The sequence below is a fragment of the Kitasatospora sp. NPDC059648 genome (assembly GCF_042734825.1).
Lineage (GTDB): Bacteria > Actinomycetota > Actinomycetes > Streptomycetales > Streptomycetaceae > Kitasatospora.
Map to the genome: position 1 here is coordinate 1 of NZ_JBHWDU010000006.1, position 56,061 is coordinate 56,061.

51 protein-coding genes and 3 pseudogenes (1 of these 54 only partly in view) are annotated in these 56,061 nt (G+C 73.3%); 31 read left to right on the plus strand and 23 right to left on the minus strand.

The window, feature by feature from the left end; genetic code table 11:
• Positions 1-146: 146 nt before the first annotated feature.
• Positions 147-2,231 carry a serine hydrolase domain-containing protein gene (locus ACFV1W_RS05775; protein WP_380413459.1) on the minus strand — a complete coding sequence of 695 codons (2,085 nt, stop codon included), beginning with the start codon at positions 2,229-2,231 and terminating at the stop codon, positions 147-149.
• A gap of 263 nt (positions 2,232-2,494) precedes the next feature.
• Here ACFV1W_RS05775 and ACFV1W_RS05780 point away from each other — a divergent pair, with 263 nt between their 5' ends.
• Both ACFV1W_RS05780 and ACFV1W_RS05785 read left to right on the plus strand, forming a co-directional pair.
• On the plus strand, positions 2,495-3,859 hold the full coding sequence (locus ACFV1W_RS05780) for a sensor histidine kinase (protein WP_380413461.1): 1,365 nt from the start codon (positions 2,495-2,497) through the stop codon (positions 3,857-3,859).
• Positions 3,823-4,473: a response regulator transcription factor gene (locus ACFV1W_RS05785; protein WP_030290358.1), complete on the plus strand. Its 651-nt coding sequence runs from the start codon at positions 3,823-3,825 to the stop codon at positions 4,471-4,473. The genes ACFV1W_RS05780 and ACFV1W_RS05785 overlap by 37 nt, the downstream gene beginning before the upstream one ends.
• Positions 4,474-4,477: 4 nt before the next feature.
• Here the strand turns inward: ACFV1W_RS05785 and cutA are convergent, their stop codons facing one another.
• The 4 genes from cutA to ACFV1W_RS05805 form a co-directional block, all read right to left on the minus strand.
• Positions 4,478-4,807 (minus strand): divalent-cation tolerance protein CutA, encoded by a 330-nt coding sequence (gene cutA, locus ACFV1W_RS05790; protein WP_380413463.1) that lies wholly within the window; start codon positions 4,805-4,807, stop codon positions 4,478-4,480.
• Positions 4,808-4,914: 107 nt separating this feature from the next.
• Positions 4,915-5,820, minus strand: coding sequence for a class I SAM-dependent methyltransferase (locus ACFV1W_RS05795; protein WP_380413465.1), 906 nt, complete (start codon positions 5,818-5,820; stop codon positions 4,915-4,917).
• Between the two features lie 118 nt (positions 5,821-5,938).
• The gene (locus ACFV1W_RS05800; RefSeq protein ID WP_380413467.1) at positions 5,939-6,907 is read right to left on the minus strand and encodes an NAD(P)/FAD-dependent oxidoreductase; all 969 of its coding nucleotides are present in this window, start codon (positions 6,905-6,907) and stop codon (positions 5,939-5,941) included.
• Between the two features lie 76 nt (positions 6,908-6,983).
• Positions 6,984-7,955, minus strand: a complete 972-nt coding sequence (locus ACFV1W_RS05805) for a hypothetical protein (RefSeq protein ID WP_380413468.1) — start codon at positions 7,953-7,955, stop codon at positions 6,984-6,986.
• A gap of 164 nt (positions 7,956-8,119) precedes the next feature.
• Between ACFV1W_RS05805 and ACFV1W_RS05810 the strand changes: the two genes are divergently transcribed.
• Positions 8,120-9,175 carry an aldo/keto reductase gene (locus tag ACFV1W_RS05810; protein WP_380413470.1) on the plus strand — a complete coding sequence of 352 codons (1,056 nt, stop codon included), beginning with the start codon at positions 8,120-8,122 and terminating at the stop codon, positions 9,173-9,175.
• Between the two features lie 34 nt (positions 9,176-9,209).
• Here the strand turns inward: ACFV1W_RS05810 and ACFV1W_RS05815 are convergent, their stop codons facing one another.
• Both ACFV1W_RS05815 and ACFV1W_RS05820 read right to left on the minus strand, forming a co-directional pair.
• Positions 9,210-9,779: a GNAT family N-acetyltransferase gene (locus ACFV1W_RS05815; protein ID WP_380413472.1), complete on the minus strand. Its 570-nt coding sequence runs from the start codon at positions 9,777-9,779 to the stop codon at positions 9,210-9,212.
• Positions 9,780-9,802: 23 nt separating this feature from the next.
• The gene (locus ACFV1W_RS05820; RefSeq protein WP_380413474.1) at positions 9,803-10,693 is read right to left on the minus strand and encodes an NAD(P)-binding domain-containing protein; all 891 of its coding nucleotides are present in this window, start codon (positions 10,691-10,693) and stop codon (positions 9,803-9,805) included.
• 96 nt (positions 10,694-10,789) lie between these two features.
• Between ACFV1W_RS05820 and ACFV1W_RS05825 the strand changes: the two genes are divergently transcribed.
• From ACFV1W_RS05825 to ACFV1W_RS05840, 4 genes are all read left to right on the plus strand, one after another.
• Positions 10,790-11,122 (plus strand): winged helix-turn-helix transcriptional regulator, encoded by a 333-nt coding sequence (locus ACFV1W_RS05825; protein ID WP_380413700.1) that lies wholly within the window; start codon positions 10,790-10,792, stop codon positions 11,120-11,122.
• 109 nt (positions 11,123-11,231) lie between these two features.
• Positions 11,232-11,738, plus strand: coding sequence for a GNAT family N-acetyltransferase (locus ACFV1W_RS05830; protein WP_380413476.1), 507 nt, complete (start codon positions 11,232-11,234; stop codon positions 11,736-11,738).
• Between the two features lie 33 nt (positions 11,739-11,771).
• Positions 11,772-12,506 (plus strand): hypothetical protein, encoded by a 735-nt coding sequence (locus tag ACFV1W_RS05835; protein ID WP_380413477.1) that lies wholly within the window; start codon positions 11,772-11,774, stop codon positions 12,504-12,506.
• 116 nt (positions 12,507-12,622) lie between these two features.
• Positions 12,623-14,437, plus strand: a complete 1,815-nt coding sequence (locus ACFV1W_RS05840; RefSeq protein WP_380413479.1) for an NHL domain-containing thioredoxin family protein — start codon at positions 12,623-12,625, stop codon at positions 14,435-14,437.
• 78 nt (positions 14,438-14,515) lie between these two features.
• Here the strand turns inward: ACFV1W_RS05840 and ACFV1W_RS05845 are convergent, their stop codons facing one another.
• The gene (locus ACFV1W_RS05845; RefSeq protein ID WP_380413481.1) at positions 14,516-15,829 is read right to left on the minus strand and encodes a M18 family aminopeptidase; all 1,314 of its coding nucleotides are present in this window, start codon (positions 15,827-15,829) and stop codon (positions 14,516-14,518) included.
• Positions 15,830-16,106: 277 nt separating this feature from the next.
• Between ACFV1W_RS05845 and ACFV1W_RS05850 the strand changes: the two genes are divergently transcribed.
• Genes ACFV1W_RS05850 through ACFV1W_RS05860 form a run of 3 tightly spaced genes read left to right on the plus strand, consistent with a single transcriptional unit; the run spans position 16,107 to position 19,624 of the window.
• Positions 16,107-17,678, plus strand: coding sequence for a peptidoglycan-binding protein (locus ACFV1W_RS05850; protein WP_380413483.1), 1,572 nt, complete (start codon positions 16,107-16,109; stop codon positions 17,676-17,678).
• Positions 17,675-18,370, plus strand: coding sequence for an ABC transporter ATP-binding protein (locus tag ACFV1W_RS05855; RefSeq protein WP_380413485.1), 696 nt, complete (start codon positions 17,675-17,677; stop codon positions 18,368-18,370). Before ACFV1W_RS05850 ends, ACFV1W_RS05855 begins: the two co-directional genes overlap by 4 nt.
• Positions 18,371-19,624, plus strand: a complete 1,254-nt coding sequence (locus ACFV1W_RS05860; RefSeq protein ID WP_380413487.1) for an ABC transporter permease — start codon at positions 18,371-18,373, stop codon at positions 19,622-19,624.
• A gap of 173 nt (positions 19,625-19,797) precedes the next feature.
• On the opposite strand, the gene ACFV1W_RS05865 is transcribed toward ACFV1W_RS05860, so the two are convergent.
• Entirely contained in the window at positions 19,798-21,627 is a 1,830-nt protein-coding gene (locus ACFV1W_RS05865) for an acyl-CoA dehydrogenase (RefSeq protein WP_380413489.1), read from the minus strand.
• Positions 21,628-21,843: 216 nt separating this feature from the next.
• Between ACFV1W_RS05865 and ACFV1W_RS05870 the strand changes: the two genes are divergently transcribed.
• Together ACFV1W_RS05870 and ACFV1W_RS05875 are read left to right on the plus strand one after the other, a co-directional pair.
• Complete coding sequence (locus ACFV1W_RS05870; RefSeq protein ID WP_380413491.1) at positions 21,844-22,347, plus strand: SseB family protein; 504 nt, start codon at positions 21,844-21,846, stop codon at positions 22,345-22,347.
• Between the two features lie 125 nt (positions 22,348-22,472).
• Complete coding sequence (locus ACFV1W_RS05875) at positions 22,473-23,432, plus strand: pirin family protein (protein WP_380413493.1); 960 nt, start codon at positions 22,473-22,475, stop codon at positions 23,430-23,432.
• Positions 23,433-23,629: 197 nt separating this feature from the next.
• Here the strand turns inward: ACFV1W_RS05875 and ACFV1W_RS05880 are convergent, their stop codons facing one another.
• The 3 genes from ACFV1W_RS05880 to ACFV1W_RS05890 all read right to left on the minus strand — a co-directional run bounded on the left by ACFV1W_RS05880 (position 23,630) and on the right by ACFV1W_RS05890 (position 26,245).
• Positions 23,630-24,451 (minus strand): integrase, encoded by an 822-nt coding sequence (locus ACFV1W_RS05880; protein WP_380413495.1) that lies wholly within the window; start codon positions 24,449-24,451, stop codon positions 23,630-23,632.
• Between the two features lie 316 nt (positions 24,452-24,767).
• Positions 24,768-25,382 (minus strand): TIGR03086 family metal-binding protein, encoded by a 615-nt coding sequence (locus ACFV1W_RS05885; protein WP_380413496.1) that lies wholly within the window; start codon positions 25,380-25,382, stop codon positions 24,768-24,770.
• The gene (locus ACFV1W_RS05890) at positions 25,379-26,245 is read right to left on the minus strand and encodes an alpha/beta hydrolase (RefSeq protein ID WP_380413497.1); all 867 of its coding nucleotides are present in this window, start codon (positions 26,243-26,245) and stop codon (positions 25,379-25,381) included. Before ACFV1W_RS05890 ends, ACFV1W_RS05885 begins: the two co-directional genes overlap by 4 nt.
• A 164-nt stretch (positions 26,246-26,409) precedes the next feature.
• On the opposite strand from ACFV1W_RS05890, the gene ACFV1W_RS05895 reads away from it, so the two are divergent.
• Entirely contained in the window at positions 26,410-27,081 is a 672-nt protein-coding gene (locus tag ACFV1W_RS05895) for a TetR/AcrR family transcriptional regulator (RefSeq protein ID WP_380413499.1), read from the plus strand.
• Here the strand turns inward: ACFV1W_RS05895 and ACFV1W_RS05900 are convergent.
• The gene (locus ACFV1W_RS05900; protein ID WP_380413500.1) at positions 27,078-28,379 is read right to left on the minus strand and encodes an amidase; all 1,302 of its coding nucleotides are present in this window, start codon (positions 28,377-28,379) and stop codon (positions 27,078-27,080) included. The genes ACFV1W_RS05895 and ACFV1W_RS05900 overlap by 4 nt on opposite strands.
• A 25-nt stretch (positions 28,380-28,404) precedes the next feature.
• Positions 28,405-28,635 (minus strand): hypothetical protein, encoded by a 231-nt coding sequence (locus ACFV1W_RS05905; RefSeq protein ID WP_380413502.1) that lies wholly within the window; start codon positions 28,633-28,635, stop codon positions 28,405-28,407.
• A 179-nt stretch (positions 28,636-28,814) separates the two neighbouring features.
• Here ACFV1W_RS05905 and ACFV1W_RS05910 point away from each other — a divergent pair, with 179 nt between their 5' ends.
• The gene (locus ACFV1W_RS05910) at positions 28,815-29,777 is read left to right on the plus strand and encodes an LAETG motif-containing sortase-dependent surface protein (protein WP_380413504.1); all 963 of its coding nucleotides are present in this window, start codon (positions 28,815-28,817) and stop codon (positions 29,775-29,777) included.
• 97 nt (positions 29,778-29,874) lie between these two features.
• Positions 29,875-30,573, plus strand: a complete 699-nt coding sequence (locus tag ACFV1W_RS05915) for an LPXTG cell wall anchor domain-containing protein (protein WP_380413506.1) — start codon at positions 29,875-29,877, stop codon at positions 30,571-30,573.
• Positions 30,574-30,643: 70 nt separating this feature from the next.
• On the opposite strand, the gene ACFV1W_RS05920 is transcribed toward ACFV1W_RS05915, so the two are convergent.
• Positions 30,644-31,270 carry an ATP-binding protein gene (locus ACFV1W_RS05920; RefSeq protein WP_380413507.1) on the minus strand — a complete coding sequence of 209 codons (627 nt, stop codon included), beginning with the start codon at positions 31,268-31,270 and terminating at the stop codon, positions 30,644-30,646.
• A gap of 229 nt (positions 31,271-31,499) precedes the next feature.
• Here ACFV1W_RS05920 and ACFV1W_RS05925 point away from each other — a divergent pair, with 229 nt between their 5' ends.
• The 11 genes from ACFV1W_RS05925 (at position 31,500) to ACFV1W_RS05975 (ending at position 43,804) form a co-directional block, all read left to right on the plus strand.
• Entirely contained in the window at positions 31,500-32,327 is an 828-nt protein-coding gene (locus ACFV1W_RS05925; RefSeq protein ID WP_380413509.1) for a hypothetical protein, read from the plus strand.
• A gap of 198 nt (positions 32,328-32,525) precedes the next feature.
• Positions 32,526-33,281: a YcnI family protein gene (locus tag ACFV1W_RS05930; protein WP_380413510.1), complete on the plus strand. Its 756-nt coding sequence runs from the start codon at positions 32,526-32,528 to the stop codon at positions 33,279-33,281.
• A gap of 93 nt (positions 33,282-33,374) precedes the next feature.
• Positions 33,375-34,052, plus strand: a complete 678-nt coding sequence (locus ACFV1W_RS05935) for an SCO family protein (RefSeq protein WP_380413512.1) — start codon at positions 33,375-33,377, stop codon at positions 34,050-34,052.
• Positions 34,049-34,552, plus strand: a complete 504-nt coding sequence (locus ACFV1W_RS05940) for a copper chaperone PCu(A)C (protein WP_380413514.1) — start codon at positions 34,049-34,051, stop codon at positions 34,550-34,552. The genes ACFV1W_RS05935 and ACFV1W_RS05940 overlap by 4 nt, the downstream gene beginning before the upstream one ends.
• Positions 34,553-34,670: 118 nt before the next feature.
• Positions 34,671-36,620, plus strand: coding sequence for a FixH family protein (locus tag ACFV1W_RS05945; RefSeq protein WP_380413702.1), 1,950 nt, complete (start codon positions 34,671-34,673; stop codon positions 36,618-36,620).
• Positions 36,617-37,915 (plus strand): iron uptake transporter deferrochelatase/peroxidase subunit, encoded by a 1,299-nt coding sequence (gene efeB / locus ACFV1W_RS05950; RefSeq protein WP_380413516.1) that lies wholly within the window; start codon positions 36,617-36,619, stop codon positions 37,913-37,915. Before ACFV1W_RS05945 ends, efeB begins: the two co-directional genes overlap by 4 nt.
• A gap of 117 nt (positions 37,916-38,032) precedes the next feature.
• Positions 38,033-38,968, plus strand: a complete 936-nt coding sequence (pheA, locus tag ACFV1W_RS05955; RefSeq protein ID WP_380413703.1) for a prephenate dehydratase — start codon at positions 38,033-38,035, stop codon at positions 38,966-38,968.
• A 529-nt stretch (positions 38,969-39,497) separates the two neighbouring features.
• Positions 39,498-40,772, plus strand: coding sequence for a serine--tRNA ligase (gene serS / locus ACFV1W_RS05960; protein WP_380413518.1), 1,275 nt, complete (start codon positions 39,498-39,500; stop codon positions 40,770-40,772).
• Positions 40,769-41,602, plus strand: coding sequence for an HAD family hydrolase (locus tag ACFV1W_RS05965; protein ID WP_380413520.1), 834 nt, complete (start codon positions 40,769-40,771; stop codon positions 41,600-41,602). The genes serS and ACFV1W_RS05965 overlap by 4 nt, the downstream gene beginning before the upstream one ends.
• Positions 41,603-41,744: 142 nt before the next feature.
• On the plus strand, positions 41,745-42,476 hold the full coding sequence (locus ACFV1W_RS05970) for a FadR/GntR family transcriptional regulator (RefSeq protein ID WP_380413521.1): 732 nt from the start codon (positions 41,745-41,747) through the stop codon (positions 42,474-42,476).
• Positions 42,477-42,565: 89 nt separating this feature from the next.
• Positions 42,566-43,804 (plus strand): CynX/NimT family MFS transporter, encoded by a 1,239-nt coding sequence (locus tag ACFV1W_RS05975; RefSeq protein WP_380413523.1) that lies wholly within the window; start codon positions 42,566-42,568, stop codon positions 43,802-43,804.
• A 9-nt stretch (positions 43,805-43,813) separates the two neighbouring features.
• On the opposite strand, the gene ACFV1W_RS05980 is transcribed toward ACFV1W_RS05975, so the two are convergent.
• The 5 genes from ACFV1W_RS05980 to ACFV1W_RS06000 form a co-directional block, all read right to left on the minus strand.
• Entirely contained in the window at positions 43,814-44,530 is a 717-nt protein-coding gene (locus ACFV1W_RS05980; RefSeq protein ID WP_380413524.1) for an ABC transporter permease, read from the minus strand.
• A gap of 52 nt (positions 44,531-44,582) precedes the next feature.
• The gene (locus tag ACFV1W_RS05985; protein WP_380413525.1) at positions 44,583-45,500 is read right to left on the minus strand and encodes an ABC transporter ATP-binding protein; all 918 of its coding nucleotides are present in this window, start codon (positions 45,498-45,500) and stop codon (positions 44,583-44,585) included.
• Between the two features lie 38 nt (positions 45,501-45,538).
• Complete coding sequence (locus tag ACFV1W_RS05990) at positions 45,539-46,438, minus strand: ABC transporter permease (protein ID WP_380413527.1); 900 nt, start codon at positions 46,436-46,438, stop codon at positions 45,539-45,541.
• Complete coding sequence (locus tag ACFV1W_RS05995) at positions 46,422-47,432, minus strand: ABC transporter ATP-binding protein (RefSeq protein ID WP_380413529.1); 1,011 nt, start codon at positions 47,430-47,432, stop codon at positions 46,422-46,424. The genes ACFV1W_RS05990 and ACFV1W_RS05995 overlap by 17 nt, the downstream gene beginning before the upstream one ends.
• Positions 47,433-47,536: 104 nt before the next feature.
• Complete coding sequence (locus tag ACFV1W_RS06000) at positions 47,537-48,124, minus strand: hypothetical protein (protein ID WP_380413531.1); 588 nt, start codon at positions 48,122-48,124, stop codon at positions 47,537-47,539.
• 144 nt (positions 48,125-48,268) lie between these two features.
• Between ACFV1W_RS06000 and ACFV1W_RS06005 the strand changes: the two are divergent.
• Positions 48,269-48,508, plus strand: a pseudogene (locus ACFV1W_RS06005) (LLM class flavin-dependent oxidoreductase); the annotation flags it as partial.
• 107 nt (positions 48,509-48,615) lie between these two features.
• Here the strand turns inward: ACFV1W_RS06005 and ACFV1W_RS06010 are convergent.
• Entirely contained in the window at positions 48,616-51,243 is a 2,628-nt protein-coding gene (locus tag ACFV1W_RS06010) for an RICIN domain-containing protein (protein WP_380413533.1), read from the minus strand.
• A 287-nt stretch (positions 51,244-51,530) separates the two neighbouring features.
• On the opposite strand from ACFV1W_RS06010, the pseudogene ACFV1W_RS06015 reads away from it, so the two are divergent.
• Positions 51,531-51,770 (plus strand): annotated as a pseudogene (locus ACFV1W_RS06015) (LLM class flavin-dependent oxidoreductase); the annotation flags it as partial.
• Here the strand turns inward: ACFV1W_RS06015 and ACFV1W_RS06020 are convergent.
• Both ACFV1W_RS06020 and ACFV1W_RS06025 read right to left on the minus strand, forming a co-directional pair.
• The gene (locus ACFV1W_RS06020; protein WP_270145478.1) at positions 51,759-52,211 is read right to left on the minus strand and encodes a helix-turn-helix domain-containing protein; all 453 of its coding nucleotides are present in this window, start codon (positions 52,209-52,211) and stop codon (positions 51,759-51,761) included. The pseudogene ACFV1W_RS06015 and the gene ACFV1W_RS06020 overlap by 12 nt on opposite strands.
• Positions 52,212-52,284: 73 nt before the next feature.
• A complete protein-coding gene (locus ACFV1W_RS06025) occupies positions 52,285-53,226 on the minus strand; it encodes an MBL fold metallo-hydrolase (protein ID WP_380413534.1) in 942 nt (313 codons plus the stop codon).
• 289 nt (positions 53,227-53,515) lie between these two features.
• Between ACFV1W_RS06025 and ACFV1W_RS06030 the strand changes: the two are divergent.
• The 3 genes and pseudogenes from ACFV1W_RS06030 to ACFV1W_RS06040 all read left to right on the plus strand — a co-directional run.
• Positions 53,516-53,752, plus strand: a pseudogene (locus tag ACFV1W_RS06030) (LLM class flavin-dependent oxidoreductase); the annotation flags it as partial.
• Positions 53,753-54,059: 307 nt separating this feature from the next.
• Positions 54,060-54,770, plus strand: coding sequence for a WXG100 family type VII secretion target (locus ACFV1W_RS06035; protein ID WP_380413536.1), 711 nt, complete (start codon positions 54,060-54,062; stop codon positions 54,768-54,770).
• On the plus strand, positions 54,767-56,061 hold the 5' portion of the coding sequence (locus ACFV1W_RS06040) for an RHS repeat-associated core domain-containing protein (RefSeq protein ID WP_380413538.1). It continues 2,566 nt past the right edge of the window; the window shows 1,295 of its 3,861 coding nt (coding positions 1-1,295); it begins with the start codon at positions 54,767-54,769; the stop codon falls past the right edge of the window. Before ACFV1W_RS06035 ends, ACFV1W_RS06040 begins: the two co-directional genes overlap by 4 nt.

Consider the following 56,061-nt stretch of genomic DNA (forward strand, 5'->3'; position numbering starts at 1 on the left):
AGCCCCCGGAGCGGCCACCCCCGGAACCGCCCCGGCACCCACCCTCCCGAGAGCCCACCCCACCCCCAGAACCCCCCACCTCCCCCCCCCGCCCAGAAAAGCCAGAAGGCCCGGAGCCACCCCGGCCCCGGGCCCCACCCATCCCCTCATCCGATCAGATCCAGGGACCCCGCCAAGTTCCCCGTTCCGATCAGGTCATAACCCCCCGCCAGCACCAGGAACAGCAGCGCCGCCACCGTCACACCCGTGTAGTGCAGCCGCCCGAACACCCCCCACCATCCCCGCCGCCAAGCAACCACCGCACAGACCACCATCAGCAGCGTCAGCACGGCCGCCCCCAGGTACATCGCCGGCACCACCTTCAGCAGCGCGGAGTCCCCCAGGAACAGCGTCTGGTTCAGCGCATTGGAGTCCGAGGTCAGCAGCGCGAACCCCGCCGTCGCCACCACCAGCACCGCTCCCGTCAGCCACCCCAGCAGCCGAGCCACCGGCTGCCCGGCCCGCCCCTTGCCCCGAGCCGCCCGCACCACCGCCGCGACGCCCCATCCGAGCACCGTCAGCACCAGCACCGCCAAGCTCCCCAGAGCGACCCGCTGGTGCAGCTCCGGAGCCTGGTACCACGCCAACGGCTCGTAGGCGATGGTCGGGTCACCGTCCGTCAGCATCGAGGCGACCTCCCCGTCCCCGTTCAGCTCGAAGGCGATCTGCGCACTGCCGCCCACCTGCTGGAACAGCCCCGGCTGCACCTGCTCCCACTGGGTGTCCCCCGCCGAGGGATCCCGGGTGACCGGCCCGCTCACGACCAGCCGCCCGTCACGCGCCGCGATGTGCACCGACCCCATCAGCGCCGCCGCCTTGGTCAGGTTCGACTGGCTCACCCGCGTCGACCGGAAGTCCCCGGTGAACTTCGAAAGGTCCCCGCCCACAGCACCCGCACCCGCACCCGCACCCGCACCCGCACCCGCAGCACCACTACCCGCAGCCCCCGCAGCCGGGTAGAAACGGTCCACGAAGTCGTTCAGCACCTGCTGGGTCATCCACCCCCCGGTGCCCCCCTCCCCGTCCCCGTTCACGGTCACGTACAGCCCGACCCCCCGCGCCGGCAGCAGCGCCAGGTTGCTGTGGAACCCGGGCACGTCCCCGTCCTTGACCAGGAGCTGCTGCCCGTTCCGGTTGCGCTGTTCGAGCAGGTACGCCATCCCGGGCATCCGCTGGTCCGGCCCGAAGTGCCGGGCGAGCAGCAGGGCGGCGCCCTCCCGGTCCAGGATCGACCGGCCGTCGAAGGTCCCGCCGTGGAGCTGGGCGAGCATCAGCCGCCCCATGTCACCCGCCGTGGTGACGGCGGCCGCGCCGGTCGGGGTCAGCGGCCCGTACAGCCCCTTGGTCTCGGTCTGGCCGCCCCCTTCAGGGCGGTACCCGTGCGCGAGGTCGGCGTCGACGGGGGCGGGGTGCGGCTGGGTGAAGGTGGTGTGCTCCATCCCGAGCGGCTGCAGGACGTGCTGGGCGACGTACTGGTCGAACGGCTGACCGGAGACCACCTCGACCAGGTAACCGGCGAGCGCGACACCGTAGTTGTCGTACGCGGCGGTCGCCCCGGGGGCCCGGACCCGGTCCGGCTGGTGGGCGGCCAGCGCGGCCCCGAGGCCGCCGTTGTTCCGGGGCTCGGCCTCCGCCAGCCCCATGAAGGTGTCGTCGAAGCCGCCGGTGTGGGTCAGCAGGTTCTCGACGGTGACCGGGTGCCCCGGGTAGCTGTCCCGGATCTTGAAGGTGGTCAGGTAGGTGTTGATGTCCGCGTGCAGGTCCAACTTGCCGGCCCGGACCTGCTGGAGGACGGCGACGGCGGTGAACACCTTGGCGTCGGAGCCCATGAAGAAGGCCGTCCGGGCCGGGTCGACGGGCTTGCGGTTCGGCACGTCGGAGACCCCGTACCCGCCGGCGAAGACCTGCTTCCCGCCGGCCACCACGCTCACCGCCGCGCCGGGGATCTTGTGCTCGGCGAGCAGTTTCGGCACGATCTCGTCGAACAACTGCTTCACCGACCCGGAGTCGGGTGGTGCCGTAGAGCCGCCCGCCGCTGCCGAACTACCGCTGGCCACCGTCGTGGTGGCCGCGTGGGCACGGTCCGGCGTGAGCCCGTACAGGAACAGACCGATGGCCGCCAGAACCATGACCAGTCGGACCCAACCCCGCTTGACCAGCGGCCGGTTCGCCTCCACGCGTCGCTCGCTCATGGTGAACTCCCGTTCTGCACAAGTTGATTGTGGAAGCTCCGGCGCGCTGTGGCGGGTCGCCTCCCGACACCGACAACACTAGGAGGGACGCCCTTCCCCGGGACATGGCCTCTGGTCGTCGATCGGGGGGTGTACCCAGGTACCACCAAGAGGGGTCCAGGGCCCAGTGATCGGAATCGCGGCGGACGGCAGTCTGGATGTCGTCAGCAAGCAACGGGTAGGGATACCGGCCGCGAGGCCGTCACGGAAGGGGCCGAGCGGTCATGACCAGCAGCATCACCACGGGAGTTGTGAACAACGTGCAGAACACCGACACCACGACCGGCCGATCCGGGCGCAACCCGCTCCGGGCGCTGGGCAACGCCATCCGGTCCTGCCTGCGCGGCCCGGTCCTGGCCGCCCTCGCGGTGCCGCAGGTGCTGCTGCTCACCGCGGCCACGGTCGCCGCCTCCCTGCTGGGCCTGGGCGTCGGCGCGCTGCTGGTGCCGCCCACGATCCTGGCGATCCGCGGCCTGGCCGACCTTCGGCGCCGGCTGGCCGCCAACTGGACCGGCGTCGAGATCCGCGACCCCTACCAGCCGCTTCCGGACGCCGAGGCGGGCTTCAAGGGGGCCTGGAAGCGCTGCCAGGCGATGCTGTCCGACCCGGCCTCCTGGCGTGACCTGCTCTGGCTGCTGGTCGACCCGGTGATCGGCTTCACGCTGGCGGTCCTCCCGCTCGCGGTGGTCGCGTACGGCGTCCTCGGCCTGCTGCTGCCGCAGCTCTGGCAGTCGATCGCCGACAACGGCGGCAACACCTGGTACCTGTGGATCCACGTGACCGACTCGGGTGCGGCCGGCACCGCCGCACTGTTCGGCGTCCCGGTGATGCTGGCCGGCCTGGCCATCGCCCCCGGCGTCATGCGGGCCCACACCGCGCTCGCCAAGTCGCTGCTCGGCCCGACCGCCCGTACCGAGGCGCTGGCCGCCGAGCGCAAGGTCGCCCACCTCACCGAGACCCGGCGCGACGCGCTGACCACCCAGGCCGCGGAACTGCGCCGCATCGAGCGGGACCTGCACGACGGGGCGCAGGCCCGACTGGTGGCCATGGGCATGAACCTGGGTGTGGCCGAGCGCCTGGTCGAGCGGGACCCGGAGGCCGCCAAGCAGCTGCTCGCCGAGACCCGCCAGGCCTCCGCCTCCGCCCTGAACGAGCTGCGCGACCTGGTCCGCGGCATCCACCCGCCGGTGCTGGCCGACCGCGGTCTCGCCGACGCGGTCCGGGCCCTGTGCATGGACAGCCCGCTGAACGTGACCGTCTCCGCCGACCTGCCCGGCCGCCCCGAAGCCCCGGTCGAGTCCGCCCTCTACTTCGCCGTCTCCGAGGCCCTCACCAACGCCGCCAAGCACGCCGGCGCCAGCCACGTCGACGTCCAACTGTGGTACGAGAACGGCACCCTGAAGGCCCAGGTCACGGACGACGGCACCGGCGGCGCCGACCCCTCCCGCGGCACCGGCCTGCGCGGCCTGGAGCGCCGACTTGCTACCTTCGACGGAGTCCTGGCCGTCCGCAGCCCGCTCGGCGGCCCCACGACCCTGACGATGGAGCTGCCGTGCGAGTTGTACTCGCGGAGGACCTCTTCCTCCTGAGGGACGGTCTGATCCGGATGCTGCAGGCTTACGACTTCGAGGTCGTGGCCGCGGTGGACACCGGACCGGACCTCCTCCAGGCCCTCCTCACCGAACGTCCGGACGTGGCAGTCGTCGACGTACGACTGCCACCGACGTTCACCGACGAGGGCCTGCAGGCGGCTCTGGAAGCGCGCCGGCAGATCCCCGGTCTGCCGGTGCTCGTGCTTTCCCAGTACGTGGAGCAGCTCTACGCCAAGGAGTTGCTGGCCGACGGCAGCGGAGCGATCGGCTACCTGCTGAAGGACCGGGTCTTCGACCCCGACGAGTTCGTGGCCACCGTCCACCGGGTGGCCGCGGGCGGCACCGCGCTCGACCCCCAGGTGATCGCGATGCTGGTCAGCAACACCGAACGCACCAAGCCGCTGGAACGCCTGACGCCGCGTGAGCGGGAGGTGCTGGAGCTGATGGCCGAGGGGCGTTCGAACGGGGCGATCGCCGAGCGGATGGTGATCACCGAGCGCGCGGTGAAGAAGCACACCGCCAACATCTTCCTCAAGCTCGACCTGCCCCCCTCCGAGGAGGACCACCGCCGGGTGCTGGCGGTGCTGGCCTTCCTCCAGGTGGCGCCCTGATCCGCTACGACGCGGTCTCCCCGGCCACCCAGCGCAGGTAGCCGGGGCTGCCGGACACCACCGGCACGGCGATCACCTCGGGCGTCTCGTACGGGTGCCGGCCGGCGACGAACCCGGCCAGCCGGTCGGCGAGTTCGGCCCGGGTCTTGAGGTCGATCCGCCACTCCTCGGCGTCCTGCACCTCACCCTCCCACCAGTACACCGAGCGGACGGGGTACACCTGCGCACAGGCCGCCAGCCGCTCCCGCACCACGGCGGCCGCCAGGTCCCGGGCCTGCTCCTCGCTCTCGTGGGTGGTGGTCACCACGACGAAGCCCTGTTCGTTCGCTGTCATGCGTCGACCCTAGGGCCCCGAAGCCCGGAAGCCCGGAAACCCAGAAGCCCGGAAACCCGGAAGCCCCCGCCCGTCGCAGCCTCGGAGGCGACGGACGGGGGCGGCTCTCAGTCCCGGCGGGCGGTGTGGACGGTCATCGCCGAGAGGTAGAAGGCGTCCGATCGGTGCAGGACGCCGGTCGGGGCGTCCGGCTCGATCAGCGCCTCCAGGGTCGCCCGGTCCTGCGGGTCGAGCACCTCGGCGAGCTGGTCGTGGCGCCGGACGAGCTGGGCCCGCAGGTACTCGCGGACCGGCCGGGCCAGCGGGGCCGGGTGGTCGACCAGGAAGGTGCGGGTGCCGCTGGGGACGAGTCCGGCCCGCCGCAGCATGGCCGGCCAGTCCTCGATCTCCTCGGTGGTGCCGGGCAGTTCGGCCCGCATCGCGGCGAAGCCGGCCTCGTGCACCGCGTCCAGCCGGGCCTGGAAGCCGGGGCGCCCCAGGCCGAAGTCGCGGGGCAGGTAGCGCGCCGGCAGGCCACTCTCGGCGACCGCGAGCAGTCCGCCGGGCCGCAGCCGTCCGGCCAGGGCGGTGAGCGCGCCCTGCTGGTCGCCGAGGTGGTGGATCGCGTTGCCGGACCAGATCAGGTCGGCCTCGCCGAGCTTGTCGAACTCGGCCGGCAGGTCCGCCTGCTGGGTGCCGAGGCGGCCGCCCGAGCGGGTCCGGGCGCGTTCCAGCAGGGCGGCCGACTGGTCGACGGCGACCACCTCGGCCGCCGGGAAGACCTCGGCGAGCAGCCCGGCGATCACCCCGGGCCCGGCGCCGACGTCGAGAACCCGGCGCACCGAGCCGTCCCCGGCGAGGCCGGACAGCCAGCGCCCGGCCTCGGTGACGGCCCCGGCGCGCAGGTCCGCCTCCAGTTCCAGGTGCGCCGCGAGGGCGTCCCAGTCGAGGTCGGCGGCGGGCACGTGACCGTGGCCGTGGGCGTGCGCGTGGTGCTGGTGCCCGTTCTGGTGCTGGTGCTGGTGTGCGGACATGGTGTCCCTCTCCGTGGTGGCGGACTCGGTGGCCGGTTCGGCGGTGGGTTCTGCCGGTTCGGCGGTGGGTTCGGTAGCCGGTTCGGCGGTGGGTCGGGTACGGCGGTAGCTTCGCCGCTCAGGCGGCCACGGCCGGGCCGGACGCGCGGCGCAGCGCGACCGCCCGTCCGATCTCCTCGTCCACCAGGTCGTGGTCGAGGGCGAAGGCGGCCGCCGCGCCCGACCCGGCGGCGACGACCACCTGGGCGCGCGGGTCGGCGACGTTGCCGACCGCCCAGACGCCGGGCACGCTGGTGCGGCCGGTCCGGTCGGTGGTGACCCAGCCGTCGTCGTCCCGTGCGCAGCCCAGGCCGAAGAGCAGCGCGTCCCGGGGCACCGGCCGCGGGAGGACGAACACCGCCTCGCGGGTGACCACCCGCCCGGTGTCGAGCTCGACGCCGTGCAGCCGCCCGTCGTCGCCCACCAGCCGGACGATCCGGCCCTCGGCGACCCGGACGCCGCGTGCCGCGAGCCGCTCGCGGTCGGCCGCGGTCAGCTCCAGGGTGTGGGCGAGCAGCACCACGTCCGCCGACCACTGCCGCAGCAGCAGCGCCTGGTCGACGGCCCCGGGGCCGGTGCCGAGCACTCCGAGCGGGCGGTCGCGGACCTCCCAGCCGTGGCAGTACGGGCAGTGCAGCACGTCCCGGCCCCAGCGTTCGGCGAGGCCGGGCAGTTCCGGCAGCCCGTCCCGCAGTCCGGTGGCGACGACCAACCGGCGCGCGTGCAGCACCTGTCCGCCGGCCAGGTGGACCACGAAGCCGGTCTCGGCGGGCCCGGCGTTCTCGACGTGCCCGACCCGCCCGTCGATCAGGTCCACCCCGTACCGGGCGACCTCCTCCCGGCCGACCGCCAGCAGTGCGGCCGGTGGCATGCCGTCCCGGCTCAGGAAGCCCTGCATGCGGGCGGCGGGGGCGTTGCGCGGTTCACCCGCGTCCACCACCGCGACCCGCCGCCGGGCCCGGCCCAGCACCAGGGCGGCGTTCAGTCCCGCCGCGCCCGCGCCGATCACCACCGCATCGTGGCGCTCCGCCGTGTTCGTTCCGCTCATCGTCGCTCACCTCCACCGCCAGGCTGCGACCGACCATCCTGTATCGGCAAGCTTTGTTGCTGACTCAGCAAAGAGTTCAGGAGTCACGGCCGCCCCCGGTCCGCCGCCAGTACGAGCGGGTGGCCACCGCCAGCGCCACTCCGTACCCGGCGAAGGCGCAGGCCCCGACCCAGGCCACCTGCAGGGTCTGCTCGGGCGTGGCCCATTCGCCCTGCCGGATGCCGATCACCCCGGCCGAGCACAGCGCCAGGTAGCCGATCCCGACCAGCCCGTACGGCACCAGCGTGGCCGCACCGATCAGCGCCGGGGTGAGCGGCAGCCAGCGCGGGACGGCCCGGCCGCGCAGCGGCAGGGTCCAGCGCGGGAACACCTGCCCCCACGGCCGCACCAGCCCCCACAGCAGGAACACCCCGATCGCCGCCAGCAGCACGGTGCCGTCCAGCCCCCAGCGCTCCAGCGCGAGCCACAACCCGGAGGAGCCGTTGTGCACGTAGCTCGCGTACATCTCGTCCCCGCTGACCCCGGCGAAGCTGCCGCCGAACGCCCAGATCATCTTCATCACCACGTACGGCAGGAAGGCCAGGCTTCCGGCCCAGGCGGCGAGTTGGACGGCCGCCGGCGCCGTCGAGGGCGCCGGGCGGCCGGTCGCCGTCGCCGTCCGCTCCGCGAGCGGCCGCCGGGCCCGGGCCGTCCCGGCCAGCAGCAGCGCCCCGGCCGCCGCCAGCGCCTTGTCCACCGCGTCCGGGACGCTGTCCACGGCCTGCCCGAACAGCAGTGTCACCACGTCCATCAGCAGGCTCCAGGACGCCACCACGGCCAGGGCGCACAGCAGCCGGAGCAACCACGTCAGCCACCGCCCCTGCCGCCCCCGCGCCGCCGCCCACCCGGCCCCGGCCGCCGCCAGCCCCACCCCGGCGACCACCCATCCCAGCCAGGCCGCGCTCCACAGCGCCGTCCCGCTCAGCGCGCACCCAAGCCCGAACCCGGCGTAGCCCACGCCCCAGCCCGCCGCCGCCCGGCCGTCCCGCACCCACACACGCTTCCCCATGGCCCCAGGCTCGCCCGCGCCGCCCCGTCCCGGCCTCCGCCCGCGTGCTGATCCGGCTCCCCCGCCAGGGGGATCCGCGCAGGCACTTGCCCTGGAGCGCACTCCAACTCCTAGCCTCTGGAGCACCACCGCAGCACCGGCCCACCAACCTGGGGAGAACGACCGTGCGCTACCGCGTCCTCGGCGGCACCGGCATCGAGGTGAGCGCCTACTGCCTCGGCACGATGATGTTCGGCGCCATCGGCAATCCCGACCACGACGACTGCGCCAGGATCATCAACACCGCACTCGACCGGGGCATCAACTTCGTCGACACCGCCGACATCTACTCGGCCGGCGAGTCCGAGGAGATCGTCGGCAGGACGCTGGCCGCCCGCGGCGACCGGGACGAGATCGTGCTCGCCACCAAGGCGCACTTCCCCATGGGCGAGGGCCGGGCCCGCGGCGGCAACTCGCGGCGCTGGATCGTCCGCGAGGTGGAGGAGAGCCTGCGCCGACTGCGCACCGACCGGATCGACCTCTACCAGATCCACCGGCCGGACCACACCACTGACATCGAGGAGACCCTCGCCGTCCTGGACGACCTGGTCCGGGCCGGCAAGATCCTCGCCTTCGGCTGCTCCACCTTCCCCGCCGAGCAGATCGTGGACGCCCACCACGTCGCCGAGCGCCGCGCCCTGCCGCGCTTCCGCACCGAGCAGCCGCCGTACTCGCTGCTCGCCCGCGGCATCGAGCGCGACGTGCTGCCGGTGGTGCAGCGGCTCGGCATGGGGGCGCTGACCTGGGGCCCGCTGGCCGGCGGCTTCCTCACCGGCCGCTACCGCAAGGGCCGCCCGGTCGACCTGACCACCGGCCGCGCCGCCATCAACCCGGGCCGCTTCGACCCGGCGCTGCCCACCACGGTCGCCAAGCTGGACGCGGTCGAGGCCTTCACCGAGCTCGCCGAGGACCTCGGCCGCACCCTGCCCGAGCTGGCGACCGCCTTCCCGCTGGCCCACCCCGCCGTCACCTCGGTGATCATCGGCCCGCGCACCATGGAGCAGCTCGAATCCGCCCTCAAGGGCGCCGACCTGGTCCTGGACGACGCCACGCTCGACCGGATCGACGCCATCGTCCCGCCCGGCACCGACCTCTACCGGGCCGACGGCGCCTGGCAGCCCCCGTCCCTCACCACTCCCGCCCTCCGCCGCCGCCCCGGCGCCGACCGCTCGGCGGCCTGATCGAGGCCGGCCGTCGAGGGCCGCCGCGTCCGGCTCACCCCCTCGGCGCGGCGAAGCAGTGGACCACGACCGTACGGCCGGAGGCCCACCGCTGTTCGCCGCCGCCGAGCGGGGTCCAGCCGAGACGGCGGTAGAGGGCCAGGGCTGCGGTGTCGGTGGCGAGGACGTCGAGCACGGGGTGCAGCCCGAGCACCCGCGCGTGCGCCACGGCACGCGCCAGCAGCAGTGCGCCGACAGCCCGTCCGCGCGCCGCCGGGGCGACGAACAACCGGCCGACCACGGCGGTGAGTTCCGGGCGTCCACCGGTCCGCAGGCTCCACAGTCCGGGGGCCATGTCCTCCGGGGTGCTGCGGACCAGGCCGATGTGACCGGCGGTCCGGCCGCCCGCCTCGGCGATCCAGGCCGCCAGCAGGCCGTCCGGGGAGAGCCAGGCGGCGGGCCGCTCGGGCCACTCGGCGGGGTAGCCGTCGGCGGCGTGCACATCGGCCAGGGCCCGGACGCACTCGGCGAGGTCGGCCGCGCGGCGCCGGCGCACGCCCGCCTCCGCCCCGGTCAGCCGTGAGCCGGACGCGACGACATCGGCGCGTTCTTCAAGGTCAGCCATGCCGGTACGTTACCGGCCGACCCTCACCGCCGCAGCAGGTCGACCACCCCGGTCAGGTCCTCGGCGCCGCTGCCGAGCGCCAGCCGGTGCTCCATCAGCCGGAAGTACGGGGAAAGCAGTTCGACGCTCACCCGCTGCTCCTCGGCGGTGCGCAGCAGCGTCTCCTTGCCCGCCACCTGCATCGCCAGGTTGGAGACCACGCCCGTGGTGTAGTCGCCGCTCTCCAGTTGCGCCGCCGTCTGTTCCACCGACCCGGCCATCGCGGTGAGCCAGCTCCCCAGCAGCGGGGCCAGATCGCCCGGCTTCACGCCCTCGCCCCGCACCAGCGCGAAGGCGTGCGCGATCCCGGCGAACATCCCGTACATCGCGCTGAGCAGCGCCACGTCGTGCAGCGCCGCGTGCCCGGCGTCCGCGCCGACGTACCGGACGGCGGCCGGGGCGGCCAGTGTCTCCCGGTGCTCCTCGAACAGCTCCGCCGAGCCGCTGTAGAACACGTACGCCCCGGCCGCCGGGACGCCGATCATCGGCGGGACGGCCATGATCCCGCCGTCCAGGTAGCGGGCGCCGCGGGCCTCGGCCCAGGCGGCCCGGGCGCGGGCCTGGCCGGGGGTGCTGGTGACCAGGTTGACCAGGTCCCGCCCGGCCAGGTCGGCCCCGGCCAGCGCCTCCCCGACCGAGGCGTCGTCCAGCAGGCAGACCACCACCAGCCGGCCCGCCGCGACGGCCTCGGCGGCGGTGGCCGCCACCGAGGCGCCCTCGGCGGCGAGCGCCCCGGCGCGGGCGGCGGAGCGGTTCCAGACGGTCAGCGGGTGCCCGGCGGCGAGCCAGGCGCGGGCCAGTGCGGTGCCCATCGCACCGAGGCCGAGCAGGGTGACAGGGGTCTTTCCGACGTTCTCAACTGCGTTCCGTTCCATGCCGATCAGCCTCGGCGCAGCTCCGTCCGTGATCAAGTACGCACTTCGGAGTGGGTGGTTACCCTGGAGTGAGTGACGAGGTCGGAAGGGGTGGGCATGGCGACCGTGCCGAGGCCGGGGGCGCACGTCTGCGGGATCGACGCCGCGATGGACGTGATCGGCGGCAAGTGGAAGGTGCTGATCCTGTGGGCCCTCGGCGAGCGCCCGCACTGCCGCTTCGGCGAACTGCGCCGCCTGGTGCCGGGGATCACCGAGAAGGTGCTGGCCGCCCACCTGCGCGAGCTGGAGGCGGACGGCATCGTGCACCGGGAGGCGCACCAGGAGGTGCCGCCCCGGGTCGAGTACGCGCTGACCGAGACGGGACGGCACCTGAACGCGGCGCTGGCCCCGCTGGGTGCCTGGGGCCAGGAGCACGTCCTCAACCGCTGACCTCAGTGCTCCTCCGCTCGGTGCTCCTCCGCCGCCAGGCGGTCGACGCAGGCGATTCGACCCGCACCCGCCGGTCGGCACCGCCGCGCCGCGGCGCTTCAATGTGGCCATGCTGATCACCTCCCTGCGCACCGAGCGCCTCGACCTCCTCCCCCTCGCCCCCGACCACGCCGACGAACTCGCCGCCGCCCTCGCCGACCCCTCCCTGCACGCCTTCACCGGCGGCCGCCCGGCCACACCCGAGGAGATGCGCGCCCGCTGCGCCCGGCTCGCCGCCGGCTCCCCGGACCCGGCCCAGGTCTGGGGCAACTGGGCCCTGCGGCTGCGCACCGGCGGCGCCCTGACCGGCTACGTCCAGGCCACCGTCCGCCCCGAGACCGCCGAAGCCGAACTCGCCTGGGTGGTCGGCACCCCCTGGCAGCGCCGCGGCCTGGCCACCGAGGCCGCCCGCGCCCTGCTCGACCACCTCGCCGCCACCGGCGTCACCACCGCACTCGCCCACATCCACCCCGACCACGAGGCCTCCGCCCGCATCGCCCACAACCTCGGCCTCCACCCGACCCCGCACACCCAGGACGGCGAAATCCGCTGGCAGGCCGATCTTCCGCACCCGTAGCATCCGAGCCCCGAAGATCCCGGAGGAGCCACCGTGTCCGTCGACGCCTCGCTGTCCCTGCGCTGGCCCGAGGGCCTCGCGCCCAGCACCGACGGACTGGCCCGGCTGCTCGGACCCGACCACGGGCCGGACGCCGGGCCGGACGCCGGGCCCTGGAGCCTGACCACCACCCCCGACGGCCGGAGCCGCATGTGGGTCCGCGTCTCCACCGACCCCGCGGACCGCACCGGCTCGTACGACCACTGGCTCCACCTCTCCCCGGCCGGGTCCCCGCCCCACGCCGAGGACACCTACGCCGTCCTGCGCGCCCACTGCCGGGAGACCGTCGCCCTGCTGCGCCGCCACGGCCTGGCGGAGGCCGCCCACGACATCGACGGCGACCCGACCGGCTACTGGACCCGCGCCGCCGACAGCCCCGAACTCCTCACCGACCCCGACCTGACCGTCTGGTGGGCCGCCGAAACCCCCACCAGCCCCACCCTCCCGGCCGCCCTCACCCCCGGCCTCCACCCGGCCCCCACCACCCATCTCACTCCCGCCGCCACCGACGACCTCGGCTCCCGCGCCGCTGGCCTGCCCGTCCAGCACACCGCCCGCTTCACCGGCCGCCGGATCACCCCCGAGGAGCTCGACACCTTCGCCGACCGCCTCGTCGCCACCCTGACCCGCCCCGGCGAACGCGTCGACGTCGCCCTCCGGCTCCGCACCCGCCTGATCCGCTACGAGTCCGCCCTCCAGCCCCTCACCGACCTCCGCGTCCTCCCCTGACCCCCGAGCCCCACCGAAGGTGGAGCGAGCTCGTGGGGACCAGCGCCGCCCGCACAGCAGTCGGCTGACCCGGCACGCCCGGAATGCGTACGGACGGCGTGAGGTTTGATTGGGGCATGGCTTCTCGTGCACGTGTCCGCGCCCCCGAGCTGGTCGGCGCCGGTGGATGGCTCAACACAGGCGGCAAGGATCTGTCCCTGGCAGACTTCCGAGGTCGCATTTTGGTACTAGACTTCTGGACCTTCTGCTGCATCAACTGTCTGCACGTCCTCGACGAACTCCGCGAGCTGGAGGAGGAGCACCGCGACACCGTGGTGATCGTCGGCGTGCACTCGCCCAAGTTCGTGCACGAGGCCGACCACCAGGCCGTAGTGGACGCCGTCGCCCGGTACGAGGTGCACCACCCGGTGCTGGACGACCCGGAGCTCGCGACCTGGAAGCAGTACGCCGTCCGGGCCTGGCCGACACTCGTGGTGATCGACCCCGAGGGCTACGTGGTGGCCCAGCACGCCGGTGAGGGCCACGCCCACGCGATCGCCAAGCTGGTGGCGGAGCTGGAGGCGGAGCACGAGGCCAAGGGCACCCTGCGGCGCGGGGACGGCCCGTACGTGGCGCCCGAGCCGGCCGTCGGGGACCTCAAGTTCCCCGGCAAGGCGGTCCGGCTGCCGAACGGGCACTTCCTGGTCGCCGACTCCGGGCACCACTCGCTGGTCGAGCTGGCCGAGGACGGCGAGACGGTGGTGCGCCGGATCGGGGACGGGCAGCGCGGCCTGGTGGACGGCACCCGTCCCCGGTTCAGCGAGCCGCAGGGCCTCGCGCTGCTGCCGGAGGGCCACGACTACGACGTGGTCGTGGCCGACACCGTGAACCACGCGCTGCGCGGCCTGCGCCTCGCCGACGGCAGCGTCACCACCCTGGCCGGCACCGGGCGCCAGTGGTGGCAGGGCTCGGCCACCGAGGGCCCGGCCCGCGAGGTGGACCTCTCCTCGCCCTGGGACGTCGCCTGGTTCGACGGCCGGGTGTGGATCGCGATGGCCGGCGTGCACCAGCTGTGGGCGTACGACCCGGCGGCCGGCACGGTCGGCGTCGCGGCCGGTACCACCAACGAGGGCCTGGTGGACGGCCCGGCCGCCCAGGCCTGGTTCGCCCAGCCGTCCGGCCTGGCCGTCTCCGCGGACGGCGGGACGCTCTGGGTGGCGGACTCCGAGACCTCCGCGCTGCGTTTCGTTTCACGTGAAACCATGACGGTCGAAACCGCCGTCGGCACCGGCCTGTTCGACTTCGGCCACCGCGACGGCGCCGCCGACCAGGCCCTGTTCCAGCACCCGCTGGGCGTGACCGTGCTGCCGGACGGCTCGGTGGCCGTCAGCGACACCTACAACCACGCGCTGCGCCGCTTCGACCCGGCGAGCGGCGAGGTCACCACCCTGGCCACCGACCTGCGCGAGCCCTCCGGGGCGGTGCTGGTGGACGGCGACATCGTGGTGATCGAGTCTGCCCGGCACCGGCTGACCCGGCTGCGGCTGCCGGAGGAGGCCGTGCGGGTGGAGTCGGTGGCGCACCGCACCCAGCGCGCGGCCACCGAGGTCGCGCCCGGCGCCCTCCGCCTCGACGTGGTCTTCGAGGCGCCGAGCGGCCAGAAGCTGGACGAGCGCTACGGCCCGTCCACCCGGCTGCTGGTCAGCGCGACCCCGCCCGAGCTGCTGGTCTCCGGCGCGGGCGCGGACACCGACCTCTCCCGTGAGCTGGTGCTGTCCGAGCAGGTCACCGAGGGCGTGCTGCACGTCTCGGCGATGGCCGCCTCCTGCGACGACGACCCGGAGATCGAGTTCCCGGCCTGCCACGTGCACCAGCAGGACTGGGGCGTGCCGGTGAAGCTGGTCGCCGACGGCGTCCGCCGCCTCCCGCTGGTCCTCGCGGGCATGGAGTAGCCGGGCGACGATGGAGTAGCCGGGCAACGCGCAGGGGGACCGCCGGAACACCGGCGGTCCCCCTGCGCGTCAGCGTGCTCAGCCCTCCAGGAAGGCCTTGATCGCGCTCGCCAGCAGGTACGGGTCCTCCGCTCCGCACAGCTCGCGCGCCGAGTGCATGGACAGCGCCGCGATGCCGCAGTCCACCGTCTTGATGCCCAGCCGCGCCGCCGTGATCGGGCCGATCGTCGTACCGCAGGGCATCGCGTTGTTGGACACGAAGGTCTGCCACGGCACGCCGGCCTTCTCGCAGGCCGCCGCGAACACCGCCCGGCCGACACCGTCGGTCGCGTAGCGGTTGTTGACGTTGACCTTGAGGATCGGCCCGTCGTTCGGCAGCGGGTGGTGGCCCGGCTCGTGCCGCTCGGAGTAGTTCGGGTGGACGGCGTGACCCATGTCGGAGGACAGGCAGACGGTGCCGGCCAGCGCCCGGACACGGTCCTCCGGGGAGCCGCCGCGGGCGTGGATCGTCCGGTCGAGAACGTTGCCGAGCAGCGGGCTCTGCGCGCCGGTGTCGGACTCGCTGCCGGTCTCCTCGTGGTCGAACGCGGCCAGCACCGGGATGTACGGCAGCACGACCTCGCCCTCGGCGACGGCCACCGCGACGGCGGCCAGCGCGGCGGTGGCCGCGTGCACCGAGAGCAGGTTGTCCAGGCGCGGGCCGGCCAGCAGCTCGCGGTCCCGGCCCAGGTAGGAGGCGGGCTGGACGTCGTGGGTCATGAGGTCCCAGCCGGCCACGTCCTCGGCGGCCAGCCCGGCCCGCTCGGCGACGTGGGCGATCAGCGAGCCCTCGTCGACCGGGCCGAGGCCCCAGATCGGGGTGAGGTGGCGCTGCCGGTCGAGCTTCATGCCGTCGTTGACCTGGCGGTCCAGGTGGATGGCGAGCTGGGGCACGCGCAGCAGCGGCTCGTCCAGCTGGACGAGCCGCGCACTGCCGTCCTTCAGCGCCAGTCTGCCGGACAGGCCGAGGTCACGGTCGAGCCAGGTGTTCAGCGGCACCCCGCCGTAGATCTCCACCGCCACCTGCCGCCACCCGGCCGAGCCGGTGTCCGGCACCGGCTTCACCCGCAGGTTGGGGGAGTCGGTGTGGGTGCCGACGATCCGGAACGGCGTCTCCGGCCCCGCCCCCTCCGGCAGGTACCAGGCGATCAGCGCGCCACCGCGGATCAGGTAGCGCCCGCCGACCGACCTGTCCCAGGCGTCCGTCTCCGCGACCTGACGGAACCCCGCCTTCTCCAGGCGCTGGGCGGCGCTCGCGACCGCGTGGTACGGGGACGGCGAGGTGCCGAGGAACGCGATCAGATCGTCGGTGTGCGTCCGGTCGAAGAATGCCCGGCGGGCGGCGGTCGACATACTGCTCCAGGGTCGAGGGAGGGCCGAAGCCGTAATGGGGGATCGGCTTCGCACCTTGAGCATATGCCCGTACACGGACATGGCATTCGATACCCGGCAGCCGTTGTTGAACACGGACACAACCGTGAACCCGCACCTCACGGGGGTTCCTTCACCACGTGATCCCCCCTGGCCGCCCACCGTCAGCGGACTCCTGCACGCGAACGGCCCACGGGCGGCGCCCGACAGTCGGATGATGAACCTGACCCACACTGAAGTCACCGGGGAGGGAAAACAGTTGGCCACCACGACGCCCGCCGACGAGACCGTCGAACCCGGCGCCGAGCCGCCGCCGTCGCCGCCGCCCGCGCGGTCGCGGTCCGTGCGGCGGCGGCGGGCGCTGCTGGGGGTGGCACTGGCCGCCGGGCTGGTGGCGGTGGGCGGGGTGGGGGCCGCGGCGCTGGTGCGGTCCCCGGCCGACCGGGCGGCGCGGACCGCACCGCCGCCGAACAGCCTGCTCACGGCGCCGGTCGTCAGCCAGGTGCTGACGCCCTCGATCGCCGCCCGCGCGGTGGTGTACCCGCCGTCGCAGTACAACGTGGTCCCGGCGGCGGCCTCGCCCGAGGTGACCGCGCTGTTCGTCTCCGAGCTGGGCGTGAAGCCCGGGGACACCGTGACGGCCGGCAAGCTGCTCGCCGAGGTGTCCGGGCAGCCGCTGTTCGCCCTCCCCGGACCGGTGCCCGCGTACCGCGATCTCAGGCCGGGCAGCACCGGCCCCGACGTGGCCGAACTCCAGTCCGCCCTGGCCGGGTTGGGGCACGGCCGCGGCGACGACGACGAGGGGTCGTACGGGCCGGGCACCGCCGCCGCGGTGTCCGCGTTCTACCGCGCGCTCGGCTACCCGGTGCCCGCCACCGGCGCCACCACCCAGCAGGCCGTGGACACCGCGCAGAAGGCGGTCGACTCCGACCGGCAGACGCTGGAGAACCTCACCGCGCAGAAGAAGGCGGCCACCACCGCTCCCCGGAACCCGCCACCGGCCCAACCGTCCCAGCCGTCCCAGCAGGCACAACCGGCCCAGCCGGCCCAGCAACAGCCCACCGGCGACCTCGACCACCAACTCGCCTCCGCACGGAAGCAGTTGGCCACCGACCAGGCCGCCCTGGCCAAGGCCGAAGCCGCCAACGGCCCGATGGTGCCCGCCGCCCACGTGCTCTTCCTGCCCGCCCTCCCCGCGACCGTCACCGCCGTCAACGGCGCGGTCGGCTCGCCCGTCTCCGGCCCCCTGCTGTCGCTCACCAGCGGTGGCCTGGCCGTCACCGGGCAGCTGACCCCGGCTCAGGCGGCGGGCGTCGTACCGGGCATGGCCGTCGAGCTGCTCGAAGAGGTCACCGGCACCACCGTCCACGGCACGGTTTCCGAGGTCGGCGCCCCGACCACCGCTCCCCCGGCCGGCAAGGTGATCACCCTCGGCGGCGCCGGAGACGCACCGGCCGGCGCCGCACCCGGCGGATCACCCGCCCAGCCCGCCGCAGGCCGGCCCGCCGGATCCACCGACAACCAACCCGGCGGCCAGAGTTACGCACCGGTGACGATCACTCCGGACACGCCCCTGCCCGCCGCCATGAACGGCAGGAACCTCCGGCTCACCGTCCTCAAGGCCAAGGCGGGCGCCCCCGTCACCGCCGTCCCGGTCGCCGCGATCTCCACCGATGCCGCCGGCCGGACCTCCGTCACCAGGGTGGACCCGGCCGGGAACCGCACCACCGTCCCGGTCGCCACCGGCGTCACCGCGGACGGCCTGGTGGCCGTCACCCCCGCCGAGGGCGCCCGACTGCGGCCCGGCGAACAGGTGGTGGTCGGCAAGTGACGGCCGGGACCCCGACCCCCGTGATCGCCCTGCACGGCGTCGGCCGCACCCACCCCGGCAGCCCGCCCGTGGCCGCCCTGCGCCCCACCGACCTGACCGTCCACCGCGGCGACTACCTGGCAGTCACCGGGCCGTCCGGCTCCGGAAAGTCGACCCTGCTGCACCTGCTCGGCCTGCTCGACACCCCCACCACCGGCCGCTACGAGCTGGACGGCATCGACACCGGCAGCCTGCGCGACAAGGACCGCTCCACCCTGCGCGGGAGCCGGATCGGCTTCGTCTTCCAGTCCTTCCACCTGCTCCCGCACCGCACCGCCGAGGAGAACGTCCTCCTCGCCCAGGTCTACAACCGCACCCCGCGCCGCACCCGCCGGGCCGCCGCCCTGGAGGCGCTGCGCCTGGTCGGCCTCGGCCACCGCACGGACGCCCTGCCCGCCACCATGTCCGGCGGCGAGCGCCAGCGGGTGGCGATCGCCCGGGCCCTGGTGAACCGGCCCAGCCTGCTGCTGTGCGACGAGCCGACCGGCAACCTGGACTCGGCCAACGCCGAGGCGGTGCTGGCGCGGTTCGACGCCCTGCACGCCCAGGGCTTCACCCTGCTGGTGATCACCCACGACCCGTCGGTGGCCGCCCGCGCCGAGCGCCGGGCCACCATCCGCGACGGCCGCCTCACCGCGCCCGGGGTGGTCTGAGTGGCTCCCCGTTCCGTGCTCCCCGGACCGCCGTCCCACCTGGGCGCGCGCGACCTGCTCTCCGAGGCCCTGTCCGGCATCCTCCAGCGCCCGGGACGCTCGGTGCTCACCATGCTCGGCACGGTGCTCGGCATCGGCGCCTTCGTCGCCGTCCTCGGCCTCACCGCAACCGCCACCGGCCAGATCGGCGAGCGGTTCAGCCTCACCAGGGCCACCACCGTCACCGTGACCGACCAGCCGCGCACCGACGGCGTCGCCCCCGGCACCAACCCGCCGAGCGACTTCCCCGCCGACGCCGACCGCCGGATCGCCGCGATCGACGGCGTACGGGCCGGCGGCGTCTGGTGGCCGGTGCCCGGCGGCGCCCCGACGCTCTCCCGACGCCCGGACGGCCCCGACGAGGGAACCGGGCTGTCCGTCCTGGCGGCCACCCCGGGCGCGGTCGCCGCGATGGAGCCGACCCTGACCGCCGGGGTCGGCCTGGACGAGTTCGTCCAGCGGACGGCGCAGCCGGTGGTGCTGCTCAGCGAGGCCGCCGCCAAACGCCTCGGGGTGAGCCGGCTGGACGCCCAGCCCGCCGTCTTCATCGACCGCGTGCCGTACACCGTGGTCGGCATCTACTCGGACGTCCAGCGCCAGCCGGGCGCACTGCTGAGCCTGCTGATCCCGGCGAGCACGGCGCTGGAGCACTTCGGCAACCCGGTCCCCCAGCCGGACCGCGGCGCCCAGGCGCTGGTCGCCACCCGGGTCGGCGCCGCGCCCGTGGTGGCGGCCCAACTCCCGCTCGCCCTGCGGCCGGACGCCCCCGCCGCGTTCACCGTCGTCCCGCCCCCGGACCCGCACGGCCTGCAGGACACGGTGGCCTCCGACCTGACCGGGCTGTTCCTGGCCCTGGCCGGGATCTGCCTGCTGGTCGGCGCGGTCGGCATCGCCAACACCACCCTGGTCGCCGTCCTGGAACGGACCCAGGAGATCGGCCTGCGCCGCTCCCTGGGCGCCCGCACCGGCCACATCGCGGCCCAGTTCCTCACCGAGTCCACCGCCCTCGGCACCCTCGGCGGCCTGATCGGCACCGGCCTCGGCGTGCTGACGGTCCTCGGCGTGGCCGCCGCCCGCGACTGGACCGCCGTCCTCCACCCCGCGACCACCCTGCCCGCCCCGCTCATCGGCACCGTCGTCGGCCTGCTGGCGGGCCTCTACCCGGCCCTGCGCGCCGCCCGGACGGACCCGCTCCAGGCCCTGCGCGGCTCCTGACGGCAACAGCCAGCGAGGGCAGCGGAGACGGCGGAGATGGCGGAGACGGCGGAAACACCGAAGGGCCCGGTGGCAGCCGGGCCCTTCGGTGTGAGGGTTTCGTCAGGCGGTCAGAGAGGTGCCGCGCGCGGTGCTCCCCGAGAGGGGGGTGGCGGGCGACGGGTGGGCAGGCCTTAGAAGGCCTCCTCCGCCAGCTCCATGATCTCGTTGTCGATGCCCTCGGCGATCGCCCGCTGCGGAGCGATGGTCGGCAGGATGTTCTTGGCGAAGAAGCGGGCCGCCGCGACCTTGCCCTGGTAGAAGGGCACGTCCTTCTCGGAGGCGCCGGCCTCCAGCTTGGCCAGGGCCACCGCGGCCTGGCGCAGCAGCAGCCAGCCGACGACGACGTCGCCGGAGACCATCAGCAGGCGGGTGGTGTTGAGGCCCACCTTGTACATGTTCTTGACGTCCTGCTCGACCGAGGTCAGGTCGGCGATCAGCTTGCCGACGATGGCCTCCAGGTCGCCGGCGGCCTTGGCGAGCAGCTCGCGCTCGGCGGCCAGGGCGTCGCCGCCCTCGGCGGAGGCGAGGAACTTCTGGATCTGCTCGGACAGCGCGGCCAGCGCCTGGCCGCCGTCCTTGACGATCTTGCGGAAGAAGAAGTCCTGGCCCTGGATCGCCGTGGTGCCCTCGTAGAGGGTGTCGATCTTGGCGTCGCGGATGTACTGCTCGATCGGGTACTCCTGCAGGTAGCCGGAGCCACCGAAGGTCTGCAGGGACTGGGCGAGCTGCTCGTAGGACTTCTCCGAGCCGTAGCCCTTGACGATCGGCAGGAGCAGGTCGTTGAGGCGCTCGGCGGCCTCGTCGCGCTCGCCGCGGAGCTTGGCGGCCAGCATGTCGTCCTGGACGGACGCGGTGAACAGCACCAGCGCGCGCATGCCCTCGGCGTAGGCCTTCTGGGTCAGCAGCGAGCGGCGCACGTCCGGGTGGTGGGTGATGGTGACGCGCGGGGCGGTCTTGTCCAGGAACTGCGAGATGTCGGCACCCTGCACGCGCTCCTTGGCGTACTCCAGGGCGTTCAGGTAGCCGGTGGAGAGGGTGGCGATGGCCTTCGTGCCGACCATCATGCGGGCGAATTCGATGATCTTGAACATCTGGCGGATGCCGTCGACGGTCTCGCCGAGCAGCCAGCCCTTGGCCGGGTGCTTGGCGCCGAAGGTCATCTCGCAGGTGTTCGAGGCCTTGAGGCCCATCTTGTGCTCGACGTTGGTGGCGTAGACGCCGTTGCGCTCGCCGAGCTCGCCGGTCTCCCAGTCGAAGTCGAACTTCGGGACGATGAAGAGGCCGAGGCCCTTGGTGCCCGGCTTACCGCCCTCGGGGCGGGCCAGCACCATGTGGATGATGTTCTCGGACATGTCGTGCTCGCCCGAGGTGATGAAGCGCTTCACACCCTCGATGTGCCAGGAGCCGTCCTCCTGCTTGATCGCCTTGGTGCGGCCGGCGCCCACGTCGGAGCCCGCGTCGGGCTCGGTGAGGACCATGGTGGAGCCCCACAGGCGGTCGGTCATCCGCTGGGCGACCTTCAGCTGCTCCTCGGTGCCCTCCTCGGCGATGACGCCGGCGAAGGCCGGGCCGGAGGAGTACATCCAGACGGCCGGGTTGGAGCCCAGGATCTGCTCGGCGAAGGCCCAGATCAGCGAGTTCGGGGTGACCTGGCCGCCGATCGACTCCGGGATGCCCAGGCGCCACCACTCGGCGTCCATGAAGGTCTGGTAGCTCTTCTTGAAGGCGGCCGGGATCGGCGCGGTGTTGGTCTCCGGGTCGAACACCGGCGGGTTGCGGTCGGTGTCGGCGAAGGACGCGGCGAGGTCGTTCTCGGCGAGGCGGGCGATCTCGCTCAGGATGTTCTTCGCGGTCTCGACGTCCATGTCCGCGAACGGCCCGGTGCCGTACACCTGGTCGCGACCGAACACCTCGAAGAGGTTGAACTCCACGTCCCGCAGGTTGGACTTGTAGTGACCCATGGCCTGTTTTCTCCGGTTCGTCGCTTCCGGGTGACCGCCGCGTTTCGGGCGTCCCGTACCCACCAGTAGGCATCATGATGCTACCCAGCGGTAACTTGGGCAAGCCCCCGACGGTGAATCCGCTATGAACGTGGTCACGTCCCACAAGCCGGGACGACCACTCCTTGTCAGGATCGACGCCAGCGCGGGCGGGTGCGCTCCCGCTAGCCTGTCCGTGTGTACGGATATGACCAGAACGCATACCCGGGTGACCCCTACCAGCAGCAGGCGGGTCCGCAGCCGGGCATGAACGGCATGCCCGGACCGGACGCCTACGGCGCGCAGGGGCAGGCGCCCCAGCAGTCCCTCTACCCGGAACCCTCCCCGCCGTCCCTGGCGGACGCGGTCCGGGCGTTCACCACGGGCTCGATGGCGGTCGAGGACTTCCAGGCCATCTTCATCACCTCGAAGGTGCACTGCCCGCGCGGCGACCGCCCCGGCTTCCTGGCGCTGCACAACACCCCGACACCGGTGATCCCGATGTTCAGCTCGCTCAAGGAGCTGCGCCGCTACGCAGGCAAGGACTCCAAGCACTTCACCGTCACCGGGGCCGAGGTGCTGGACCTGCTGCCGACCGGCTACGGCTTCGCCCTGGACATGGAGGGCGAGCACCGGATGGTGTTCGACGCCAAGGCGGTCGAGCAGATGGTCGACTTCACCATGCGCCGGATGTACGGATAGCCACCCCGGAGCGAGGAGTCGCGCTCCTCCGTCTCCACATAGTTCAAATTTCAACTTGCTTGTTGTTGAGAATTGAACTAACCTCGTGGACGTAGGCCAGAGAACCCCCCTCGAAGGAGGCCGACATGCCCGCCGTGACCGTCGACAACCCGCTGACCCTCCCGCGCGTGACCACGCCGGACCCGGCCGTCGCGAACGCCCGGCCGGTGCTGACCGTCGCCACCGCCCCCGAGGGCTACGAGGGCGAGGGCTTCCCCGTCCGTCGCGCCTTCGCCAAGATCAACACCAAGTACCTCGACCCGTTCATCATGATGGACCAGATGGGTGAGGTGGACTACGCGGCCGGCGAGCCCAAGGGCACCCCCTGGCACCCGCACCGCGGCTTCGAGACGGTCACCTACATCATCGACGGAACGTTCATCCACCAGGACTCGCACGGTGGCGGCGGCGTCATCACCGACGGCGACACCCAGTGGATGACGGCCGGCTCCGGCCTGCTGCACATCGAGACCCCGCCGGAGTCCCTGGTGATGTCCGGCGGCCTGTTCCACGGCCTCCAGCTGTGGGTCAACCTGCCCGCCTCGGACAAGATGATCGCCCCCAAGTACCAGGACATCCGCGGCGGCAGCGTCAAGCTGCTCAGCTCCCAGGACGGCGGCGCCCTGCTCCGCGTGATCGCCGGCGAGATCGACGGCCACCAGGGACCGGGCGCGACCCACACCCCGATCACGATGATCCACGCCTCGATCAACCCCGGCGCCCAGATCACCCTGCCCTGGCGCGCCGACTTCAACGCCCTCGCCTACGGCCTGGCCGGCACCGGCTCGGCCGGCGCCGAACGCCGCCCGTTCGGGATGGGCCAGGCGGTCGTCTTCGGCGACGGCGACTCCCTCACCATCCGCGCCGACGAGAACCAGGACTCCCGCAGCGCCAACCTGGAGGTCGTCCTCCTCGGCGGCCTGCCGATCCGCGAACCCGTCGCCTGGTACGGCCCGTTCGTCATGAACAGCCACCGCGAGCTCCAGCAGGCCATGGAGGACTTCCAGGCCGGCCGCCTCGGCACCATCCCCACCGACGCCCGATAGTTGCCTCCTACAACGAAACTGCCCGTGTGAGCCCGTCTCGACCCGAGACGGGCTCACACGGGCATCGCTCGCTTCTCAGGCAGTATCTTGCCTTGACTGATCCGCACTTGCTCCCTGCGCGCGGCGACCCCTCCAGCTTCGTCTGGGGCCAGAACCGCTGATCCCACGGCTCTCCGACCGACCGGAGCCTCCGCCGCCTACAGCAGCGCGTAGACGGCGGAGGCGTCGTCGTGGGTCTTGCCGCGCGGCCAGCGCTCGCAGGCGGCGTCCGCCCGCTCCACCTCGCGGACCTGGGCGATCAGCTCGCCCGGGCCGGACTCGGCGAGCAGCCGCAGCACGTCGCCCCAACTGCCCATCCCGAAGCGCTCGGTGTAGCGCGAGGCGCCGTCGGTGAGGGCGGCCAGCGCGTGCAGCCGCTCCAGCGGCACGAAGCCCGTCTCGGCGTGCTCGGCCGCCCGCGGACTGGCGGCGGCGATCCACGGGCCGGTGCCCCGGTTGCGGGCGGCGCGCACCGCCAGCGCGTACTCCAGGTGCAGCGCGGCCCGCTCGGCCGAGCCGGGGACGGTCGCCCAGACCTGGCGGCGCAGCCCCTCCCCGCCGGGGAAGCGCTGGTTGTCGCCGATCACCTTGGGCGGCCCGTCCTTGAACTCCAGCACCAGCAGCGAGTCGCCGAGCACCAGGTACTCCAGGGAATCGCCGTGCCGCCGGGCCGCGACCACCATCGCCGCGGGCGTGTTCGAGTGGCCGAGGTCGCAGCGGCCGCCGTGCAGCGCGGCCGTCTCCACGATGGCGTCGGCCAGGCACTCGGCGATCGACCGGTCCGCCCGGTCGGTGAGCCGGGCGAGCAGGTGCACGCCCAGGCGCCGGACGTACCAGGCCGTTCCGTGCCGGCACCCGGACTCCAGGCCGACCGGCGAACCGGCGCCGTCCAGCAGGACCAGCGCCTCCGGCGAGGCCGCCGCGAAGTCCTCGCTCTCGCGGTCAGGCCGCCGTGCTTCCCCTGCGAGCTGTAGCTGCATCCCGACAGTGTGGCCGCCGCCCCCGGCCCGCGCCCAGACCCGTGCGCCGGTGCGGCGCGGGCCGGGGCGCGGTGTCCGGTGGCAGCGGCGGTGATTCGGCCATACCGTCGGATAGCGACCACCCGATTCGGTCAATCAGCGCCGGTCGGGTTTGGGGCCCCCTTCGGGTGCCCGAACGGCCCGGGACTGACGAGGAGCTGATGATGACGATGTTCTGGCAGTTCATCGTGTTGGTCGCCGCCTCGCTCGGCTTTCCGACCGCCGCGCTGTTCTACCTGATCGGCGGACCGCGCTTCCCGGACGAGCGGCGCGACCGTTAGGGCCCGGCCTTCCAGGCCGGGTCGCGGCCGAGCAGCGCCAGGGCGCGGTCGAACCGGCCGGCGCCGCCGCCGGCTTCGAGGCCCGGGCGGAAGGCCCGGCCGGGCGCCCGCGCCTCCGGCGTGTTCGGGACGGCTTCGCTCACCGTCAGCAGCGCGGCGGCCAGGGCGTCGTCGCCGTCCACCGCCGCGACCAGCCGGTCCGCGCCGCCGAGCGCCGCGGCGACGTCCCAGCCGTGCACCAGGGTGTCCACCAGGTGGAAACCGACCGCCTGGGCGAGCGGGAACGGGCCGCCGTCGCGGATCTCGGGCAGCCAGAGCGCCCGATCGGTGACGGCCGCCTCCCGGAAGGCGGCGACGAGGTCGGCGCCGGTGCGCCGGAAGTCCTCCGCCGGATCCGCCCCGAGCGTCGCGTCCGCGAACAGCGCCGGGTCCGGCCCGGCGCCACGGGCGGCCGCGGCGAAGCCCCGGTGCTGGCCCACGCAGTGCTCCAGCAGCCGGCGCAGCGTCCACCCGGCGCACGGGGTGGGTCGGTCCAACTGCTCCGGCCGGACGGCGTCCACCACCTCGACGGCCAGTTCCATCGCCTGCGCGTGCAGTTCGACGAGCTTCATGCGGCAGTGACCCCCAGTCCTGCGGAAATGAATCCGATCACCTGATCAACGACAGCCGGTTCCCCGATGATCCTGCGGTGGCCGAGCCCCTGGGTGACCACCAGGTCCAGCTGCTCCCCGTACGCCCGCTTCAACCGCTGTGCCTGCCCGAGCGGCACCACGCCGTCGCCCTCGTCGTGCAGCACCAGGATCGGCAGCCCGATCGCCCCGGCCCGACCCGCCGCGTCGTAGCGGTCCCAGGCCCCGGCGTCCCCGGCGAACAGGCCCTGCTCGATCCGCTCCCGAAGCGCCCGCTCGACGATGGCGTCCAGACCGAGTCCGGCACAGAAGGCGGCCGGGAAGAAGCCGACCTCGGACACCCCGGAGACGGCCGCCAGCCGGCCCGCCCGCAGCCCGTCGCCCAGTGCGCCGAAGGCCGCGCAGACGCCCAGCGAGTGCGCGATCACCGCCTCGAACGGCCCGTACCGGTCCTGGAGCCGGAGCGCGAGTTCGCGGTGCTCCAGCACGCTGGTGCTGCGGCCGCCGGAGTCGCCGTGGCCCGGCGCGTCGAAGCCGACCACGCTGAGGCCGAGAGCGCGCAGTCCGGGGACGAAGGGCGCGAAGCGGGAGGCCCGGGAGCGCCAGCCGTGCAGCAGCAGGACGGGCCGCTCACCGCCGCCCCAGCGGTAGCCGACGACGGACTTGCCGTGGACCTCCAGCCGTTCGCGGACGGCCTGCCGGTGGATCTCCCGCTCGGCGGGACGGACCCGACTGCGCCGCAGCGGGCTCCGGAAGAGCTCGAAGGCCGCCCGCCCGGCCAGGCCCGGGGCGATCCGGGCGGTCGAGTTGAGGGTGGTGCGGATCAGTGCCTGGGCCGGGTCCATCGGGTCTCCCTGCTCTGCGCTCCCTGGCATCGCCGTGCGCGCCTCGCTCGGCAGCCTCGCTCGGGCGAGATATTAGCACGATCGTTCGTGCAGTTTTCAGGGCCGCCCACGGCCCGGGCACTACCCTGGGCCGCATCCACCGCGAGAAGGAACGAGGGCGCACGATGGCCGGACCGACCACCGACGGACGCGTCCTGCGCGGTGAGGAGACCCGCCGTGCCGTCCTGCGCCGGGCCGTCGCGGTCGCCTCCGTCGAGGGCCTGGACGCGCTGTCCATCGGCCGCCTCGCCACCGACCTCGGGCTCAGCAAGAGCGGCGTGTTCGCCGGCTTCGGCTCCAAGGAGGAACTGCAGCTCGCCACCGTCCGCGCCGCCCGCCGGATCTTCGCCGACGCCGTCGTCGTCCCGGTCGCCGACACCCCGCCCGGCCTCGCCAGGGCCCGCGCGCTCTGCGAGAGCTGGCTCGCCTACTCACGGGCCCGGGTCTTCCCCGGCGGCTGCTTCTTCTACGAGGTCACCGCCGAGTTCGACGCCCGTCCCGGCGCCGTCCGGGACGCCCTGGCCGACTGCGCCCGGGAGTGGCACGGGACGATCGTCGAGGCCCTCACCGACGCCCGCGCGGCCGGCACCCTGCGCTCCGACACCGACCTCGACGACCTCGCCTTCGCACTGATCGCGGTCCTGGAGACGGCCAACTCGCAGGCCGTGCTGCACGAGGAGGACGTCCCCTACCAGCGGGCCGGCCGCCTCCTGCTCCGCCTGCTGCGCGCCGGGGCCACCGACCCGGCCGACCCGGCGCTCGCGCCCGGCGGGAATTGTCAGTCACGCCCCGTCTAGGTCAACAGACCTTCCAGCAAGGCAGCTCGGGCCAGCAGCCGTTCGTCCTCCCCCGCCACGCCGACCACCTGGAGGCCGAGCGGCAGCCCGTCCGGGGTCCGCCCGGCGGGGAGGCTCAGCGCGGGCAGGCCGAGGTAGCTCCACGGCAGCGACATCACCGCGTCCCCGGTGCTGTGCAGCCCCTCCGGCGCCCCGCCCGGCGCGGACGGCGCCAGCCACAGGTCCACCCCGGCCGCCGCGGCCGCTCCGGCCACCCGCTCGCGCAGCCGCTCCCGGAAGCCCAGCGCGGCCTCGCGGTCCTCCGCCGCGACACCCTGGCCGACCCGGATGCCCGCCGCCGTCTCCGGCCGGTACAGGCCGCCGAACCAGGCGAACCAGTCGGCGTGACTGCGGGCCAGCTCGAACCGGTTGACGATCTGCAACTGCCGGGTGACCTCGGCGAAGTCGGGGAACAGCGCCACCCTGCGCACCGCCAGCCCGGCCCGCTCGAACCGCGCCACCCGCTCCTCGAAGGCGCGCAGCGCGGCCGGTTCGGCCCGCTCCAGGTACGGGCCGTCCGGCACCCCGAGCACCGGCTCCGGGCCGGGCTCCGCCTCCCGCCAGCCGTCGCACAGCAGCGGGGCCGCCAACGCCGCGCCCGCCAGGTCGGCGGTGAACACGCCCAGGGTGTCGAAGCTCGGCGCGTTCGGGATAACCCCCGTGATCGGGATCCGCCCGTACGTCGGCCGGAAGCCCACCACCCCGCAGTACGCGGCCGGGCGGATCACCGAACCGACCGTCTGGGTGCCGATCGCCAGCGGCACCAGCCCGGCCGCGACCGCCGCCGCCGACCCGCTGCTGGAACCGCCCGGGGTGTGCCCCGGGTGGTGCGGATTGCGGGTCGGGCCCGGGGCGCTCGCGGCGAACTCGGCGGTCACCGTCTTGCCCGCGACCATCGCCCCCGCCGCCAGCAGCCGGTCCACCACCACGGCCTGCGGGCCCGCCAGCACCCCCGGCGGCAGGGCGGAGCCGCCGTGCGTGGGCAGCCCGTCCACGTGCACGATGTCCTTGACCCCCACCGGCACCCCGTACAGCGGCGGCCGTCCGGCCGGCTCGGGGTACCGCGCGGTCAACTCCCGTGCCCGCGCCAGCAGTCGGTCGTGCCGCCCGGGCTCCGCCACGAAGGCGTGGAGCAGCGGGTCCACCCGCTCGACCAGCGCGCAGAAGCGCTCGACGTGCTCGGGCAACCCTGGTGAACCGGCTCGCAGCCCGGCGGCCTCGCGAGTCAACGACCTTGCTCGCACCAGGGGTTCGTCCATACCGAGCACCGTAGCGCCCGGCCGTTCACTGGTGCTCGGCCGACAGGTACGGCGTCTCACGCAGGAAGTACGCCCCGCAGGTGTGGCAGCACAGCTCCGGGGTCTTCCCCCAGTCCACCGCCTCCCGCACCTGCGCCCCCGGGTCGAGTTCCCGACCGCACATCGCCACGCTCTGCACCCCCCGGACCATGTGCCACAACCGCACCCCGCCGGCCTCCCCGTCGGCCCCGTACTCGGCTCGCATCTGGTGCATCATGCCCCCATCGTCCGACCGCCCGGCACTCCCGGCAACCGGAACCGACGGGCGCGGTCCCCGGTCGGAACCCGGCCACCGCACCCCGGTAGGGTACGCAGCCGAACCGGTGCCGACGGCCTTCCCAGAAGCCCAAGTCGCCCGAAATCAACCGCATTTCGCCCATAGATGGAGCCTTCAGCGTGCGCTCTTCCCGTCTTCTCGCCGCCTCGACCCTGGTGGCGCTCACCATAGGCGCCACGGCCGGCGCGGCCACCGCCGGCGCCGTCGGGATCGCCACCGCCACCCCGAGCCCCACCGCCACCGCCACCCCGAGCACCCCCGCTCCGACGGCCACGGCCACGGCCACGGCCACGGCCACGGCCACGGCCAAGCCGACGAACCTGCCCACCCCTCCGGTCCCCACTCCCAGCGGCGGCCACTGCCAGAACTACGTGCTGCAGCCCCTCAAGGTCACCGGCACCGGCCTCGCCAACACCACCCTTGCCAAGGGCGGTCAGGCCCAGGAGGCCACAGTGACCTTCGAGAACACCACCGGTGTCGACCTCAAGAAGGTGGACACCTACTTCTTCTTCACCGACGTGTCGGAGACCGAGCCCGTGACCAACCCTGTCACCTGGGGCAAGGAGTCCTTCAACATCCAGGTGAAGCTGCCCGGCGGGGACTGGAAGACGCCCGAGGCGGGCGCCGTCACCGGGAGCATGACCTATCTGAAGGTGGACCTCGGCAAGTACGCGATCGCCAAGGGCGGGAAGCTCACCCTCCAGGTGCGTCTCGCGGCCACCGACAAGGCCCTCACCGCCCGCTACTTCGCCCAGCTGAGCGGCACCTCCGAGGCCTTCGAGGCCAAGGACGTGCCGGGCGCCGACACCAACGGCCGCTGCGTGGCCTTCAACGGCGACTACCGCGTCGACGACTTCTTCAAGGTGGTCGACGCCGGATCGACCCCGGCCGGCGGCCCCTCCACCCCCGCCGCCGTCCCCGCCGCCGCGGTCTCCGCCTCGCCGTCGGCCGGCCCGCACCTGGCCGAGACGGGCTCCTCCTCCAACACCCTGCCGATCGCCCTGGGCGGCGCGGTGGTGCTGGCGGCGGGCGCCGGTACCCTGTTCGTCCTGCGCCGCCGCAAGGCGGGCGCGCACGGCTGACCGTCCGACAGATGAACCGAGGGGCGCGGACAACCGTTCGGGCCCCTCGGTGGTCTTCCCGGAGAGCGAACCCCGACCCCACCGCTGGAGCCCACCGATGCGTCCCGCCCGCCTCCCCGCCGCCTGCACCCTGCTCGTGCTCACCATCGGTCCGGTCGCCCTCGCCACGGCCCCCGCGCTCGCCGCCGACGCCACCCCCACCGGGCCCCCCTCGGCCACCTCGACGGCCACCGGCTCCCCCGGGGCCGAGTGCCCGGAGGGCACGACCGCCGACCCGATACCGGTCACCAGCAGCAGCGACGATGCGGGCGAACTCGCCGTCACCTTCACCAACCCCGCCACCGCCACGGTCAAGCAGCTCGCGACCACCGTCGCCTCCGCGGACGGTGCCGGCCTCCCCGTCGAACTGCGCGCCGGGTCCGGCGCCTGGAAGCCCCTCACCGTCACCGGCACCCCGGTCAACGCCGGCAGCTACCAGCTCCCCCAGGGCCAGCGGCTCACCCTCCGGGTACGGCTCGCCGGCGGAGCCCCGCACGGCGACCACCGCCTCACCTTCACCGCCAAGTCCGAGGTCCTCCCGAGCGGCTCCGCCCCCGCGAAGAAGTACACCTGCCCCCAGCTCGCCGCCACCTACACCATCCCGCTCACCCCCACCGACCGCCTTCCGGCCCCCACCCACCTCGCCGACACCGGCGCCGGTACCGCCACCCGCCCCCTCGCCATCGCCGGCACCACCGCGCTCCTCCTCGGCGCCGCCCTCCTCCTCGTCACCCGCCGCCGCCCCCTCACCGACTGACCCCGGCACCGCCCGCCCCTTGCGCGCGCCCCAACGCCCGCGCGGCGCCGCCCCCAGCCCTACGAAAGCCCTACGAAGCCGCCCGCAGGAGGGCGTCGTCCTGCCACTTGAGGATCTTGTCGAAGCTCACGATGGCCCCCCGGAGGGGGTGGTTGCGGAGCTGGACGTGGTCGGTGAGGGCGTGGATGAGGAAGAGGCCGCGGCCGGATTCGGCGGTGAGGTCGGGGAGGGCGTCGAGGTCGACCGGGCGGAGGGTGGGGGCCGGGGGGCGGGAGGGGAGGACGTGGGTGTCGTACGGGTGGCCGTCGCGGCGGGGCCGGTGGGCGGCGAGGACGCGGGCCGGGACGGTGGCGCGTCCGCGGCGGTGCCGGCGGGGCGCGCGGCCGGCCGGGGCCGCGGTGGCCGGGCGGCGGACGGCGGGCGGGGCGCCGGCGGCGGGCAGGCCGGGGCCGGAGTCGGTGACCTCGATCCGCAGCCGGTCACCGTTGATCGAGGCGGTGACCTGGAAGCCGTCGTCGGGCCGGCCGGTGGCGCCGTGTTCGACGGCGTTGGCGCAGGCCTCGGTGAGGGCGACGCCGAGGTCGTCGGCGATCTGCGGGTCGACGCCCGCGGTCGCCATGGCACCGAGCAGGATGCGCCGGGCCAGCGGGACGCTGGCCGGGTCGCGCTTGAGGTGCAGAGTCCACCAGATGTCCACGGGAGGTCCCTCCTGGCTGCGGCTCCACATACAACTAGGTATCTCCGGGCGAATCGGCGGCGAACCGTGCCCGGGGGCGGCTACCGCCCGTTCGGCGGATGGACTGGGGACGGCGTCTGTGCCGAAGGGCGCACGGGGTGGGATGCACGCCGCCGCCGAACGGTGCATTCGTAGGGATTTCCCACCCTGCCCGTGTCCGCGGTGTACGCGATGAGATGATGGCCCGGCCATGACTGCCCTCCCCGCCGCCCCGTTCCGGGGCACCCCCGTCGTTGATTCGACGCAGCCGGCTCGGCCGGTGGGTGCCGCCTGGGACCTACGGCTTGCCCGGGCGGTCCCGTTCGCGCTGGTCTGCACGCTGATAGCGGCGGCCGGGCACGCCCTGGCCGGTGGCGGGAACGTGCCGCCGGCCGCGCTGGCGACGGGTTTCGCCGCGGTGCTGGTGCTCGCGGTGGCGTGCGGCGGGCGGGAGCGTTCGCTGGCGGCCATCGCCGGGGCGCTCGGCGCGGGGCAGCTCGGACTGCACTGCCTCTTCCACGGTTTCAGCGGCCACGGTTTCGGCGGCTCCGACATGCGGCACGGCTCGATGTCCTTGCCGCAGGCGGCCGGTCGGCTGATCTGCAACGAGGCCCGTCCGGGCACGCTGATCGGCCTGCCCGGCGGCACCTCCCCGGAGCAGCTGGTCTCCTCGGCGGGCCTGGATCCGCACGCGTACGCCGCCGCGCCGTGGTGGCAGGGCGGCGTGCTGGGGATGACGCCGTCGATGCTGGCCGGGCACCTGGCCGCCGCGCTGGTGGCGGGCTGGTGGCTGCGGCGCGGGGAGGCGGCGCTGTGGCGGCTCGTGCGGGTGGCCGCGTCGGCGGCCCGGGAGCACTGGGCGGCGCCGCTGCGGTCGGCGCTGGTGCTGGTGGCCGCGCTGCTGCGCGGTCTGTTCGGCGTGGCCGGTCCGGCCCGTCGGTGCGGCGCGGGTGGCGGCGACGGCCGGCTGCCCGCGAGCGCGGTGCTGCGGCACAGCGTGGTGCGGCGCGGTCCGCCGTGCGGGGCCTTCGCGTACTGATCCGGTGTTCCGCCGTACCCGTCGAGCGGTGGCGGCCGAACCGGTGAGGTGCGCGGTGTCCGGGCCGTTCCCGTCCGCCCACGGCGACGGCGGCCCACGGCTCTGCCCTCACACGTCCGCACGTGCGGCGCCGCCGAGGCACGGTTCCCCGTCGCCCGGTCCGGCCGGCCGCCGAGCTCCGATCGGAGACCCCCCAACATGCGTTCCCTCCCCACCCGCCGCACCGCCGCCGTCGCCGTGACCGCCGCCGCCTCCGTGGTGGCGCTGGCCGGGCCGGCCTTCGCGCACGTCACCGTCAACCCGGGCTCGGCCGCCCAGGGCGGCTACGCGACGGTCAACTTCCAGGTGCCGGACGAGAGCGACACGGCGAGCACGGTGAAGCTGGAGGTCAACCTGCCGCTGGACCACCCGCTGGCCTCGGTCCGGACCGTGCCGATGCCGGGCTGGACCTCGACCGTCGAGAAGTCCAAGCTCGACAAGCCGATCAAGGTGCACGGGAGCGACGTCAACGAGGCCGTCTCCAAGATCACCTGGACCGCCGACGCCGGGACCAAGGTCGCCCCCGGCCAGTTCCAGGAGTTCAAGCTGTCGCTCGGCCCGCTGCCGACCGACGCCGACAGCATGGTGTTCAAGGCCCTGCAGACCTACGACAACGGCGACGTCGTCCGCTGGATCGACGAGGCCCAGGCCGGCCAGCCCGAGCCGGCCCACCCGGCGCCGACCCTGAAGCTCACCAAGGCCGCCTCCGGTGACGGCCACGGCGTCACCGCCTCCGCCTCCCCGGCCGCCGGTGCCCACGGCGACAGCTCCGACCACGCCGCCTCCGACGGCGGCGCCGAGTCCAGCGACGACACCGCCCGCACCCTCGGCGTGGTGGGCATCGTGGTCGGCGTGATCGGCACCGCCGTCGGCGTGCTCGGCCTGCGCCGCAGGAACAGCGGCTCCGCCTCCTGACCCCCGCACCGGCGGGGCCGTACCGGTACCCGCGCCCGTACGTGAACCGGTACGGCCCCGCCGGTGGTCCTCCCGCGCCCGATCGGATCCACCATGCTCCGCACCACCCGTTCCACCCGCACCACCCGCCTGGCCGGCGCGGCCGCCCTCGCCCTGGCCGCCGCGCTCACCCTCTCCGCCTGCGGGTCCTCCGGCGGCGGCCCGACCGCCGCGAAGGTCACCCAGCAGAAGGACGACAGCCCGTACCAGGGCACCAAGCTGGCCAAGAACTTCGAGAAGCCCGACCTCCAGCTGACCGACACCTCCGGCCAGCCGTACGACCTGCGGCAGCAGACCAACGGCAGGGCCACCCTGCTGTTCTTCGGCTACACCAGCTGCCCGGACGTCTGCCCGACGACCATGGGCGACATCGGCGTCGCGATGAAGGCGCTGTCCCCGGAGGACCGGAAGAAGATCAACGTCGTCTTCGTCTCCACCGACCCGCAGCGCGACACCCCCAAGGTGCTGCGCACCTGGCTGGACTCGATGGGCACCGACTTCATAGGCCTCACCGGCGACCTGGCCAAGGTGAAGACCGCCGCCCGGTCGCTCGGCATCATGATCGAGGACCCGGTGGTCAACGCGGACGGCACCGTCACCTCGACCCACGGCGCGCAGGTGCTCGCCTTCCTCCCCTCGGACGACAAGGCGCACGTGCTCTACATGAGCGGCACCGAGGAGAAGACCTACGAGCACGACCTGCCGCTGCTCGCCAAGGGCGTGGCGGCGTGACGGCGGAGAACCGCCGCTTCCGCCGCTCGGCCCTGGCCGGCGCGGTGCTGGCGACGGTCCTCGGCGGCGGGGCGATGCTCGCCGCCTGCGGGACCGGCGGCCAGGACGGCGCCGCGGCCGCCGACGCCGGACCGGCGAAGCTGAGCGTGGCCGACCCCTACATCCCGCTGCCCCCGGCGGGCGGGATGGGCGCCGGCTACCTGACCGTGCGCAACGACGGCGGGCCGGACCAGTTGGTCAAGGTGTCCAGCCCGGCCGCCGGGTCGGTCACCATGCACCGCTCGACCTCATCGACCATGGAGCAGGTGAACAGCCTGGACGTGCCCGCGCACGGCGCGCTGCAGCTCGCCCGTGGCGGCACCCACCTGATGATCATGGATTGGCAGAAGGCCCCCGCCCTGGGCGACGAGCTGGAGCTCGACCTGACCTTCGCCAAGTCCGGCACCATCTCCGTCAAGGTTCCGGTCAAGGAGCTCACCTACCGTCCAGGCCAGAGTTAGGGGACCCGCCCGCATGGAGAAGGCCGCCCACCTCCGGAGCGCCGGCCCCCGGAACGCCCGGCACCGGAACGCCCGGCACCGGATCGCCCGGCGCCGCAGGGCCGTCGGGCTGCTCGGCATGCTCGGCGCGCTGCTCGCGCTGATGCTCGCCGGTGCCGGCCCGGCCTCCGCGCACGCCACCCTGGACTCCACCGACCCGGCGCAGAACTCGGTGGTCGCCACCGCCCCCCAGGCGGTCACCCTGACCTTCAGCGAGACGGTCTCGCTGTCCAGCGACTCCGTCCGGGTGCTCGACCCGGCCGGCAAACCCGTGGACACCGGCAATCCGGCGCACGCCGACGGCAGGGGCGACACCGCCCGGGTCGGCCTGAACAGCGGACTCGCCAACGGCACGTACACCGTCGCCTGGCGGGCCGTCTCGGAGGACTCCCACCCCGTCGGCGGAGCGTTCACCTTCTCCATCGGCGCGCCCTCGGACACCTCGGTGTCCACCACCGCACTGCAGGGCGCCGAGGCGGACACCGTGGTCGCCGCCCTGTACGGGACCGGGCGCACCGTCGCCTACGCGGCCTTCGCACTGCTCGCCGGGGTCGCCGCCTTCGTGCTGGTCTGCTGGCCGGCCGGCGCCACCCGGCGCCCGGTGCAGCGGCTGCTGATGACCGGCTGGACGGCGCTGCTGGCGTCGACCGTCGCGGTGCTGATGCTGCGCGGCCCGTACGAGCGCGGCACGGGCGTCGGGCAGGCCCTCGACCTGTCGCTGGTGCGCGCCACCCTGGACGAGCGGATCGGCACCGCACTGGCCGCCCGGCTGCTGCTGCTCGCCGCGGCCGGGATCTTCCTGTCGCTGCTGGTCGGCCAGCTGGGGCAGCCGCCGAAGCCCGCCCCCGCGGCCCCTGCGGAGGACGAGGACACCGACGCCGAGGCCGCCGAGCTGCGCGCGCTGGAGCAGCGGGCCGCCGAGCGCCCGCAGCGCGAGGTCCGGCTCGGCCTGGGCGTGGCCGGGCTGGTGCTCGCGGTGGCGCTCTCCGCGACCTGGGTGGGCGCCGACCACGCCTCGGTGGGCATCCAGGTCTGGCTGGCGCTGCCGTTCGGCATCCTGCACCTGATCGCGATGGCGCTCTGGCTGGGCGGCCTGGCCTCGCTGCTGGTCGCGCTGCGCGAGGGCGTCGGCGCCGAGGTGGTGGACCGCTTCTCCAAGGTCGCCTTCGGCTCGGTGGCCGCGCTGGCCGCCACCGGGATCTACCAGTCCTGGCGGGGCCTGGGCAGCTGGGGCGCGCTGACCGGCACCGAGTACGGGAAGCTGCTGCTGGTGAAGAGCGGCTGCGTGGTCGTGATGCTGGGCGTCGCCTGGATCTCCCGCAGCTGGCTGGCCCGGCTGCGCTCGGCCCCCGCCGAGGCGGCCGAGGTCGAGCGGACCGAGGTGCCCGAACCGGTCGGCGCCGCGGCGCGCAGCGAGGACCCGGTGCGGCAGGCGCAGCTGGACCGCCAGCGGGCCGCCGCGGCGAGTGCCGGGCGCGAGCGCGGGCTGACCCCGACCCGGGCCGGGCTGCGCCGTTCGGTGCTGGTCGAGGCGCTGGTCGCGGTGGCGGTGCTGGTGGTCACCACGATGCTCACCAACTCCCCGCCCGGGCGGGTGGCGGGTGAGGTCAAGGCGGCCGGGACCACCGCGGGCACCGGGAACGCGGCCCCCGCGGCCCCCGCGGCCCCGAAGACCGAACCGGGCCGCACGGTGGAGCTCAAGCTGCCGTACGACACCAAGGGCCGGACGCCGAACGCCAAGGGCACCGCGACCGTGACCCTCTCCCCGGCCGCGACCGGCCCGAACGAGGTCGGGCTCGCGCTGGACGGCACGGACGGCAAGCCGGTGGACGTCCCCGAGGTGCAGCTCGCCTTCACCCTGCCGGACCGCGACCTCGGCCCGCTGCCGGTCGCGCTCACCCCGGCGGGCACCGGCCGCTGGAGCGGCACCGCGCAGCTGCCGCTGGCCGGCACCTGGGTGGTCTCGGTGCAGATCCGCTCCTCCGACATCGACCAGACGACCCCGACCCAGCAGTTCAAGATCGGGTGAGCGCGGTGGAGGAGGCGGACACGGTGGAGGACACGGGCAAGGGCCGGGCGGGCGTCACCCGCCGGGCGCTGCTCGGCACGGCCGGCGCCGGACTGCTGGTCGGCGCCGGGGCCGGGGCGGCCGGGGCGGTGGCCTACGGCGGCCCGGCGGACGGCGCGACGGCGGGCGGCGGGACGGCGGGCGGCGCCGCGCTCGGCACCGGCCGGGTGCCGTTCCGCGGCGAGCACCAGGCGGGGATCCTCGAACCCCAGCAGGCCGGTGTCCGGCTGGCCGCCTTCGACCTGGCGGACGGCGTCGGCCGGGACGGGCTGCGCACCCTGCTGCAACGCTGGACCAGGGCCGTCGACCGGCTGACCGCCGGGGAGCCGGCCGAGGAGTTCGACAACCAGGTCGCGCTGGACGCCGGACCCTGCTCGCTCACCGTCACCCTCGGCTTCGGCACCACGCTGTTCGACCGGGCCGGGCTGGCCGACCGCCGCCCGGCCGCCCTCGAACCGCTGCCCGCCTTCCCCGGCGACGCGCTGGACCCGGCCCGCGGCGAGGGCGACCTGTTCGTCCAGATCGGCGCCGACGACGCGCTGGTGGCGGTGCACGCCCTGCGGACGCTGCAGAGGCTGGCGGCCGGTACGGCGGCGCCGCGCTGGCAGTCGGCCGGCTTCGCCCGCACCCCGGGCGCGACCGCGCGGCCGATGACCGGTCGCAACCTGATGGGGCAGATCGACGGCACCAACAATCCCGAGCGAGGCGGGGAGGGCTTCGCCGCCAAGGTGTTCTGCACCGCCGGCGGGGACCAGCCGGCCTGGCTGGCCGGGGGCTCGTACCTGGTGTTCCGGCGGATCCGGATGCTGCTGGACCACTGGGAGGCACTGCCGGTGGACCGCCAGGAGCGGGTGATCGGGCGGCGCAAGTCGGACGGTTCGCCGCTGAGCGCACCGGCCGGGTCGGGCGAGGGCACCGCGGTGGACCTCTCGGCGCAGGGGCCGGACGGCGGCCTGGCGATCCCCTCCGACGCCCACATCCGGGTCGCGGCCCCGGCGGGCAACGGCGGGGCGGCGATGCTGCGGCGCGGCTTCTCGTACCACGACGGGACGCTGCCGGACGGCTCTCCGGACGCCGGGCTGCTCTTCCTCGCCTTCCAGGCCGACCCGCGCAGGGGCTTCACGCCGGTGCAGCGCAAGCTCTCCCGGGCGGACGGGCTGTCCCGCTTCCTGCGGCACGAGGCGAGCGGGCTGTACGCCGTGCCGCCGGGGGTGCCGGCCGGAGGATACCTCGGCCAGCAGCTGCTGGAGGGGTAGACCGGCAGGAGCGGTCCCGGCCACTGGAACGCTTTCCTGCCGGGAGCGCGGAATCGTTATGGTGACTGCTTCGGCACCACCCCGCCCATGCACCACACCATCCGCAACGGAGGCGTCATGTCGGCCACCCGCTACACCTATCTCGGCCCGGCCGGCACCTTCACCGAGGCGGCGCTGCACACGCTGCCCGAGGCGGCGACCCGGGAGCTGGTGCCGCTGTCCTCGGTGGCGCTGGCGCTGGACGCGGTGCGCGGCGGGGAGGCCGCCGGGGCATTCGTGCCGATCGAGAACTCGGTCGAGGGCGCGGTCACCGCGACCAACGACGAACTGGCCGCCGGCGCGCCGCTGATGATCTACCGAGAGGTACTGCTGCCGATCACCTTCGCGCTGCTGGTGCGGCCGGGCACCGAGCTGTCCGGGGTGAAGACGGTGACCAGCCACCCGGTGGCCCAGCCCCAGGTGCGCAAGTGGCTGGCGGCCAACCTGCCGGACGCCACCTGGGAGTCGGCGGCCTCGAACGCGGACGGCGCCCGGCTGGTCGCCGAGGGCCGGTACGACGGGGCGTTCGCGGGCGAGTTCGCGGCGCCGATCTACGGGCTGGACCCGCTGGTCAAGGAGATCGCCGACGCGCACGGCGCGACCACCCGGTTCGTGCTGGTCGGCCGGCCGGGGCGGGTCTCCTCGCCGACCGGGGCGGACAAGACCTCGATGGTGGTCTGGCTGCCGGACGACCACCCGGGTGCGCTGCTGGAGCTGCTGCAGGAGTTCGCGGTGCGCGGGGTGAACCTGATGCGGATCGAGTCCCGGCCGACCGGGGAGGGGCTGGGCAGCTACTGCTTCCTGATCGACTGCGAGGGGCACCTGTCCGAGCGGCGGGTGGCCGAGGCGATGATGGGGCTCAAGCGGATCTGTCCGCAGGTGCGGTTCCTCGGCTCCTATCCGCGCGCCGACCGGCAGGTGTCCAAGCACCGGCGGCCGGGGACGTCGGACGAGGATTTCACGGCGGCGGCGGACTGGCTCTCCCGGGCGCTCGACGGGCGCGGGGACATCTGAGCGCCTTCTCCCGTCCCTCTGGCCTTTTCCGACCGTTATCGACCGGACTGATCAAGTGCGGCGGGTGACCGGACCGTCATCCACAGGAACGTCCGACTCCGGGGGCCGCTGTCCACAGGCCTCCCCGCCGTCCACACGCTGTCCACAGCCGGAAGTTATCCACAGGCCTGGGGATGAGTCGACAAACCGGTATAGCCATTGCCCAGAACAGGTCGGATCATCGGTTTGCGTCGCAGAGATGACTAATCGGACCAGAGTCACCCGCTTGCCTGCAAATCACCCGGGCGAGTGCATCAATTCCCTCACCCGAGAAGGTTGATTGAGGTTTGAAACCTCAATTCCTTGGCTTCGTCGCGCGGAGGCCGATCCTCCCCCGCCGTCCACAACCCCGGCCCCGAGCCTGTGGATAACCCGCCTCCGGCCCGGACCCGGCGGATTCCCCACAAGGGTTATCCACAGGTTCCGGTGAGTTATCCCCAGGAGAAATCCGGTACCGGTGGAGGAACGCCCGCCCGGTACGCTTGGCCCTGTGATTGACCTTCGCCTGCTCCGTGAGGACCCTGACCGAGTGCGCGCCTCGCAGCGCGTCCGTGGCGAGGACGTCGACGTGGTCGACGCCCTCCTCTCCGCCGACGAGCGACGCCGGTCCTCGGGCAGCCGCTTCGACGAACTGCGCAACGAGCAGCGGGTGCTCGGCAAGCAGGTCGCCCAGGCCAAGGGCGAGGAGAAGACCGCCCTGCTGCAGCGCACCAAGGAACTGGCCGCCGAGGTCAAGGCCGCGGACGCCGAGCAGAGCGCGGCCAAGGAGGAGGCGGACCGCCTGCTCCGCTCCCTGGCGAACCTCATCGACCCGGCCGCCCCGGTCGGCGGCGAGGAGGACTTCGTCACCCTGGAGGAGATCGGCACCCCGCGCGACTTCGCCGCCGAGGGCTTCGAGCCCCGCGACCACGTCGAGCTCGGCCAGCTGCTGGGCGCGATCGACACCGAGCGCGGCGCCAAGGTCGCCGGTGCCCGCTCCTACTACCTGACCGGTCCCGGCGCGCTGCTGGAGCTCGCCCTGGTCAACATGGCGATCGCCCAGGCCACCGCGGCCGGCTTCATCCCGATGATCACCCCGGCCCTGGTCCGCCCGGCCGCCATGGACGGCACCGGCTTCCTCGGCCAGGCCGCCGAGAACGTGTACCACCTCCCCGAGGAGGACAAGTACCTCGTCGGCACCAGCGAGGTCCCGCTCGCGGCGTACCACATGGACGAGATCATCGAGGCCGACAAGCTGCCGCTGCGCTACGCCGGCTACTCGTCCTGCTTCCGCCGGGAGGCCGGCACCTACGGCAAGGACACCCGCGGCATCATCCGCGTCCACCAGTTCGAGAAGGTGGAGATGTTCGTCTTCACCACGCCCGAGGACGCGGAGAACGAGCACCGCCGTCTGCTCCAGTGGGAGAAGGACTTCCTCAACGCGCTGGAGCTGCCGTACCGGGTGATCGACGTCGCCTCCGGCGACCTCGGTTCCTCGGCCGCGCGCAAGTTCGACATCGAGGCCTGGATCCCGACCCAGGGCAAGTACCGCGAGGTCACCTCGACCTCCAACACCACCGAGTACCAGGCCCGCCGCCTGTCGATCCGGATGCGCGAGGAGGGCAGGACCCGCCCGCTCGCCACCCTGAACGGCACCCTGGTCGCCGTCCCGCGCACCATCGTGGCGATCCTGGAGAACCACCAGCAGGCCGACGGCTCGGTCGTCGTGCCCGAGGCGCTGCGGCCCTACCTCGGGGGGCGGACCGTCCTAGAGCCGGTCAAGTGACCTCGACCGCACACCCGATCGGTGGCGACCTGCCCTACCGGCTGGTCGCCACCGACCTCGACGGCACGCTGCTGACCAGCGCGGAGACCGTCTCCGAGCGCACCCGCGCCGCCCTGGCCGCGGCCACCGGCGCGGGCGCGCTGCACATCATCGTGACCGGGCGCTCGGCCGTCTGGGCCCGGCCGGTCTTCGACGCGATCGGCTACACCGGGATAGCGGTCTGCGGCCAGGGCGCCCAGGTCTACGACGCGGGTGCGCACAAGCTGCTCACCTCGCTCACCCTGGACCGCCGGCTCGCCGCGCTCGCGATCGAGAAGATCGAGGCCGAGACCGGCCCGCTGGCGATCGCCTCCAACCAGGACGGCCTGGACGGGCAGGTGCTGGCCGGCCCCGGCTACGAGCTGCTGATCGGCTCCGACCTCCCGGTCGTCCGGGTCGAGCGCGGCGAACTGCTCGCCTCCCCGGTCGCCAAGCTCTACATCCAGCACCCCGGCCTGACCGACGACGCCCTCGCCGAGGCCGCCCGGCGCGCCGCCGGCGACCTGGTCGGCGTGGTGATGGCGGGGGCCGGCGTGGTCGAGCTGCTGCCGCTGGGCCTGTCCAAGGCCACCGGCCTGGCCGTGGCGGCCCGCCGCCTGGGCGTGCGCGCCGTCGACACCATCGCCTTCGGCGACATGCCCAACGACGTGCCGATGTTCGGCTGGGCGGCGCACGGCGTGGCCATGGCCGGCGCCCACGAGGAGCTGCTCGCCGTCGCCGACGAGGTGACCGCGGGCAACGACGAGGACGGCGTGGCCGTCGTCCTGGAGCGCCTCTTCACCTGGGCCTAGGCGTCTTTCGGATCACTCCCCGGAACCTCCACGTTCGACGCGACGGCCGGCCACGCACGGCCCGGGGCAGTTGTAGGATGACCGGGCAAGCGGTTGTAGGATGACCGATGACCGACGAGCGGTGCACGAAGGGAGGCCCGGCATGAGCGGCGACGGCAACACCCTGCAGGCGGCCGGGCGGCGATCCCTGGTGGACACCGCCATCGACCAGCTGCGCGAGCAACTGGCCGGCGGGGCCTGGCCCGTGGGATCGCAGATCCCCACCGAACACGAGCTCGCCGAGCGGCTGCAGGTCGGACGGAACACCGTGCGGGAGGCGATCCGGGTGCTGGTGCACGCCGGGATGCTGGTCTCCCGGCAGGGCGAGGGCACCTTCGTACGGTCCACCAGCGACCCGGCGGCGGTGCTGCGCGGCGTCCAGCGCTCCGGCATCCGGGACGTCCTGGAGGTCCGCGCCGCGCTGGAGACCGAGGGCGCCCGGCTGGCCGCCCTGCGGCACACCCCCGAGGACATCCGGCGGATGCGGGCCGCGCTGGCCCGGGAGGCCGAGGTCTTCGCGGCCCACCCCGAGCGGGCGAGCCGCGAGGCCACCGTCGAGCACGACCTGGAGTTCCACACCGCCGTCGTCGAGGCCGCGCACAACCCGGCGCTGGCCGAGGTCTACCGCTACTTCGGCGCCTCCGTGCGCGAGGCGATGACCGCCGCCTTCGGCGACCACGAGATGCCCGAGGCCGTCGTGGCCACCCACGAGGCGCTGGTCGACGCGATCGAGAGCGGCGACCCGGACCGCGCCGAGACGGCCTGTCGCGCGCTGCTCGCCGAGCCCACCGCCGCCGTCGAGCAGCTGCTCGCGGCCATCGCGGCCCGGAAGTAGGACGGCGAGCCCCGCTCCGTCCGTTCCGCGGCCGGCGCCCGTCCCCGTCGTCCGTGTCTCCCCTGATCCACGAAAGAACAGCACCCCCCATGGCCGTCACCCGTGCCCAGCAGCCGGTTGCCACCACCCCTGCCCCGCTCCCCGTCCGCACCCGGCTCGCCCACCCCGTCCTGCTGCTGGCAGGCATCGTGCTGGTCGCGCTGAACATGCGCGCCTGCCTGGCCGCGGTCTCGCCGATGGTCGCCGAGATCCAGCGGACCTTCGGCCTGTCCGCGACCGCGAGCGGGCTGATCACCACCGTCCCGGTGCTGTTCCAGGGCGTCGGCGCGCCGCTCACCCCCCGGCTGACCCGCCGGTTCGGCGCCGAGCGCGTCGTCCTCGGCGCGGTGCTGGTGCTGGGCGCGGGCGTGCTGCTGCGGGTGCTGCCCTCGGTGTTCGCGCTGTACGCGGGCTGCGTGGTGATCGGCGTGGCCATCGCGGTGCTGAACGTGTCGATGCCGGGCCTGGTCAAGCGGGAGTTCCCGGACCGCGCGGCGACCATGACCGGCGTCTACTCGACCACCATGCTGGTCGGCGCGACCCTCGCCGCCGGCACGTCCGTCCCGCTGGAGCACGCGCTCGGCGGCGGCTGGCGGGCCTCGCTCGGCGCCTGGTCGCTGCTCGCGCTGGTCGCCGCGGTGGCCTGGCTGCCGCAGGTGCTGCGCTCCCGGCAGGAGAAGTCCGCGGTCGCCGCGGCCGCCCAGCCCGGCAAGCCGATCGAGGGCCTCTGGAAGTCCCCGCTGGCCTGGCAGATCAGCCTGTTCATGGGCATCTCGTCGCTGCTGGTCTACACCCTGGTCGCCTGGATGCCGACCATCCTGGCCGACCACGGCATGGACCGCGGGCAGGCCGGCCTGGTCTTCGCCTTCTCCAACCTGGTGCAGGTCGCGGGCGCCTTCCTGGTGCCGCTGATGGCCGGCCGGATGACCAGCCAGCGCGCGCTGGCCGTCACCATGGCCGTCCTGAACGGGCTCGGCATCGCCCTGCTGCTGGTCGCCCCGGTCTCCGGCGCCTGGGTGTCGGCGGCCATCCTCGGCGTGGCCCAGGGCGGTTCGCTGGGCCTCGGCCTGGCGTTCATCGTGCTGCGCACCGGCACCGCGGGCGGGGCCGCCCAGCTGGGCGGGATGTCCCAGGCGATCGGCTACCTGGTCGCCGCGGCCGGTCCGGTCGGCGCCGGCGCACTCCACCAGCTGACCGGGGGCTGGGAGGCCACCCTGGTGCTGATGCTGGTGCTGGTCACGGTGGTCGGCGCGGCGGGCTTCGGCGCGGGGCGCAACCGGACGCTGTAGGAACGCCGGCTACTCCTCGGCGGCGAGGGTCAGCCCGGCGAGCTTCACCGAAGCCAGCACGCTCGCCCCGACGGTGACCACCAGCAGCAGCGGGACGGCCGCCCCGAGCGAGACGTCGGCGCCGACCGCCGCGTCCCCGGCCACCGCCTCGGCGACCGCCCGGCCCCACTGCTGAACGCTCAGCGTCCGGGCGCCCTGGACGAAGTTGCCGATCAGCGACTCCCAGACCAGCGCGTACGCCAGCCCGGCCACCACCGCGTGCCGGGTGACCACGCCGAGCAGCAGGAACAGCGCGCTGTAGGCGGCCCCGGCCACCAGCACAGCCACGGTGTAGCCGAGCGCCACGCCGTCCCGGGTGCCGTACAGCAGCAGCCCGGCGAGCAGGGTCGGGACGGCGGCGAACACCCAGGTGGTGCCGATCGCGACGGCCAGCTTGGTGGTGATGATCTTCCAGCGGGGCAGCGGCTTGGCGAGCAGGTAGACGATCGAGCCGTCGTCGATCTCAGTGGCGATCACGCCGGTGCCGATCACCAGCCCGAGGATCGGGACGAGGGTGCCGAGGTCCAGCTGGCCGAGGATCTTGACGGTCAGGCCGTGCGCGTCGCCGTCCGACCGGCCGGCGATCGCCGAGACGATCAGCAGCAGGACGGGCGCCACCAGCAGCAGGGCGCCGCGGCGGCGGCCGAGCAGGCCGCGCAGGGTCAGCCTGGCGACGGTCGGGTTCATGGTCGGTCGGCCCCTTCCTGGGTCCGGGTTTCGGTGGGGGTCAGGCCGGGCGTCACGCGGAGACCAGGTACGAGAACACGCTCTCCAGCGACTCGTCCGCCGGGGACACGGTGTACAGCCGGATGCCGGCCTCCCGGGCGACCCTGGGCAGCAGGGTGGTGAAGCCCTGGAAGTTCACCGCCTCGATCCGCAGCGCCCGCTCCCGCTCGTCCACCTCGATGCCGGTGGTCGAGCCGTCGGCGATCAGCGCGGCGGCGAGCCGGCGGTCGTCGCTGGAGCGGACCAGGTAGCGGTGCGGGCGGTCGGTCATCAGCCGCCGGATCCGCCGGAAGTCGCCCGATGCGGCGTGCCGTCCGGCGACCACCACCTCGATGTGCCGGGCGAGTTGCTCGACCTCCTCCAGGATGTGGGAGGAGAACAGCACCGTCCGGCCGTCCGCGCCGAAGCGGCGCAGCAGCTCCATCAGCTGCAGCCGCTGGCGCGGGTCCATTCCGTTGAAGGGCTCGTCCAGCAGCAGCACGGCCGGGTCGTGGACGAGCGCCGAGGCCATCTTGACCCGCTGCTTCATGCCCTTGGAGTACGTCCCGGTGCGGCGGTCCTTCGCGTACGCCATCTCGACCAGGTCCAGGGCGCGCCGGGCGGCGGCGCCGGGCTGGGGCAGGCCGTGCAGTTCGGCGTTGGCGAGGACGAACTCCCAGCCGGTCAGGTAGTCGTACATCGACTCCCGTTCCGGGACCAGGCCGATCTGCCGGTACACCTGCTGGTTGCGCCAGATCCGCGCGCCGTCCAGGGTGACCGCGCCGCTGGAGGGGTCGAGGAAGCCGCTCATCATGTGGATGAGGGTGGACTTGCCCGCGCCGTTGGGGCCGAGCAGGCCGGTGATGCCGGGACCGATCGACATCGTGATGTCGTTGACCGCGACCACGTTCCCGAACCAGCGGGAGACCTTGTCGATGGTGATGGTGGCCATGCCGCCCTCTCAGACGTCTCACTGAACACTGCGGTTGATCAGACGCGGCTGTAGCGGCGCAGCAGGAGCCGGTACGAGCCCGCCACCATCGCCACCGCGACCAGGGCGAACACCAGGGTGCCGAACGCCCCCGGGGCGTGCCGGCGGTCGATGCCGGAGCCGAGGTCGAACACCTCGTTGACCAGCGCCTCCACCAGGCCGTTCGGCGAGATCAGCGCCGTCCACTGGGCCGCGTCCGAACCGCCCGGGCCGGGGCCGCTCATGCCCACCACGACCGCCGCGACCGTCGAACTCACCGCCAGGTAGCCCATGATGGCGGCCACTCCGAAGCCCCGGCGCGGGGTGCTCGCGGCGATCACCAGCGCGACCGAGGTCGGCACCAGGGAGTACAGCACGGCAGCCGCCAAGCCGTGGAGGAACTGGCCGGTGTTGTGCCCGAAGTCCATCCCGGCCAGCAGTGCCCCGAGGTACAGCACCAGCAACGGCGCGGCCATCAGCAGGAGTTGGGCGCAGGCCATGGCCGCGAACTTGGCCCGGACGTAGTCGGCGCGGGTGATCGGGCGGGAGAAGTAGAGCGGGACGGTGTGGTACCGGAGGTCCCGGGAGAGCAGCACCGGCGCCTGTGAGGCCAGGAAGATCGACACCACCAGGCCGAGGTCGGCGAGGTAGCCGGCGTACTCGACCGGCAGCTCGTCCCGCTTCATGTACACCGCGACCACGACGAAGATCATCGCCGGGGCGGTGACCACGCCCAGCAGCAGCATCGGCAGCACCTTGGACCTGCCGGAGCGGCCGAGGCCGTAGGCGGCGCGCAGGCTCTGGACGAAGAGTGAGCGGGCGGCGTGGGCGCGGCCGAGGCGCGGGCCGGTGTAGCCGCGGTAGCCGATGTCGTGGATGACGCCGGTGTCGGCGGCCCTGGCGTCAGGAGGCTGCGGCATCGTCCGTACCTCCCCTGGTGCTCGCGTCGTCGTGGTCGGTGAAGAGTTCGGCGACCCGGTGCCGGCGCTGCTCCAACCGGACCAGGCCGAGGCCGAGTTCGGCGACCGTGTCGCGGATGGTGTCGTAGGTGTCCTCGCCGGCCAGCCGGACCAGCAGCAGGTGCGAACCCTCCGGCTGGACGTCCAGCCCGGCGGCGGTCAGCCGCTCCCGCACGGCGGCGCCCGGCTCCGCGACGGCGTCCTGCGGGAAATCGGTGACCTCGACCGCGAGGACGGCCGTCGCCTCGGTGAAGGAGGCGGTGGAGGAGGAGCGGAGCAGCTTGCCGCCGTCGATGACGACCAGGTGGTCGCAGGTCCGCTCCAGTTCGCCGAGCAGGTGGGTGGTGACCAGCACCGAGATCCCGAAGTCGGAGTGGACCCGGCGGATCAGCCCCAGCATCTCGTCCCGGCCGGCCGGGTCCAGGCCGTTGGTCGGCTCGTCCAGCAGCACCAGCTCCGGGTCGTGCACCAGTGCCTGGGCGAGCTTGACCCGCTGCTTCATGCCGGTCGAGTAGCCGCCCATCGGGCGGTACCGCTCCTCGTAGAGGCCGACGTGCCGCAGGGTGTCCGCGGTGCGCTCGCGGGCGGCGGTGGCGGGCAGCCCCGCCATCCGGGCCATGTGCACCACGAACTCGGTCGCCGAGACGTCCGGCGGCAGGCAGTCGTGCTCGGGCATGTAGCCGACCCGCTCGCGGATCTCCGAGCCCCGGGTGGCGATGTCCAGGCCGAGCACCGCGCCGCGGCCCGAGGTCGCCGGGGCGAGCCCGAGCAGGATCTTGATCAGGGTGGACTTGCCCGCCCCGTTGGCCCCGACCAGCCCGACGACCCCGGGCTGCACCTCGACGGTGAGCCGGTCGAGCGCGGTGACCCGGGGGAACCTCTTGGTGAGGTCCTCGGTCTTGATGACAGCAGTGGACACGCCCTCAACGTAACGGGCTTGCGCCGCAAGGGGCATGAGCTGGAATGACGAGGTCCTCTACTGCCGCGGGATGACGCCGGGCCCCTCCCCCCTTAGGGGTCCGGGACAGCCCGGGGCCCGGCGTCACCTGCGCCACCCGGTCAGGAGCTCGGACGCTCCCACATCTCGGTGACCTTGCCGGAGGCGTCGATCGCGACCTTGTAGTCGCCGGTCGAGCAGGGGTAGAAGCCCTTCTCGTTGCCGGGCGTGGCGATGCACTCGTTGATGTGCTTCGCCAGGTCGGCGGCGTTGACGTCCTTCGGCGCGGCGACGACCGACTTGAGGTGGCCCTTGACGGTGGGCGCGAACTGCGCGGTCTTGTCGGCGCCCGTCGGCTCGTGGGCGACGTCGTCGATGCCGCAGGCGTCCTTGGACTCCTTGTAGACCAGGGCCGTCGCGCTGGTGCCCTTCTGCACGATGACCCACTTCTGCCCGGCGGGCAGCGGGCCGCTGGTGCAGAAGCCCTCCGGGGCGCCGTCGGTGGGCTTGCCGCTCGGCGCGGGCTTGGCGGTGCCGGAGGCCGGGGCCCCGGTGACGGGAGCTCCGGTGGCCGGCGCGGTGGCCGGGGCGGCGGTCGCACCGGCGGTGCCGGCGCCCTGGTCGGAGGAGTCGTCCGGGCCGCAGGCGGCGAGGCCGAAGGCGGCGGTGGCGACCAGAGCGGTGGCGAGCAGCCTCCTGGAAACAGACATGACGAAAGAACCCCCGTTTAACGCGTGATCAGAAAAGGTGCGGCGGACAGATTAGCGCCTCCCACCCCCCGCCCTCCTCGAACGGCCACCGGCCGCCCCCTCGCCGAAGGCTCGCAACCGGTCCGTCCGGTTAGGGTCGGGGGCATGCGGCCGAGCACCGTGATCCTCCCCATCCACCGGTGGACCGAGGGGGAGAAGATCTGGCGGCGGGCCGAGGACCTCGGCTTCCACGCCGCCTACACCTACGACCACCTGTCCTGGCGGTCGTTCCGCGACGAGCCGTGGTTCGGCTCCGTCCCGACGCTGACGGCAGCGGCCACGGCCACCGAGCGGGTCCGCCTCGGCACGCTGGTGACCTCGGTCAAGCCTCGTTCACCCATCACAGCTTGACCTGCGCAGCAGGCGGAGTGGTGAAGGTCGACGGGCGGTCCGTCAACCATGGCGGGACCGCAGGCCGTTGTGCCTGCGGCCCCGCTCAGGGGGTCGGGATCTCAGGAGGGATCGCCGTACTGGAGACCGCGTCCGTTGGTGCCGACGTACACCCGGCCGAAGGTGTCGGGGTCACCGGTGACGATGCGCTGGCCGGCGAAGTTGCCCCACTGGTGCGCGTCGTCGTTGATCCGGAGCCAGCTCGCGCCCTGATCGGTGGAGCGGAAGACGCCGGCGACGCCCTTGACGGTGCCGATCAGGTACAGCGCCTGGTACGAGGTGCCCGGTGCGGCCTTGCCGAAGCCGACGGCGGAGGCGGACTCCACCGAGGACAGCTTGGTGAAGCTGCGGCCGCCGTCGGTGGAGTGCAGCAGACCCGTGCCGTCGCCGGCGAGCCACAGGTCGCCCGCGACGCCGGGGACGGCGCTGAGCTTGCCTCCCGGCAGGTTGGCGGAGCGGGCGGTGAAGTTCGCGCCGCCGTCGGTGCTGGCGTAGAGCGTGCCGTTGTTCAGCGAGTAGAAGGTGTTGGCCGAGGACCGGTCGGCGACGACCACGGCATCGTTGCCGAGGCCGTTGACCCTCGACCAGCTCGCGCCCCGGTCGGTGGAGCGGTACGGGGCCTGGCCGGCCTCGGTCCAGACGAAGCTGGAGCCGTCCGCCGCGATCGCGATGTGGCCGCTGTCCGCGCTGGGCACCGGCTCGCCCTTGAAGCCGTTCCAGGTGTGGCCGCCGTCGGTGGAGAGGGCGCCGTCCTGCGCGCCGCCCCGGCCGACCCGGACCACCAGCGAGGGGTTGGACTGGGCGAAGTCGAGGGAGGTGCTGTTGTAGATCGTCGGGTTGGTCAGCCGCCCGGTGGGCTCCTTCGTCAGGTCGTCGTACACGAAGCCGCCCTGGTCGCCCAGCGCGGTGATGAGGGCGGCGGCGCCGGGCGGGGAGACGGCGTCGTAATACGCCGTCTCCTCCAGCCCGCGGGCTCCGACGAACCAGTGGCTGGTGCCGCCGTTGTCGGTCGCGTTGGCGTCCTTGCTGGCCCAGATGCCGTTGCCGGTGCCGTACATCACGTGCCCGGAGTCGAACGGGTCGATGCTCAGCGCGGTCATCCAGTGCCCGATGCCGGTGCCGAGGTACGGGGCGATGGAGGCGTCCCGCACGGACCTGTCGGACTGGGTCTTCCAGGTCGCACCGCCGTCGGTGCTGCGGTAGACCTCGTCCTGCGGCCACCAGCGGTCCAGCGTGGTGACCATCACCGTGGACGGCTTCTGCGGGTCGACGGCCAGACCGCCGAACCCGTAGTTGCCCTGGGACGGCGAGATGTTCTTCCACGCCCCGCCGGAGGTGTTGTACTTCCACACCGAGCCCGCCGTCACGCCGTTGGGCCCGGGGGCGTTGCTGTACGTCAGGTACAGCGAACCGTCGCCGGAGAGCACACCGTGCTGCGGCACCTGGCCGGTGGGCTGCCCGGAGACCGCGTGCCAGGAGTTGCCGCCGTCGGTGGACCGGTACAGGTTGGTGGACCTGTCGGCGACGCCGACGTAGATCGTGTTGCTGCCGGCCGGGCCGTAGGTCACGAAGGAGATGCCGGTGCCGAAGCTCGCGCCGTCCTTGACCGGGAACGAGGAGACCTGGTTCCAGGTCACACCGGCGTCGGTGCTGCGCCACAGGCCGTTCTTGCGGGTGCCCAGCAGCAGGTGGTCGTGGTTCGCGGGGTCGATCACCAGGCGCTCGCCCGCCCCGCGGCCGTCCTCGTTGCCGCCCAGCTTGAACGGCAGGTCGGTGCGCTGGAAGGTGCGGCCGCGGTCGGTGGAGCGCAGGATCGAACCGTTGCCGGCCCAGTCGTTGGTGTAGGTGCCGGCCGCGAGGTAGAGCCGGTCCGGGTCGACCGGATCGGTGGCCAGCGACTCGATGCCCAGCAGGTTCCAGTCCTTCTGACCGATCCAGTCGGTCAGCGGGATCCACTCCTCGGCGCCGGTGTCCCAGCGGTACGCGCCACCCATGTCGGTGCGCGCGTACAGCAGGCCCTTCTCCTTCTGGTTGAAGATCAGGCCGGTGACGTAACCGCCGCCCGCCACCGGGGCGTTCTTCCACACGTACGAGCCGGAGCCCTGTGCGCCGCCGGCCCCGGGCACCTTCACCAGCTTCCACTGCTGGTTGGCACCACCCCACCCGGGCCACTGGATGATCTGCGTGCCCTGGGCCGTGGAGTTGCCCGTGACGTCCAGGACCTGACCGCTCTTGCGGGAGGTGAAGGTGACGGCGTCGGACCCGCTCACATCGCCGATCCGCCACTGCTGGGAGGCGGAGGAGCGGTCCGTCTGCTGCTCGGCGACAGCCCCCTGGCTGGTCGAGTCGCCCGCTATGCCCAGCACCTTGCCACTGTTGCGGTTCACCAGCTCGTAGTAGCCGTCCCCGGTGGACTTCAGTTTCCACTGCTGGTTGGCGGTGTTCTGGTCGGCCCACTGCTGGATCCGGGTGCCGTCGGCGGTGGAGAAGGCGTTGACGTCCACCACCTGGCCGCTGCGTACCGAGACCAGCCTGTAGTAGGCATCGCCGTCGACCGTCGCGGCCTGGGAGTCCCCGTGTACGAACACGAAGTACGACCCGACGGTGAGGGACACACCGAGCACCAGCGCTGTGGCGCTCAGGCGACGGCGGTGACGCCCGCGGCGCCTGCCGTTCGTGGGGTTGCTCATGGGTGGACGTTCTCCTTGCGAACTGTGCACGAGGGGACGGGTGGATCCGGCCACGGGCTGGCCGGATCCACTCCCTTGTGGTCGCAGGGCCCGCAAAGGGTTGCCGCGAGCCGGGAACTTCTTGACGGGAATCTTCCGCCCCGATCACGGCAACCTTTGTGCGCGCGACGCCTACCAGTGGGGCCAGTGGCCGTGGAACCCCCGGCCGCGCGCCGTCCGGGGTCCCCTCTCGCGTGGCCGGTCGCCGGAACCCTCACCCGACCGTGTCCACGCGTAGGGTCGGGATCATGCGACTGAGCACGGTGATCCTCCCCATCCACCGGTGGAGCGAGGGACAGAAGATCTGGCGACGGGCCGAGGACCTCGGCTTCCACGCCGCTTACACGTACGACCACCTGTCGTGGCGGAGCTTCCGGGACGAGCCGTGGTTCGGCTCGGTGCCGACGCTGACGGCGGCGGCGTGTGCGACCGAGCGGATCCGCCTCGGCACGCTGGTGACCTCGGTCAAGCCTCGTTCACCCATCACGGGCTGAGCTGTCCGACGCCCGGCGCTCATAGTCGGCCCGAGCCGCGTTCACCTCGTTGATGTACCGCTCCGCCCAGTCCCGTACCGCACCGAGTGGGGCCTCCAACGTCCGCCCCAGTTCCGTGAGGCGGTACTCGACCTTGGGCGGCACGGTCGGGTGGACCGTGCGGCTGACGAGCCCGTCGCGCTCCAGGCTCCGCAAGGTCTGCGTGAGCATCTTCTCGCTGATGCCGTCGATGGCCTCGCGCAGTTCGCTGAAGCGCAGCGTTCCGTCAGCCAGGGCGCCGACGATCAGAGCGGTCCACTTGTCGGCGATCCGGTCCAGGGCCGAACGGGACGGACATGGTGCGCTGTACGCGTCGGCCGGCTTGCCGTCCGGCAGCCAGGCCAGGACCCGGCCGGGAGTTCCCGGCCGAGGACGGCGGTCACGGGTGGCGGGCATGCGCATACGTTAACCAACCGATCCGCTCGGCGCTCGCGTGTGCGTCAGGTGCTGCGGACTCCATGACGAAGTGTCATCGGACAGTCGCCGCGCTCCGACCGTGCCCGACCCGTAGGTTCGCCTCGGCGTCGGGGCCGGCGGCCCACACCCGCCGCAGCACGGGAGGGACGACCCGCCCGAAGACGTGCCCCGCGAAGTGACCGCCGGCCAGGATCGTGTTTCCGTCCCCGAGCTCTTCGAGGAGCCGGGCGCGGGTGCGGAGACCTTGCTCCGGATCATCGTCGAACACGCACGTCCAGTGGCTCTGAGTGATCTGCACCTGGCAGTGCATGATGTCGCCGAGGACGATCAGGCGTCGGCCGTCAGCACCGGACGGATCCGTGACGATCAAGCTGCTGTGGCCCGGTGTGTGCCCCGGCGTGGACAGGATCCGCACACCGGGGGCGATCTCCTCGCCGTCCGTGACGAAACCGATCACACCGCCCAGTGGATCCTGCACGGCCTTCGAATCCGGTCCGGGGAACGTCCCGCGGCCTTCCCAGTGCCGCCACTCCGCCTCGCTCACCAGGTGCCGGGCCGCGCGGAACGTCAGCCCGTTGACCTCGCGGCCGTCAGGGAAATGCGGCCCCGGAGCGACATCGCTGGTCCACCCGACGTGATCGTGGTGCAGGTGGGTGTAGACGACAGCGTCCACGTCGGTGGGTGAGAGGCCCTCGGCGGCCAGGTTCCGCACCAGCGCGCCGGCCTTGAACGACGCCACGTCGGGAATCGCGAAGTCGACGTTGCCCAGGCCAAGGTCGACCAGGACGGACCGCCCGCCGGCGCGAATCAGGAACGAACCGATGCTGACCGGGAACCAGCCACGCTCGTCGAGGAACTCCGTGTGCGTCGCCCAGCCGCCCGGCACGCTGGAAGGAAAGAACGCGGCCGGATTGAGCCACCCCTCCCCGTCGGGTAGATAGGTCACCGTCGTCTCACCGATGGCGATCTGGGCGCGGAGTGCGGGCTGGACCATGGTTCTCTCCTCGACAGGCTGTCACGCTCGGGCACGGCCGGGAGGCCGCGGCCCTCGTTACTGACTATCGGAGAGTGACAATCTGCTGGGAAGTACGCACTTGCAAGTGCGTCCCCCGCAGCGCGGTGACGGGGTGATCGTGATGTGCGTACCTCCCCGGATGCAGCCAGCTCACTGGCCTGCTGGACAGGGTCGAGGAACAATCGAGAGTTGCGCGCTGACCGCTTCCGATGTCGCCGCAGTTCACTCGAAGCCTCACCCATCAGAGCGCTGCACGTAGGGTCGGCGTATGCGACTGAGCACCGTGATCCTCCCCATCCACCGGTGGGCCGAGGGGCAGAAGATCTGGCGGCGGGCCGAGGAACTCGGCTTCCACGCCGCGTACACCTATGACCACCTCTCCTGGCGGAGCTTCCGGGACGAGCCGTGGTTCGGTTCGGTCCCGACGCTGACGGCTGCCGCGACGGCGACCGAGCGGATCCGGCTCGGCACGCTCGTAACTTCGGTCGAGCCTCGTTCACCCATCGCAGCCTGACCTGTGGACGGATCGCATCCGATCGACCTTTCATCGGTGCTGAGCACCGCCCCGCACACCCCGCGTGACACTCCTCACCCTCAGCCCTGGTACCGGCACGCGAGGCTATGCCATGTCGTGAGCCCCGCCCTACAACTGACCTGCGGTGACGTCGAGGCGGACCTTCGCAGCGGGCGCGGTGCGTCGGAAGGGGAAGCTCATGTTTCTTTCGATTCTTCCTTGCGCTAACGGGAACCTGACGGGCCATGCTGATGTCTCTCGAAGGGGCGTGCGCATGTAATGAGCCGGGGGGCGTGGCATGGCGATCGAGTTGCCGCATGACGTGGTGACACTCCTGAACCTCATCGGGATCAAGTGGCCGACGGTGAACGAGGACAAGGTCCGCGATTTCGCGCACCACGTCCGGCAGTTCGCCAAGGACGTGGAGGCCACCCACGGGCACTCCAGCGCGACGGTCAAGCAGGTCGGCGAGTCTTACGAGGGCGAGTCCTACGAGGCGCTGGCGAAGAAGTGGGCCGCGGCCTCGAACGACCACTTCGACGAGATCGTGCAGGCCTGCCACACCGTGGCGACCGCGCTGGACGTAGCGGCGGACACGATCGTGGCCGCGAAGGTCGCGACGATCGCCGAACTGACCGTCCTGGCAGCCGCGTTCATCGCCGACCAGGCCGCCGCCGTGGCGACCTTCGGCCTGGCCGAGGTCGCCGTCGTCGCGATCGAGGAGACCGCCAAGCGCCTCGTCAACGCCCTGGTGCAGCAGCTGGAGCAGCACATCATCGCGGAGGTCATCGAGGCGGCGATCAGCCCGCTGATCGACACGGTCTCCGAGGCGGTCACCGGCCTGGTCTTCGAGGCGGCCGCCGCGGGCGCGAACAGCGCCGGCAGCGGCTACAAGATCGACCCGGCAGGCCTGGAGGCCCACGCCCGCACCATGCACGAGCACGCCCAGGCCGTCGCCACCCATGCCGAAACGTTCCGGACCAAAGTCGCGGCGGTGAGCTTCGAATGAGCAACCCGATCGTCAAAGCCCTCCAGCACAGCGCCCAGAAGCTCGGCAAGGCCCTGGCCGACGACGCGGGCAAGGCGATGAAGGGCTTCTACCGCAAGACCGGCACCCACCTGAAGCAGGTCGCCCACAACACCCGCCAGGCCGAGGCCAGGCACGCCGCCGAGATGGACAAGCTCCTCAAGGGCGGAGGGAAGGACCTCCCCCACCCCGGCACCGGCGGCACCGCCCGCGGCGGCGCCCGCGGCGGCGACTACCACCCGAAGGGCCGCGGCCGCGAACAGGTCCGCGACCCTCGCACCGAGGGCCGTGCGCACGACTCCCGCTGCGGCGGTGGTGAGCCCGTCGACATGGCCACCGGCCGGATGTACATCGACCAGGTCGACGCCTCCCTCCCCGGCTCCCTCCCGCTGCTGTTCACCCGCAACTTCGAGTCCGGGTATATCGCGGGCCGCTGGATGGGCCCCAAGTGGGTCTGCACCTTCGACGAACGCCTGGAGATCGACACCGAAGGCGTCGTCCACATACGCGCCGACCGCATCACCCAGGCCTACCCCCACCCCGAACCCGGCGAGACCGTCGAGGCCATCGCCGGCGAGCGCCGCCAACTGCGCCTGGCCACCGGCGGCTACCACCTCCGCGACCGCTCCACCGGCATCGTCCGCGATTTCACCACCGCCGCCGGCGGCACCGAAGCCCTCCTCACCCGCGTCCGCGACCGCCACGGCCGCCAGTACACCCTGAACTACGACGAGGACGGCGTCCCGCTCTCCATCACCCACTCCGGCGGCTACGAACTGCGCGTCACCGTCGACGCCGACCGCATCACCGCCCTGCGCCTGGCCAACGCCACCGAGACCGGCGGCGAAGCCCTGCTGCTGCGATACGGCTACACCGACGGCCACCTCAGCGCCGTTTACAACTCCAGCGGCAAGCCCATGCGCTTCGCCAACGACGCGAGCGGCCGCATCCTCTCCTGGACCGACCGCAACAACTCCCAGTACCTGTACGCCTACGACCGCCTCGACCGCGCGGTCGACGAGGGCGGCGCCGACGGCACCCTGCGCTTCCACTTCACCTACGGCGCCCCGGACCCCGAAACCGGTCTGCGCACCCACACCGAGACCAACGCCCTCGGCCACACCACCACGTACACCGTCAACGACCACGCCCAGATCACCGCGATCACCGACCCCCTCGGCCACACCACCGCCTACGAACGGGACGAGTACGACCGCCTCCTCACCGAGACCGACGCCCTCGGCCGCACCACCCGCTACGAGTACGACGGCGC

Coding starts and splice junctions, on each gene's coding strand:
- ACFV1W_RS05775 (WP_380413459.1), bottom strand. CDS start 2,231: ATGAGCGAGCGACGCGTGGAGGCGAACCGGCCGCTGGTCAAGCGGGGT.
- ACFV1W_RS05780 (WP_380413461.1), top strand. CDS start 2,495: ATGACCAGCAGCATCACCACGGGAGTTGTGAACAACGTGCAGAACACC.
- cutA (WP_380413463.1), bottom strand. CDS start 4,807: ATGACAGCGAACGAACAGGGCTTCGTCGTGGTGACCACCACCCACGAG.
- ACFV1W_RS05795 (WP_380413465.1), bottom strand. CDS start 5,820: ATGTCCGCACACCAGCACCAGCACCAGAACGGGCACCAGCACCACGCG.
- ACFV1W_RS05800 (WP_380413467.1), bottom strand. CDS start 6,907: ATGAGCGGAACGAACACGGCGGAGCGCCACGATGCGGTGGTGATCGGC.
- ACFV1W_RS05805 (WP_380413468.1), bottom strand. CDS start 7,955: ATGGGGAAGCGTGTGTGGGTGCGGGACGGCCGGGCGGCGGCGGGCTGG.
- ACFV1W_RS05815 (WP_380413472.1), bottom strand. CDS start 9,779: ATGGCTGACCTTGAAGAACGCGCCGATGTCGTCGCGTCCGGCTCACGG.
- ACFV1W_RS05820 (WP_380413474.1), bottom strand. CDS start 10,693: ATGGAACGGAACGCAGTTGAGAACGTCGGAAAGACCCCTGTCACCCTG.
- ACFV1W_RS05825 (WP_380413700.1), top strand. CDS start 10,790: ATGGCGACCGTGCCGAGGCCGGGGGCGCACGTCTGCGGGATCGACGCC.
- ACFV1W_RS05830 (WP_380413476.1), top strand. CDS start 11,232: ATGCTGATCACCTCCCTGCGCACCGAGCGCCTCGACCTCCTCCCCCTC.
- ACFV1W_RS05840 (WP_380413479.1), top strand. CDS start 12,623: ATGGCTTCTCGTGCACGTGTCCGCGCCCCCGAGCTGGTCGGCGCCGGT.
- ACFV1W_RS05845 (WP_380413481.1), bottom strand. CDS start 15,829: ATGTCGACCGCCGCCCGCCGGGCATTCTTCGACCGGACGCACACCGAC.
- ACFV1W_RS05865 (WP_380413489.1), bottom strand. CDS start 21,627: ATGGGTCACTACAAGTCCAACCTGCGGGACGTGGAGTTCAACCTCTTC.
- ACFV1W_RS05875 (WP_380413493.1), top strand. CDS start 22,473: ATGCCCGCCGTGACCGTCGACAACCCGCTGACCCTCCCGCGCGTGACC.
- ACFV1W_RS05880 (WP_380413495.1), bottom strand. CDS start 24,451: ATGCAGCTACAGCTCGCAGGGGAAGCACGGCGGCCTGACCGCGAGAGC.
- ACFV1W_RS05885 (WP_380413496.1), bottom strand. CDS start 25,382: ATGAAGCTCGTCGAACTGCACGCGCAGGCGATGGAACTGGCCGTCGAG.
- ACFV1W_RS05890 (WP_380413497.1), bottom strand. CDS start 26,245: ATGGACCCGGCCCAGGCACTGATCCGCACCACCCTCAACTCGACCGCC.
- ACFV1W_RS05895 (WP_380413499.1), top strand. CDS start 26,410: ATGGCCGGACCGACCACCGACGGACGCGTCCTGCGCGGTGAGGAGACC.
- ACFV1W_RS05900 (WP_380413500.1), bottom strand. CDS start 28,379: ATGGACGAACCCCTGGTGCGAGCAAGGTCGTTGACTCGCGAGGCCGCC.
- ACFV1W_RS05905 (WP_380413502.1), bottom strand. CDS start 28,635: ATGATGCACCAGATGCGAGCCGAGTACGGGGCCGACGGGGAGGCCGGC.
- ACFV1W_RS05915 (WP_380413506.1), top strand. CDS start 29,875: ATGCGTCCCGCCCGCCTCCCCGCCGCCTGCACCCTGCTCGTGCTCACC.
- ACFV1W_RS05925 (WP_380413509.1), top strand. CDS start 31,500: ATGACTGCCCTCCCCGCCGCCCCGTTCCGGGGCACCCCCGTCGTTGAT.
- ACFV1W_RS05930 (WP_380413510.1), top strand. CDS start 32,526: ATGCGTTCCCTCCCCACCCGCCGCACCGCCGCCGTCGCCGTGACCGCC.
- ACFV1W_RS05935 (WP_380413512.1), top strand. CDS start 33,375: ATGCTCCGCACCACCCGTTCCACCCGCACCACCCGCCTGGCCGGCGCG.
- ACFV1W_RS05945 (WP_380413702.1), top strand. CDS start 34,671: ATGCTCGGCGCGCTGCTCGCGCTGATGCTCGCCGGTGCCGGCCCGGCC.
- pheA (WP_380413703.1), top strand. CDS start 38,033: ATGTCGGCCACCCGCTACACCTATCTCGGCCCGGCCGGCACCTTCACC.
- ACFV1W_RS05970 (WP_380413521.1), top strand. CDS start 41,745: ATGAGCGGCGACGGCAACACCCTGCAGGCGGCCGGGCGGCGATCCCTG.
- ACFV1W_RS05975 (WP_380413523.1), top strand. CDS start 42,566: ATGGCCGTCACCCGTGCCCAGCAGCCGGTTGCCACCACCCCTGCCCCG.
- ACFV1W_RS05980 (WP_380413524.1), bottom strand. CDS start 44,530: ATGAACCCGACCGTCGCCAGGCTGACCCTGCGCGGCCTGCTCGGCCGC.
- ACFV1W_RS05985 (WP_380413525.1), bottom strand. CDS start 45,500: ATGGCCACCATCACCATCGACAAGGTCTCCCGCTGGTTCGGGAACGTG.
- ACFV1W_RS05990 (WP_380413527.1), bottom strand. CDS start 46,438: ATGCCGCAGCCTCCTGACGCCAGGGCCGCCGACACCGGCGTCATCCAC.
- ACFV1W_RS05995 (WP_380413529.1), bottom strand. CDS start 47,432: ATGCCCCTTGCGGCGCAAGCCCGTTACGTTGAGGGCGTGTCCACTGCT.
- ACFV1W_RS06000 (WP_380413531.1), bottom strand. CDS start 48,124: ATGTCTGTTTCCAGGAGGCTGCTCGCCACCGCTCTGGTCGCCACCGCC.
- ACFV1W_RS06010 (WP_380413533.1), bottom strand. CDS start 51,243: ATGAGCAACCCCACGAACGGCAGGCGCCGCGGGCGTCACCGCCGTCGC.
- ACFV1W_RS06020 (WP_270145478.1), bottom strand. CDS start 52,211: ATGCCCGCCACCCGTGACCGCCGTCCTCGGCCGGGAACTCCCGGCCGG.
- ACFV1W_RS06025 (WP_380413534.1), bottom strand. CDS start 53,226: ATGGTCCAGCCCGCACTCCGCGCCCAGATCGCCATCGGTGAGACGACG.
- ACFV1W_RS06035 (WP_380413536.1), top strand. CDS start 54,060: ATGGCGATCGAGTTGCCGCATGACGTGGTGACACTCCTGAACCTCATC.